This is a genomic window from Caballeronia udeis (genome assembly GCF_044909315.1).
Lineage (GTDB): Bacteria > Pseudomonadota > Gammaproteobacteria > Burkholderiales > Burkholderiaceae > Caballeronia > Caballeronia udeis_A.
This window is the reverse complement of record NZ_JBIYEB010000029.1, coordinates 56,307-113,314: the sequence shown is the minus strand read 5'-3', so window position 1 is coordinate 113,314 and position 57,008 is coordinate 56,307. Positions and strand designations below refer to the sequence as shown.

Annotated in this window: 53 protein-coding genes and 1 pseudogene (2 of these 54 cut by a window edge); 28 read left to right on the top strand and 26 right to left on the bottom strand. The window is 58.8% G+C overall.

The genetic code is table 11. From position 1 onward, the window contains the following. Nucleotides 1–1,185: the 5' portion of an MFS transporter gene (locus tag ABH944_RS34645; protein ID WP_404611940.1), read on the bottom strand. Its footprint begins 249 nt before the window's first position; 1,185 of the gene's 1,434 nt are visible here — the first part of the coding sequence; its start codon is at nt 1,183–1,185; the stop codon falls past the left edge of the window. A gap of 318 nt (nt 1,186–1,503) precedes the next feature. After that, entirely contained in the window at nt 1,504–2,346 is an 843-nt protein-coding gene (locus tag ABH944_RS34640; RefSeq protein ID WP_404611942.1) for a MurR/RpiR family transcriptional regulator, read from the bottom strand. Between the two features lie 407 nt (nt 2,347–2,753). Here ABH944_RS34640 and ABH944_RS34635 point away from each other — a divergent pair, with 407 nt between their 5' ends. After that, nucleotides 2,754–3,494 (top strand): SDR family NAD(P)-dependent oxidoreductase, encoded by a 741-nt coding sequence (locus ABH944_RS34635; RefSeq protein WP_404611944.1) that lies wholly within the window; start codon nt 2,754–2,756, stop codon nt 3,492–3,494. A gap of 294 nt (nt 3,495–3,788) precedes the next feature. Here ABH944_RS34635 and ABH944_RS34630 read toward each other — a convergent pair whose 3' ends face one another. Together ABH944_RS34630 and ABH944_RS34625 are read right to left on the bottom strand one after the other, a co-directional pair. Further along, nucleotides 3,789–4,724: an ATP adenylyltransferase family protein gene (locus ABH944_RS34630; protein ID WP_404611946.1), complete on the bottom strand. Its 936-nt coding sequence runs from the start codon at nt 4,722–4,724 to the stop codon at nt 3,789–3,791. A 58-nt stretch (nt 4,725–4,782) separates the two neighbouring features. Further along, a complete protein-coding gene (locus tag ABH944_RS34625) occupies nt 4,783–5,268 on the bottom strand; it encodes an adenosine-specific kinase (protein ID WP_404611948.1) in 486 nt (161 codons plus the stop codon). Nucleotides 5,269–5,506: 238 nt separating this feature from the next. On the opposite strand from ABH944_RS34625, the gene ABH944_RS34620 reads away from it, so the two are divergent. Next, nucleotides 5,507–5,671 (top strand): FmdB family zinc ribbon protein, encoded by a 165-nt coding sequence (locus ABH944_RS34620; protein ID WP_404611950.1) that lies wholly within the window; start codon nt 5,507–5,509, stop codon nt 5,669–5,671. A 366-nt stretch (nt 5,672–6,037) separates the two neighbouring features. Next, a complete protein-coding gene (locus ABH944_RS34615; RefSeq protein ID WP_404611952.1) occupies nt 6,038–6,730 on the top strand; it encodes a phosphatase PAP2 family protein in 693 nt (230 codons plus the stop codon). 63 nt (nt 6,731–6,793) lie between these two features. On the opposite strand, the gene ABH944_RS34610 is transcribed toward ABH944_RS34615, so the two are convergent. Beyond that, on the bottom strand, nt 6,794–7,498 hold the full coding sequence (locus tag ABH944_RS34610) for a Crp/Fnr family transcriptional regulator (protein ID WP_404611954.1): 705 nt from the start codon (nt 7,496–7,498) through the stop codon (nt 6,794–6,796). A gap of 191 nt (nt 7,499–7,689) precedes the next feature. Between ABH944_RS34610 and ABH944_RS34605 the strand changes: the two genes are divergently transcribed. Further along, nucleotides 7,690–8,454 carry a class II aldolase/adducin family protein gene (locus ABH944_RS34605; protein ID WP_404611956.1) on the top strand — a complete coding sequence of 255 codons (765 nt, stop codon included), beginning with the start codon at nt 7,690–7,692 and terminating at the stop codon, nt 8,452–8,454. A gap of 128 nt (nt 8,455–8,582) precedes the next feature. Further along, complete coding sequence (locus ABH944_RS34600; RefSeq protein WP_404611958.1) at nt 8,583–9,602, top strand: 2-dehydropantoate 2-reductase; 1,020 nt, start codon at nt 8,583–8,585, stop codon at nt 9,600–9,602. Here ABH944_RS34600 and ABH944_RS34595 read toward each other — a convergent pair. Then, nucleotides 9,597–10,166 (bottom strand): hypothetical protein, encoded by a 570-nt coding sequence (locus ABH944_RS34595; protein ID WP_404611959.1) that lies wholly within the window; start codon nt 10,164–10,166, stop codon nt 9,597–9,599. The two genes, ABH944_RS34600 and ABH944_RS34595, sit on opposite strands and share 6 nt — an antisense overlap. Continuing rightward, nucleotides 10,163–10,894 (bottom strand): hypothetical protein, encoded by a 732-nt coding sequence (locus ABH944_RS34590; RefSeq protein WP_404611961.1) that lies wholly within the window; start codon nt 10,892–10,894, stop codon nt 10,163–10,165. Before ABH944_RS34590 ends, ABH944_RS34595 begins: the two co-directional genes overlap by 4 nt. 25 nt (nt 10,895–10,919) lie before the next feature. Here ABH944_RS34590 and ABH944_RS34585 point away from each other — a divergent pair, with 25 nt between their 5' ends. Both ABH944_RS34585 and map read left to right on the top strand, forming a co-directional pair. Next, entirely contained in the window at nt 10,920–11,132 is a 213-nt protein-coding gene (locus ABH944_RS34585; RefSeq protein ID WP_404611963.1) for a ParD-like family protein, read from the top strand. After that, nucleotides 11,129–11,896: a type I methionyl aminopeptidase gene (gene map, locus ABH944_RS34580; RefSeq protein WP_404611964.1), complete on the top strand. Its 768-nt coding sequence runs from the start codon at nt 11,129–11,131 to the stop codon at nt 11,894–11,896. Before ABH944_RS34585 ends, map begins: the two co-directional genes overlap by 4 nt. Nucleotides 11,897–12,034: 138 nt before the next feature. Here map and ABH944_RS34575 read toward each other — a convergent pair whose 3' ends face one another. The 4 genes from ABH944_RS34575 to ABH944_RS34560 form a co-directional block, all read right to left on the bottom strand. Then, entirely contained in the window at nt 12,035–12,457 is a 423-nt protein-coding gene (locus ABH944_RS34575; protein ID WP_062092661.1) for an ACT domain-containing protein, read from the bottom strand. A gap of 124 nt (nt 12,458–12,581) precedes the next feature. After that, a complete protein-coding gene (locus ABH944_RS34570) occupies nt 12,582–14,039 on the bottom strand; it encodes an NCS1 family nucleobase:cation symporter-1 (protein ID WP_404611967.1) in 1,458 nt (485 codons plus the stop codon). 428 nt (nt 14,040–14,467) lie between these two features. Next, nucleotides 14,468–14,839, bottom strand: coding sequence for a VOC family protein (locus ABH944_RS34565; RefSeq protein WP_404611968.1), 372 nt, complete (start codon nt 14,837–14,839; stop codon nt 14,468–14,470). A gap of 146 nt (nt 14,840–14,985) precedes the next feature. Further along, nucleotides 14,986–15,750 (bottom strand): SDR family oxidoreductase, encoded by a 765-nt coding sequence (locus ABH944_RS34560; RefSeq protein ID WP_404611970.1) that lies wholly within the window; start codon nt 15,748–15,750, stop codon nt 14,986–14,988. 175 nt (nt 15,751–15,925) lie between these two features. Here ABH944_RS34560 and ABH944_RS34555 point away from each other — a divergent pair, with 175 nt between their 5' ends. Next, complete coding sequence (locus ABH944_RS34555; protein WP_404611971.1) at nt 15,926–16,366, top strand: winged helix-turn-helix transcriptional regulator; 441 nt, start codon at nt 15,926–15,928, stop codon at nt 16,364–16,366. A gap of 15 nt (nt 16,367–16,381) precedes the next feature. On the opposite strand, the gene ABH944_RS34550 is transcribed toward ABH944_RS34555, so the two are convergent. Then, on the bottom strand, nt 16,382–16,978 hold the full coding sequence (locus ABH944_RS34550; RefSeq protein ID WP_404611973.1) for a TetR/AcrR family transcriptional regulator: 597 nt from the start codon (nt 16,976–16,978) through the stop codon (nt 16,382–16,384). A gap of 351 nt (nt 16,979–17,329) precedes the next feature. On the opposite strand from ABH944_RS34550, the gene ABH944_RS34545 reads away from it, so the two are divergent. From ABH944_RS34545 to ABH944_RS34535, 3 genes are all read left to right on the top strand, one after another. Continuing rightward, a complete protein-coding gene (locus ABH944_RS34545; RefSeq protein ID WP_404611975.1) occupies nt 17,330–17,731 on the top strand; it encodes a nuclear transport factor 2 family protein in 402 nt (133 codons plus the stop codon). A gap of 70 nt (nt 17,732–17,801) precedes the next feature. Further along, nucleotides 17,802–18,530, top strand: coding sequence for an SDR family NAD(P)-dependent oxidoreductase (locus ABH944_RS34540; protein WP_404611977.1), 729 nt, complete (start codon nt 17,802–17,804; stop codon nt 18,528–18,530). Between the two features lie 246 nt (nt 18,531–18,776). Then, a complete protein-coding gene (locus tag ABH944_RS34535; protein WP_404611979.1) occupies nt 18,777–19,661 on the top strand; it encodes a LysR family transcriptional regulator in 885 nt (294 codons plus the stop codon). A 67-nt stretch (nt 19,662–19,728) separates the two neighbouring features. Here the strand turns inward: ABH944_RS34535 and prpF are convergent, their stop codons facing one another. From prpF to acnA, 3 genes are read right to left on the bottom strand one after another with little or no spacing between them, the layout of a single operon-like run. Beyond that, nucleotides 19,729–20,910, bottom strand: a complete 1,182-nt coding sequence (gene prpF, locus ABH944_RS34530) for a 2-methylaconitate cis-trans isomerase PrpF (RefSeq protein WP_404611981.1) — start codon at nt 20,908–20,910, stop codon at nt 19,729–19,731. A 3-nt stretch (nt 20,911–20,913) separates the two neighbouring features. After that, nucleotides 20,914–21,993 (bottom strand): lactonase family protein, encoded by a 1,080-nt coding sequence (locus ABH944_RS34525; RefSeq protein ID WP_404611983.1) that lies wholly within the window; start codon nt 21,991–21,993, stop codon nt 20,914–20,916. 2 nt (nt 21,994–21,995) lie between these two features. Next, nucleotides 21,996–24,599, bottom strand: a complete 2,604-nt coding sequence (gene acnA / locus ABH944_RS34520) for an aconitate hydratase AcnA (protein WP_404612129.1) — start codon at nt 24,597–24,599, stop codon at nt 21,996–21,998. 187 nt (nt 24,600–24,786) lie between these two features. On the opposite strand from acnA, the gene ABH944_RS34515 reads away from it, so the two are divergent. Both ABH944_RS34515 and ABH944_RS34510 read left to right on the top strand, forming a co-directional pair. Further along, nucleotides 24,787–25,791, top strand: a complete 1,005-nt coding sequence (locus ABH944_RS34515; protein WP_404611985.1) for a GntR family transcriptional regulator — start codon at nt 24,787–24,789, stop codon at nt 25,789–25,791. 184 nt (nt 25,792–25,975) lie between these two features. Then, a complete protein-coding gene (locus ABH944_RS34510) occupies nt 25,976–27,268 on the top strand; it encodes an MFS transporter (protein ID WP_404611987.1) in 1,293 nt (430 codons plus the stop codon). Between the two features lie 27 nt (nt 27,269–27,295). Here ABH944_RS34510 and ABH944_RS34505 read toward each other — a convergent pair whose 3' ends face one another. Further along, nucleotides 27,296–28,417, bottom strand: a complete 1,122-nt coding sequence (locus ABH944_RS34505; protein WP_404611989.1) for an acyltransferase family protein — start codon at nt 28,415–28,417, stop codon at nt 27,296–27,298. A gap of 1,040 nt (nt 28,418–29,457) precedes the next feature. Between ABH944_RS34505 and ABH944_RS34500 the strand changes: the two genes are divergently transcribed. Then, nucleotides 29,458–30,348 carry an alpha/beta fold hydrolase gene (locus ABH944_RS34500; RefSeq protein WP_404611991.1) on the top strand — a complete coding sequence of 297 codons (891 nt, stop codon included), beginning with the start codon at nt 29,458–29,460 and terminating at the stop codon, nt 30,346–30,348. Between the two features lie 80 nt (nt 30,349–30,428). On the opposite strand, the gene ABH944_RS34495 is transcribed toward ABH944_RS34500, so the two are convergent. Beyond that, nucleotides 30,429–31,349, bottom strand: a complete 921-nt coding sequence (locus tag ABH944_RS34495) for a LysR family transcriptional regulator (protein WP_404611992.1) — start codon at nt 31,347–31,349, stop codon at nt 30,429–30,431. Between the two features lie 185 nt (nt 31,350–31,534). Between ABH944_RS34495 and ABH944_RS34490 the strand changes: the two genes are divergently transcribed. The 7 genes from ABH944_RS34490 to ABH944_RS34460 all read left to right on the top strand — a co-directional run bounded on the left by ABH944_RS34490 (nt 31,535) and on the right by ABH944_RS34460 (nt 40,718). Continuing rightward, nucleotides 31,535–32,938 (top strand): MFS transporter, encoded by a 1,404-nt coding sequence (locus tag ABH944_RS34490; RefSeq protein WP_404611994.1) that lies wholly within the window; start codon nt 31,535–31,537, stop codon nt 32,936–32,938. A 37-nt stretch (nt 32,939–32,975) separates the two neighbouring features. Further along, nucleotides 32,976–34,037, top strand: coding sequence for an isocitrate/isopropylmalate dehydrogenase family protein (locus ABH944_RS34485; protein ID WP_404611995.1), 1,062 nt, complete (start codon nt 32,976–32,978; stop codon nt 34,035–34,037). Nucleotides 34,038–34,133: 96 nt separating this feature from the next. Beyond that, nucleotides 34,134–34,400: a hypothetical protein gene (locus ABH944_RS34480; protein WP_404611997.1), complete on the top strand. Its 267-nt coding sequence runs from the start codon at nt 34,134–34,136 to the stop codon at nt 34,398–34,400. Between the two features lie 29 nt (nt 34,401–34,429). Then, nucleotides 34,430–35,896, top strand: a complete 1,467-nt coding sequence (locus tag ABH944_RS34475) for an MmgE/PrpD family protein (RefSeq protein ID WP_404611999.1) — start codon at nt 34,430–34,432, stop codon at nt 35,894–35,896. A 401-nt stretch (nt 35,897–36,297) separates the two neighbouring features. Then, complete coding sequence (locus tag ABH944_RS34470) at nt 36,298–38,592, top strand: PAS domain-containing sensor histidine kinase (protein ID WP_404612001.1); 2,295 nt, start codon at nt 36,298–36,300, stop codon at nt 38,590–38,592. Nucleotides 38,593–39,026: 434 nt separating this feature from the next. Beyond that, nucleotides 39,027–40,022 carry a homoserine dehydrogenase gene (locus ABH944_RS34465; RefSeq protein WP_404612002.1) on the top strand — a complete coding sequence of 332 codons (996 nt, stop codon included), beginning with the start codon at nt 39,027–39,029 and terminating at the stop codon, nt 40,020–40,022. A gap of 3 nt (nt 40,023–40,025) precedes the next feature. Further along, nucleotides 40,026–40,718: a type 1 glutamine amidotransferase gene (locus ABH944_RS34460; RefSeq protein WP_404612004.1), complete on the top strand. Its 693-nt coding sequence runs from the start codon at nt 40,026–40,028 to the stop codon at nt 40,716–40,718. 229 nt (nt 40,719–40,947) lie between these two features. Here the strand turns inward: ABH944_RS34460 and ABH944_RS34455 are convergent, their stop codons facing one another. Both ABH944_RS34455 and ABH944_RS34450 read right to left on the bottom strand, forming a co-directional pair. Further along, complete coding sequence (locus ABH944_RS34455; protein ID WP_404612006.1) at nt 40,948–42,696, bottom strand: energy transducer TonB; 1,749 nt, start codon at nt 42,694–42,696, stop codon at nt 40,948–40,950. Continuing rightward, the gene (locus ABH944_RS34450; RefSeq protein ID WP_404612008.1) at nt 42,693–42,983 is read right to left on the bottom strand and encodes a hypothetical protein; all 291 of its coding nucleotides are present in this window, start codon (nt 42,981–42,983) and stop codon (nt 42,693–42,695) included. Before ABH944_RS34450 ends, ABH944_RS34455 begins: the two co-directional genes overlap by 4 nt. A gap of 340 nt (nt 42,984–43,323) precedes the next feature. Here ABH944_RS34450 and ABH944_RS34445 point away from each other — a divergent pair, with 340 nt between their 5' ends. Next, nucleotides 43,324–44,247, top strand: coding sequence for a sterol desaturase family protein (locus ABH944_RS34445; RefSeq protein WP_404612010.1), 924 nt, complete (start codon nt 43,324–43,326; stop codon nt 44,245–44,247). 82 nt (nt 44,248–44,329) lie between these two features. On the opposite strand, the gene ABH944_RS34440 is transcribed toward ABH944_RS34445, so the two are convergent. From ABH944_RS34440 to ABH944_RS34420, 5 genes and pseudogenes are all read right to left on the bottom strand, one after another. Continuing rightward, nucleotides 44,330–44,908 carry a class I SAM-dependent methyltransferase gene (locus ABH944_RS34440; protein ID WP_404612012.1) on the bottom strand — a complete coding sequence of 193 codons (579 nt, stop codon included), beginning with the start codon at nt 44,906–44,908 and terminating at the stop codon, nt 44,330–44,332. Between the two features lie 133 nt (nt 44,909–45,041). Beyond that, complete coding sequence (locus ABH944_RS34435) at nt 45,042–45,725, bottom strand: class I SAM-dependent methyltransferase (RefSeq protein WP_404612013.1); 684 nt, start codon at nt 45,723–45,725, stop codon at nt 45,042–45,044. Between the two features lie 167 nt (nt 45,726–45,892). Beyond that, nucleotides 45,893–46,524 (bottom strand): annotated as a pseudogene (gene yfcF, locus ABH944_RS34430) (glutathione transferase). A gap of 64 nt (nt 46,525–46,588) precedes the next feature. Next, entirely contained in the window at nt 46,589–47,737 is a 1,149-nt protein-coding gene (locus ABH944_RS34425) for a peptidyl-alpha-hydroxyglycine alpha-amidating lyase family protein (protein WP_404612015.1), read from the bottom strand. 349 nt (nt 47,738–48,086) lie between these two features. Next, nucleotides 48,087–48,554: an Lrp/AsnC family transcriptional regulator gene (locus tag ABH944_RS34420; protein ID WP_404612017.1), complete on the bottom strand. Its 468-nt coding sequence runs from the start codon at nt 48,552–48,554 to the stop codon at nt 48,087–48,089. Between the two features lie 315 nt (nt 48,555–48,869). Between ABH944_RS34420 and ABH944_RS34415 the strand changes: the two genes are divergently transcribed. From ABH944_RS34415 to ABH944_RS34405, 3 genes are all read left to right on the top strand, one after another. Further along, a complete protein-coding gene (locus ABH944_RS34415; RefSeq protein ID WP_404659634.1) occupies nt 48,870–49,904 on the top strand; it encodes an aminotransferase-like domain-containing protein in 1,035 nt (344 codons plus the stop codon). A gap of 163 nt (nt 49,905–50,067) precedes the next feature. Next, entirely contained in the window at nt 50,068–50,742 is a 675-nt protein-coding gene (locus ABH944_RS34410) for a peroxiredoxin-like family protein (RefSeq protein ID WP_404612021.1), read from the top strand. 90 nt (nt 50,743–50,832) lie between these two features. Next, nucleotides 50,833–51,555, top strand: a complete 723-nt coding sequence (locus ABH944_RS34405) for an SDR family oxidoreductase (protein WP_404612022.1) — start codon at nt 50,833–50,835, stop codon at nt 51,553–51,555. On the opposite strand, the gene ABH944_RS34400 is transcribed toward ABH944_RS34405, so the two are convergent. Beyond that, entirely contained in the window at nt 51,504–52,436 is a 933-nt protein-coding gene (locus tag ABH944_RS34400; protein WP_404612024.1) for a LysR family transcriptional regulator, read from the bottom strand. The two genes, ABH944_RS34405 and ABH944_RS34400, sit on opposite strands and share 52 nt — an antisense overlap. A gap of 431 nt (nt 52,437–52,867) precedes the next feature. Here ABH944_RS34400 and ABH944_RS34395 point away from each other — a divergent pair, with 431 nt between their 5' ends. Both ABH944_RS34395 and ABH944_RS34390 read left to right on the top strand, forming a co-directional pair. Next, on the top strand, nt 52,868–53,971 hold the full coding sequence (locus ABH944_RS34395; protein WP_404612026.1) for an alkene reductase: 1,104 nt from the start codon (nt 52,868–52,870) through the stop codon (nt 53,969–53,971). Between the two features lie 170 nt (nt 53,972–54,141). Beyond that, nucleotides 54,142–54,975: a hypothetical protein gene (locus ABH944_RS34390; protein ID WP_404612028.1), complete on the top strand. Its 834-nt coding sequence runs from the start codon at nt 54,142–54,144 to the stop codon at nt 54,973–54,975. An 83-nt stretch (nt 54,976–55,058) separates the two neighbouring features. On the opposite strand, the gene ABH944_RS34385 is transcribed toward ABH944_RS34390, so the two are convergent. Beyond that, entirely contained in the window at nt 55,059–56,477 is a 1,419-nt protein-coding gene (locus ABH944_RS34385; RefSeq protein WP_404612029.1) for an MFS transporter, read from the bottom strand. A 25-nt stretch (nt 56,478–56,502) separates the two neighbouring features. On the opposite strand from ABH944_RS34385, the gene ABH944_RS34380 reads away from it, so the two are divergent. Continuing rightward, on the top strand, nt 56,503–57,008 hold the 5' end (the start) of the coding sequence (locus ABH944_RS34380) for a M24 family metallopeptidase (protein ID WP_404612031.1). The gene runs 676 nt beyond the window's last position; the window shows 506 of its 1,182 coding nt (coding positions 1–506); the start codon lies at nt 56,503–56,505; its stop codon lies off the right edge, out of view.

Sequence of the window (57,008 nt, the reverse complement as noted above, 5' to 3'; positions counted from 1 at the left end):
CGGGAACAGTTCGGGCGCATAAATCCAGATTGTCGTGTTGAGGAGGAGCACGAAGAATTGAAACAGCGCGCCACATGCCAGAATCAGGAAAATGCTGTTCGCCAGGAATCCAAAGGCCAGCGCCGCGAGACACGCGAGCACGGCGCCGACAGTCAGCACACGCTTTCTCGGCAAGTGGTAGCCGAGCAGCGACGCCGCGAGCGCCCCGCACAAGCTTCCACCCTGCATGATCAGTGTGAAAACGAGACTGCGCGTGATGGTGTAGCCTTGTGCAACAAGAATCGTCGGCATAAGCGTGAGCACGGAGATTTGCGCGCCATATGTCATCCAGATAGCGATGCCGACGGAAATCGTGCGCCGCGCGAGACGGCCGCCGAAAATGTCGAGCACGTTGACCTTTCCCGGGGTTGCGGAATCCTCCGCGTCCTCGGACACGTATATCGTGACGCTCGCATTTTTGCCCGCCAGCTTCCCGGAGGCGAGTTTGCTCAGCACGACATTCGTTTCGTGCAACTTTCCTTTCGAGAGAAGGAAGCGCGGCGTTTCAGGAATGATGTGGCGATAAAACGCGGCGAGGATCGCGGGTGCCACAAGGCACGCGAACAACCAGCGCCATCCATCCGGGCCCGGAAATATGGCGAACACCGCAAGCCCGAATGCAGGCGCAAGGAAATTGCCCAGGCCACCCGCGCCCACATTGACAAGTCCGACCGCCGTGCCCCGGAACTTTTGCGAGCAGAACTCGGCCAACATGGTGACGGCAATCGCTACTTCGCCGCCGAGACCGAAACCAACAATCGCACGCCCTGCACACAGTACAAAGAAAGTAGGTGCCGACGCGCAGATGACAGCGCCGAGCGTGAATAGCAGCAGATCGGCGGTCAGCATCATGCGCCGCCCGAACCGATCCGCGACATATCCCGACACCAGCCGGCCAAGTGCCGCTGCCGCGAACGTGACAGTGTTCAGTAGGCCGATGTCGGTCGCGGTGAGGCCCCAGTGGGTGCGCAGCATCGGCGCGATCAGTCCAATCGAGTTTTGTTCGAAGCTGTCAAACAGGCAGCCAATCAGGATCAGCAGAATGATGGTCTTGTGGGCAGAGGTGACACCAATATCGTCGAGCGCGCGGTCAAGCTGTGCGGAGCTTGCAGAGTTGGAAGACGTGGTACTCGGTATTCCCGCCATGATCGCCTCTTTCGGATGATGACGAAAGCGCGTGTCGCCTCGTCTGTGAGGCGATACTATGATTTCATTTTTAGATAATCAAGAAATTATTATTTCATTTCGAACTGTCGTAAGTGATTGTTTGTACGACTATTTTGTCTCTGCACTGAAGTTGTCCGTGACAGCGCAGCATTCGCACCGCGACCGTGCGCGACGTAGGCTCCATAGCGCACTTATCACCGTTTCAAAGCATCCTGCAATCAAAAATGCGCCGTCACGGTGCAATGATGGTTTCTCTTTTTCGCAACACATGAAATTCAGATTTCATGTGCAAATGGCTCAAAGTTCGCCCATATGATCGTGTGCGGCTTCGATCGCACTAAGCCGTTTGCGGCCGCGATTGCCGGCGTGTTCCAGCACTTTGGTCGCGAGCAGGCCGCATAGACCGAGCACGGCGACGTGATTGTCGAGCGCCCCGGGTGCGGCGGTGTCGCAATTGATTGACCACGTCGCGCCTCGATGCTCGGGTGCTTGCTGGTCGGTAATATAGAGCGTCTTCACGCCGGTGGCGCCGGCGTAATCGAGAATCGCATCGGTTTGTGGCACCCGGCGACGCAGTCCGAACACGACCACAAAGTCGCGCGGCTCGATGCTTGCGAGATGTTCGCCAACGGTCTCGCCAGGACCGGGTAGCGCGACAGCGCGCTCGCAGACCTGGAGGATCTGCCATCGGAAATAGCTCGCGAAAGGCTGGCTGCTGCGAAAGCCGAAGATGAATACCTGCCGCGCTTCTACGATAGCCTTCGCGATCTCGTCCACCAGCCCATTTGAAAGGCGTCCGAAGGTGCCCTTCAGGTTCTGCGCGCCTTGATTGGCGTGTGCCTCAACGGCGTTGGCGTTGGCCGCCTTCGACGCGCCCGAGAGCAGCAGTGCGGCCCCGGCCTGCTTTTCATCGCGAACGTGGCGCCGGGCTTCCTCGTAAGTGGGATAACCAAGACGCCGGACAAACCGGCTTACCGTTGCCTTGGATACGTTCGCGAGATCCGCGAGTTCTGCGCCCGTGTAGCTGGAGAGATCGCCGGGAAAGTCGAGGACGAATTCCGCCAGGCGCCGCTCGGTGGCCGGCAACTCGTTCAGTTGTGACCGGATCCGCCCCACGAAGGATCGCGTCGCAGCTTGCATGGTGGATCTCTCTATTGGATTGCGTTATGTACGATCGACGCGGCGCGCGTTAGGCACGATGTCGAATTATATCTGCGATGTTTGCCGCAAAGACTATCGGCCGCCATTGAGCGGTCCGGGTCGCGTAGAACGCGACCCGGGGTGAGCATTCCACCGGCTCCATGGCGATCGTTTGCTTTTTTCGTTCGGCTCCTCCTCCGATGCCCGAGAGGCATGCCCCCCTGCATACAAGGTCTTTGCCGCACCTTTCACCGAAACCTATAGTCGTTGCACGCCCACGGATCAAAGTGGCGCCATGAGGAAGTTCGTGGATTCGATTGCAGAAACCCTCACGGGCAAAGACAACCGTCAACTATCAGGCGGATTGGTGACGCGGTGAAACGCTCACGGAAACTTTAGGAAATCATATGTCCAAGTTGGCTCAAAAAGTGGTACTCGTTACGGGTGGTTCACGTGGTATCGGTGCGGCAATCACGAAACGTCTTGCGGCGGATGGCGCGAGCGTGGCGTTTACCTACGCGAAGGATGCGAGCGCGGCGTCGGCCGTGGTCAAGGCGATTGAACTCAATGGCGGAAAGGCGATTGCGATACAGGCGGACGCGACTGACGTCGAAGCTGTCGAAGCCGCGATCGAAAAAACCTTTGCGACCTTCGGTCGGCTGGATGTGCTGGTGAACAATGCCGGCACGGCCATTCCGAAACCGTTCGAAGACACGACGCTGGAGGAGATGGATAGAGTGATCGACATCAACATCCGTGGCGTATTCGCTGCGACCAAGGCTGCGCTGAAGCGCCTGAGTGATGGTGGCCGCATCATCATGATCGGTTCGGCGGTGGGTGAGCGCGCCATTGCGCCAGGGCTGGTGCCCTACGCAGCCACGAAAGCAGCTGTCAGGATGTTCACCCAGGCACTGTCCAGAGAGTTGGGAAGCCGCGGCATCACGGTCAACAACGTCCAGCCGGGTCCTATCGATACAGACCTGAATCCCGCCTCAGGCGATTGGGCCGTGCCGCAGAAGGCCGCCACAGCACTCGGCCGCTATGGGCGCCCTGAGGAGATCGCCGCAATGGTAGCGTTCATCGCCAGCCCGGAGGCCTCGTACATTACCGGGGCGAATCTTACGGTGGATGGCGGGATGAATGCCTGAGCTCGGGCATATACCCGGCCTGCGGATTTGAAGAGGGGTGACGTCGTTGCGACGCGACGGGGAGTCGATGAGCTAACGGAGTCGGCTCTCCATTAACGACCTGTACAGTCAGCAGGCCGCGCCGATGTTCGCAGGCGCGGCCCATCTCTGGCTCGCTTATCGCCAGACATGATTGCGCAGGGCGGTGGAATATCAATTCGGTATGCTGATTGAGTGGTTACGTCAATCAAGCGAATCTCGATTGCCACATCCAGGCAATGCGTACGCCAGAGGTTCAGCCTTAAAGCGAAAACGCTATGCAGATATGTCCTGTTGACCCACGGTGGCAGGGATCGCGACGCGCTGTAGCACAGTCATCGGACCGAGCCTTTTAATGACTTGCATCTGCGCTGCGTCACGCACGAAGAGTGATCCGGCATACCCCAGCGCGTTCACTGAAATGCCCTCGACGCATTCCGAATACCTGGGTACGAGCAGCATCCATCGACGGGTGACAAGCAGGTTGTACGGCGCCGACTGATGCAATTCGCCATTCATCTCTATCGCTCGCAGGCCAGTAGCTTCGAGTAATGCGTGGTAGCAATCGAACGCGGCGTGTGCTGCTTGCAGAGAGGCCGCAGGAGGCAGTTCCAGGCGAGCGAACGCGTGCAGAAAAGGCAAGCGGGGGACCGTGCCGATCGGACCTTGCATATCCTCAGGCCTGAGAACAGATTCAATGGGGAGCGGCGGACCTGATGCTCCGAGCGGCAGTGGCACGATCTGCAGATGCTTGTGGCGCTGACTCGCGCCGGATTCCGCTCCGCCATTGTAAAAGCCGAGGCCGTCGAACTCGGCCATGCAGGCGGTCAATGCAACAAAGTCCGCGAACTCGAGCAGCGCTTCCTGAGGTTTGAAGCAACGGGTGATGATCAGGAGATGATGGTCGATGACGTTGAACTTGTTGAGCAAGGCGACATGAGTGTCCGAGAGATCGGCCACAAAGAGATCGGGGTCGTAAGGAAGGAACGGATTCACCGTGCTGCACGCCCCCGCCTCGACCTTGCGCGCCTGCCGGGCTTCCTCCTTGCGCACAAGGCTGGAAACCTGGCGGACGAGAAAGCGTATGCCGCGTTCTTCGAGCACCGTCTGGATCGTCTCGATTGGCCGCAGTGCACCACAACGCAACGCATGCTCGGTCTGATGCAGGATGGCCGGCCACAGCGTACCGGGTTGCAGACTTGAATGTTCCATGGTTCCATGGTTCTATGGTTCGATCAGCGCGCGGGTCGCGCGAGGAGGGCGTCCGTACCTACATTTTGTAACCGATAGCACGCAACAGATCCTTGCGCCATTGAACGTCCTCCTCGTTTTCCACGCCCAGCGGTGAGAACCCGTCAACCACACCCAGGACGCCGCGCCCCTGGTCTGTCTCGGCAACCAGAACCTGCGTGGGATTCGCCGTCGCACAGATGATCCGGCATACCTCCGGCACGGCTTTTATCGCGTTCAGAACATTGACGGGGTAAAAGCCATCGCCGAGAAAAATCACGAAGCTGTGGCCCGCACCGATAGCCATGGCGTTCTGGCAAGCCAACTCGATCAGGTCGGCGTCGGTGCCGGACTGGCGCACAAGGCGCTTACCTGACGCTTCGCAAAAGGCCAAACCAAACTTGATACCCGGTACGGTACCGACCATTGTCTCGTGCAGATCTTCGACAGACTTGATGAAGTGGCTTTGCCCCAGGATGAAGTTCGTCTCCTCGGGTTTGACGATTGTTACCGTAAGCACTTGCATATCAGACCTCGCTCTGTACCGCCAGGAACACTGGGGGAGAAGCGGTTTTCGCCAGCAGACGGGTATGGGTTCATCACGTTTCGCCGGACGGCGACCGCCTTGGCCATGATCCAAGCCTAGTACGAACCGCAGGCGCGTGCCTGTGCATTTCCTGCACTAGAATGGATTTTCATAGTGCCGGACAGGGCTGATGAGTCGTATCAGGCCGGCCAGGTGGATTCGTGTCGGAGAAGTGCAAATGCCAACGTACCAATATCGTTGCGAGAAGTGCGGCCATTTGTTCGAGCACGCTGAACATCTCGCTGAACATAAGAGTGCCCATCCTAGTTGCCCTAAGTGCGGGAGCGAGACGTCTCAGCACGCACCGACGCCATTTATTGCCAGGACGTCAAAAAAGAGCTGAGGTTTTGCCTCGCATCAATTCGCCCATGGAGCAGATGACTAATTGCCGGTGCGGGTTTGTCGCGTCAGCGCGGGAGGGCAGAACTCGCGGTTCACATAAGTCGTTTCAGCTGTCCGGGCGACGCTCGCCACCCAGTCGCAGAGCCACGCGGAGCGTTGCGACTTCCTTGAAGCCCTGAGCAAGCTCGTTAGGACAGCCTATGAGGCGAAGTCCCCGTCCATCGTCAGCACGGGTTATCGAATCTCAGGGAATGGTTTTTGCTCGCACTCTCGCTTTTTATGTTCGCGGTGACTTGCCATCCAAGCGCCTCCGAGAACGGGCGCGGTTCCTGTTTTGCTCGCCCTACTTCCATATTGCCTACAAAAAATGAACAGCTTTGATACGGCTATCGAGACATTCCTTACAAAACTGAACTTCGGTTTCGTATTTAACCATGCAATAAAAGCCCTCACAGATCTGTACACGTTCAAGGGCCTGGTGCTCATCCCCGTTTTGTGGTGGATATGGTTCCAACCTGGCGAGCGTCGCGAACGGCAGCGCGAAATGGTCATTGCAACGATCGTGAGCAGCCTGTTGGCACTCGCCACTGGAAGACTTCTCGCTGATTTGTTGCCATTCCGGGTGCGTCCTCTCTACGACCCCAACCTGCACCTGCACTTTGCATCCGGCTCGTTACCGGACGCCATGCTGCCGACGTGGAGTTCGTTTCCGAGCGATCACGCAATGCTCTGGATGTCGGTCGCGGCGGGCATCTTTATTGTCTGGCGCCGAGTTGGTGTGCTGGCTCTCCTATACACCGCGATCTTCATTTGCGTTCCGCGTGCTTATCTCGGCTTTCACTACCCGACCGACTTGCTCGCGGGGGCCGCGATCGGGATCGCCATTACCTACGTCATGACGCGCGACTCCGTTAGAACGCGTTATGCAACTCAATTGTTGCGATGGATTGAACGCTACCCGGGACCGTCTTCGATGCTGGCGTTCGTCCTGTGTCTCGAGTTGATCACGCAGTTCGACGAACTACGGAAGTTGGTGAGTTCCATTTCCAAGCATCTGTGATTCGTTTCATCCCCGCAATATCACCTGGCCCCCTCCGGAACAACGTTGGCCGCGTTGGACCTGTCACGGATCCGGATCGCCGAGACTGGCTGCACGCAACCGGTCGAAATCCAGAATGGCGATTTCCCCGGACTTCAGGCTCAATATGCGTTGGTTTTCGAGGTTCTTGAGCAACTGATTCGTGGTCTGCCGCGAAAGCGACACCATTGAAGCCAGGCTGTCTTGCGAGACCCTTATCCTGCTCTGCGAGGCGTTGAGACCGCCATAACCTCCAGCGATCATCAGCAAACGATTCGCCACGCGCTGTGCCGCGGGCAACAGGGTCATCGCCTCGGCGTTCTCGAACGAAACGCGAAGTCTTTGTGTCATCAATAACGCAAAGTCTCGCCAATAACGCGGCGTGGAATCGAGCAGACCCTGTAGCGCGGGCTCGGGCACATGCAGCAAAAGCGTCCTGCTGACGGCAGCGACGTCGTTCGGACGTGGCAGGCCATCGAACAGCGAGATTTCCCCTATCCATGCAGTCGGTCCGAGCACCGCGAGCAACGCCTCCTTCCCGTCCTTCCCTACCGTGCCTATAGCGAGTGCGCCGCCCAGCACGGCGTACAGGCCATAAGACCGGTCGCCGCGCCGATACAGGAATTGGCCCTTCTCCAGCGTGATCAGGGTGGCATGGCTAACGAGGTAGTCCCGCAATTCGACGGGCAGGCCCCGGAACCACGGAGTCGTTTCGAGTTGTGACCGGTAGCGGTGCAGACTGGATTCCATTGGCGTGCCGACTTGTCGGGTATCTGACAGATTTTAAGCGGGGTCGCGAGCATTATGTGGACTCGCATCGGACGACGCCATGACTTTGGCCCTTGATGCACCTGCTGCGTCGCCGCGACCCAATGAGCGATTTCCCAGGGCGTTGTCTCAGGTTATTCCATTGTTTGAATCATCGAATAAGGAGTGTCGACGTGGCCTCATCTGCTCTCAGTCTGAAGAACGACGTATCCCCGGCCGAATGGGAAGCGCGAGTCAATCTCGCGGCCGCGTACCGTCTCACAGCGCTGTTTGGGTGGGACGATCTGGTGTTTACCCACATCTCGGCGCGCGTGCCCGGTCCCGAACATCATTTCCTGATCAACCCGTACGGCATGATGTTTGACGAAATCACGGCGTCTTCGCTGGTCAAGATCGACCTCGACGGCCGCAAGGTTTCCGAATCGCCGTATGACGTCAACCCGGCCGGCTTCACGATCCATAGCGCCGTGCATGCAGCACGCGAAGACGCCCATTGCGTGATGCACACTCACTCGGTCAACGGTGTGGCTGTGTCGGCGCAGGAAGCGGGGTTGCTGCCACTCTCCCAGCAGTCACTGGGTGTGCTGGCGTCGCTCGGCTATCACGACTACGAGGGCATCGCACTCAATGAAGGCGAGAAGCCTCGTCTCGTTCAGGACCTCGGCAGCAATTCGTATCTGATGCTGCGCAACCACGGTCTGCTGACGGTCGGCGCTTCGGCTGCGGACGCCTTTGTCGCGATGTACTTCTTTGAAGCGTCCTGCATGATTCAGGTGCGTGCCCAGGCAGGTGGAGGAAAGCTGACTCCGATCCCGCAGTCGATTCTCTCCGGCATCAAGGAACAGATTCGTCAGGTCACGAGCGGTGGTGCCGGGAAGCTTGTGTGGCCCGGGCTGCTGCGTCGGCTCGATCGCCGTAATCCCGGCTATGCCGACTAGCGCGGTCCGTTCGCACGATGCACTGCGGATGGATGGCATGTGCTGAGCGAACGGTGTAAGCGTCATCGGCCGCGTTTGCTGATTCAACGCATCGCGGACGGAATTGAGTAGGTTACCTGAGAACCTGTATGGCAAAGATATGTATCTACGGCGCCGGCTCTATTGGTTGCTATGTTGGCGGGAGGCTTCTTGCCGGGGGCAGCGACGTCAGTTTCATTGGGCGGGCGCGCATGGCCGGTCAGTTGCGCGATCAAGGCGTCACGCTCTCGCGGCATGACGATAGCCGCTGGCATGTGCCGCCGGAGCGGGTCAACGTGTCAACAGACGCAGCCACCGCCGCCGCAGCCGATCTCGTGCTCGTCACCGTCAAGTCTGCCGCGACATCCGCGGCCGCCGCAGAACTGGCGAACGTGCTTCGCCCCGGCACGATTGTCGTGAGTTTCCAGAACGGCGTTGGCAATGCGGACGTGCTGCGCGTCGCGCTGCCGCAGCACACAGTGCTGGAAGGGATGGTGCCGTTCAATGTCGTCGAACGCGGTCCTGGCGCATTTCATCAAGGCTCGGCAGGCGAGCTGGAGATCAGGCATACGGCGGCCATGCAGCCGTTCATCGACGAGTTCAGCAAAGCGGGTCTGCCGCTGATCCAGCACCTCAACATGTTGCCGGTACAGTGGGCGAAGCTGTTGCTCAACCTCAACAATGCAGTCAACGCGTTGGCGAACCGGCCTTTGAAGGAGGAACTCTCGCAACGGGCCTACCGGATCTGCCTTGGCATGGCGCAGAAAGAAGCGCTTGCGCTTCTTAAGCGGGCCGGCATACGACCCGCCAGGGTGACGCCGCTTCCGGCCACCTGGATACCGCGTGTTCTCGGTGTACCTGATGCGTTGTTTGAACGGCTGGGCCGCACGATGCTGACGATCGATCCGCTCGCGCGCTCGTCGATGTCCGACGACCTGGCGATGGGACGCGCCACGGAAATCGACTGGATCAACGGCGAGGTCGTGCGCCTTGCTCAACGCCTCGGGCAAACGGCACCGGTGAACGAGCGGCTATGCGAACTCGTGCGGGAAGCGGAGCGAGCCTGCGTGCGCCCTTCATGGTCGGGCGAAGCACTGCTGGCTGAGCTACGGGCTGCAGCGGGATCATGAGCATCGGCGAACAATCTCAAGATCCTTGACGGGTTCTTCGGAATAGTGTCCGTCATGGGCGTCGATGTGATACACGTGAACGTCAAACGGTATACCGAATCTGACCGTTACTTCATAGTTTTCACCCGCGCGCGGCGTAAAACGAAATGCGGTATCGAACTGATCGTAGCCCGGGGACCTCACCCGCAAGGTCAGCAAATGATCCGCCTGCATCCTGAGTTCGAAATAGCTTCTGTCGATATATTTTTTATTAATCGGCATTCCTAATCGAGGCTGCTGCCGATGCGAAGGGATCAGAACTATTGATGTGTCGTTCTTGGGCGGAACGTCAGCAACACCGATTGGGTCACCACCCGCCGGATCACTCGGCAGGTAGCACCCCGGCAACGGAGGCGGTTGATACAGGTGGAACCCTCCCTCGTTGATCTCGCGAAACCGTATCTGCGCGGTCGGCACACCAGGAGGCGGCATGTAGTTCGTCGTGACGCATCCGGTCACGAGGCTGCAGGCGGCAAATACCGACGAGCTAGCCAACAGAGTTTTTATTTGCATTTTTCCTTTCATTGCGGCGACACCTGCTGCTTGACCTCGATCTTGCCGCCATAAGCATTCGGGATCGCCCACAGTTTCCCGGTTTGAGCCGACAGGACCATACGATCGGCTTCCGAGGAAGCCGAATATACGATGAAGAATCGCGCGTTCCTTGGAACAGGGAAGTAACCTTGTTTGTACCCGCCGTCGAGGAACGTCGACCCGTTTGTGCTTTTGAATGACTCGACGTTGCTGACCATATGCTTGTCGGCGTCGAGGAACATGACGAACGGCTGTAGCACCGTTGCAAGCGGCAGCCACGAACTTGAAAACCATGTGCGTACGCGCAAAACGGTCGCTCTTGGCTGTTGCTCTATCGAGAACGCGGTATACACGCCAAGCCCGTCCGGGAATCGGGCAACCGCTGATGTATTTGCATCGAAGTCGATGGTTTTCGCTTCATTTGATGCAAGTGGCTGATAAGACATCTCGGCGTAACTCTTCACGCCAACCCGCGATTCAGGCAATGGCGTTGCAACAAGCTGCCGTGTTGCGCAGCCGCTTAACGCTATGCATGTCAGGCCGATACAAATCCCGCACCGGACCACTTCTTCAATGCTGCCTCCGTAAGTCAATTGGAAACTGATTTTCCTGATTACGGCAGACGGGGGCATATCTTGAGTAAAGCGGGATCTAGGTGACCGAAAACCGGATTGACAAAGATCACTTGCACAGCCATTGAGTCTGAGTATATGATTCATATACGTTTCATATATGGAGGATGGCATGGGCATTGTGAATATCGACGACGATCTGCACGATCAAATACGCAAGGCGAGCGCAGTGTCGTGTCGGTCGATCAACGCGCAAGCGGCCTTCTGGATCAAGATTGGCATGCTGTGCGAAATGAATCCGACGCAGAGTTTCAATGAGATCATGGCTCGGGAACTGCGAGCCGCGGGCGTTGTGGAGCAAGCCGTCAAGGTGGCTTCCCTATGACCAAGCGACCAGAAGAAATCGCATTGCTCGCGGAGTCAGGCAAGTTGCTGGCGGATGTGTTTGGCTATCTGGACCGGCTGGACATGACCGGCATGTCGACCATGCAGATCAACGATCTGGTCGACAGCCTCATCGTGAATGAACTCGACGCACGTCCGGCAAGCAAAGGGCAGTACGGGTATGCCTACGCGCTTAACGCCTCCCGCAACAATGTGGTTTGCCACGGTGTTCCATCCACGGTCGATATATTGCAAAGCGGGGATATCGTTAATTTCGATATCACGTTGGAGAAAAATGGCTATATCGCCGACTCCAGCAAAACCTATCTCATTGGTGAGGTGTCACCGCCGGCTAAACGGCTTGTGCAAGTGACCTACGAAGCTATGTGGAAAGGAATCAAGGCCGTTCGTCCCGGCGCCAGACTTGGCGATGTGGGGCATGCCATCGAACGGCACGCCCGGAGCAACGACTATTCGGTCGTAAGGGAATATTGCGGACATGGCATTGGGCGTGAAATGCACGAGGATCCCCAGGTGCTGCATTGGGGAAAGCCGAAAACGGGTCTGGTGCTGCGGGAAGGAATGGTGTTCACCATCGAACCGATGATTAACCAGGGGCGGCATGCCGTCCGGACCGAAGAAGATGGCTGGACGGTCGTCACGGGCGATGGGCAACTGTCCGCGCAATTTGAGCACACCGTAGCCGTGACCCGAAACGGCGTGCGGGTCCTGACGTTGCGCCCCGAGGAAAAGATGCTGAACTGACGGGCCGTCCGGAGGTGACCCGCCGACTATTGCGACGGTGCCGGATTGAACGGCGTCCACGTCAGTCCTGTGAGACACGGCGACCCCATTGGCTCGACAGGAAAAACCCAAGCCAGTTCGCGGTACCGTACGAACCCTTCAGGCCCGCTGCAGAATATCCACGGCCTTTTCGGCGTCGGCCAGCGAGTCGACCGCGAGATAGGCAATGAACTGTGTGCCGAGTACAGCGGCGGATACCCCGCGTAGGTTGATCCCGCCGTCTGCCAGCATCTGGCTCAACTGCGCGATGATCCCCGACTGGTCCAGACCCATTACGCGGACGGAGTGAAGACTCGGGGTGACGCTGAATCCCACCTGTGTCGCGGCACGGATTTCCCTCTCCCCCTGCAGCGGCGCGACAAACACCACGCCCTTGCCCGGCGCCTCCGGCGTGCGACGCGCGACGACAAACTGCAAGTCTGCGGCAGCATCGCGCAAGGCGCTTAATACTTGCGCCAGGCCGCCCGCTTTGTCCTCGATAGTCGCTGCCCAAACATCGACGTGTTCTACGCTCAGTTCCATGACAGTCCCTCCCGCCTGAAGCCTCTCCTACTAAAATCTACTTCACCAACTGCACGCGGGCAAGGCCGGCCGCGTAAGCAACATCTGGACGAGGGCAACCGCCCCGAACTTCCCGGCAAAACCATCAAGCGCGGGTCGCTGCGATCGAGGTGCGCGGCCGCACCGTTGCCATGATCAGGTACATGCCGCCGCCGATCACCACTCCGAAGAACCAGCCATAGGTATTCCACCAGGCCGGCAGCAGGTTAGTGAAGTTGGGCAGGAAGGTCGAAAACACGCTGCCGACCGCCGCGGAGACCAACGCGTTGATGTTCCAGCCGCCTTCGTAGCGGTACTCGCCGTGCTCCTCGTATAGGGCCGCGACGTTGATGTTGCCCTTGGCCACCAGGTAGTAGTCCACCAGGATGATCCCCAGCAGCGGGCCCATCGTGGCGCCTATGGCGTTGACGAAGTGCGCGGCGTTGCCTTCCCACGGAGCGAACGGGTAGAGCACCAGCGCGATCGCCGCGGCGATATAGCCGCCTTTCTTGAAGCTGATCAGTTTGGGAAACGTGTTGGAGATGTCGAACGCCGCCGAGACGAAATTGGCCACCACGTTGATGCCCAGCGTGGCTACGGCGAAAGTCAACGCCGCGATAAGCGCCAGCACCCAGCTGTCGAACTTGGCCGAGATCTGTTCGGGGTGGAGCAGCACTTCGCCGTACACCTTGAAGGCGGCGATGGTGGTGACACCGGCGACCAGCGAGAACGCGATCAGGTTGACCGGCAGGCCCCACAGGTTTCCTTTCTTCACTGCGCTGCGGTTTTTCGCGTAGCGCGAGAAGTCGCAAAAATTCAGGTATAGCGCCGCGAAGTAGGTGATCCAGGTCGCGCCCACTGCCATCAGCGCCCAGAACGAGCCGGGCTCGCCGTTGACGCCGGCGTCCCTGGTCTTGTCGAGCAGCACGGTCATTGGAATGCCGCTGGTGAAAGAAAAGCCGCCTGCCTTGACGCACAGGCCGATCGCCAGGATCAGCATGGCGACCCATACCGCGGGTCCGGCCCAGTCCTGGAATTTACGCACCGTCTCCATGCCCTTCTGGATGATGAGCAACTGCAGCGCCCAGATGATCACGTAGCAGATCACCTCCAGCCCCGAGTGGCCCAGGAAGTGCGTGCCCTTGTAGAACGTCATCAGGCTGTCGTTGCGGACCAGCAGCGCGACCATTGCGCCCGCGGCGGCTGCCGTCTGCGCGCCGTACCAGAAGCAGGCCACCACGGCGCGTACCAGCGCCGCCAGGTTCGCCCCCCACACGCCGAAGGAGGCGCGCGCCAGCACGGGGTACGGCACACCGGTTTTCTCGCCGGCGTAGCCAATCAGGTTCATCAGCGCGAAGATCACCAGCGAGCCGATCCCGATCGCCAGCACGAAGTTGATAAAGCTGCCGCAAAGCAGGAACAGGCTGGCGGCGAGGTAGTAGCCCCAGAGGCTGTGCACGTCCGAGGTCCAGACGTTGAAGATGCTGAAAGCGCCCCAGTTGCGCTCCCGGGCGGGCGCGAGATCTTCGTTGTAGAGGCCGGGGGAAGGGTTGCGGATCTCCATCTGTCATCTCCTTTCAGTTCGTGGAACTGCGGAAACACCGCCGGACGCCCCTATGCAGAAATGCCCCGCGTCTGAAGCAAGCTGGTATGCAAGAACTGTAGGTACTTTGCCGCTTAGTTTCGAATGGGTTAACCCTAATGGAGATGCGCGAGAGCACAAACGGGTGCAAGCCGGCCCGCAAGAGACAGACGCCGCGCTCCAGAACAGACGCTCGATCAACAAGCTTGTGGGACACAGGCCGAAGACGGACCCGTCCAGATGTTTACTCGAGTCTTTGGGAAAGCAGGATAGCGCGGATCTTCCGAGGCAAATAATTCATCGCATCCTCAGATATAACCGCGCATCAAGTCGGTCGAGGCGCACCGGCTAGCACCAACGTTCGAGGTGCGAAGCACTGGCGGGGAATCGCTCTTCGCTTGATGTTCGCGCTAATCGACTGCCGAATGGCAGACCGCCTCGATGTTATGTCCATCGGGATCGAGAATGAAAGCACCATAGTAGTTGGGATGATAGTGGGATCGGACACCGGGTGGTCCGTTATCCGCGCCACCAGCCGCAAGCGCTGCTTGATGGAATTGGTCCACGGTAGCTCTGTCTGGAGCTGTGAAGGCGACATGAACGCCAGTCTGCGGCATGTCTCGATGACCTATCCAAAAAAACGCTTTTGGTTTGACGCCGTAGCCTGCGACCGTTTCGCCCTCGGCGTAGAGGCGTTCGATGCCAAGAGGAAGAAGGGCGAGATCGTAGAAGCGTCTTGACCGTTCCACGTTACTGACCCCGATGGTGATGTGGTCTAGCATCTCTCACTCCGAAGATTTTCCAAGTCGAATTTTGGCACGATAATCCTGGGAAGGCTGGTGTTTCCAGCGTGCCATATCACCTCCATTCCTTCTCTTGCGGTACGACGGCATGCCGCACAAGGGCGCATTGGAGGAGAGTGACAGCGTCACGTCCCGGGCTTCATCATCTTCACCAACTGATTGAGCATGAATTGCGGAGCGACCCGGCTCATCAGCTTCAGCACATTGCTAAGGCCTGGCCGGATTTCCAGCTTATTTGCTTCAATCCCGGTGATGGCATGCCTGGCCAGCTCCCTGACGTCCATGCCCTTTTGCCCCTGCATTTCCTGCGTGAACTCGCCTCTAAGCAAGGGCGTCTCGACCGCAGGAGGGGCGAGTTCAACTACGGTGACTCCGGTTCCAGCAAGCTGCACGCGCAGGGATTGCGTGAATGAGTGAATGGCCGCCTTGGTTGCACAATAGACTGGCGAAATGGGAAAAGGAATAAAGGCCAGGCCGGACGACACGTTGACAATGAGAGCGTCCTTGCGCGTTTTGAGGTGCGGCAGGAACTGTTGAACCATACGCACGGGTCCACTCAAATTGATCTCTATTTCGCGGGTCACGTCACTCAGGTCACGGTCGTGATTCAGATTCAGGTTACGCATGATCCCGGCGTTGTTGATCAGCATGTCGAGCCTGGGAAACTGCGCGAGCACATGGTCGTACAGCGAAGCGATGGCTGCCGGATTGCTGACGTCGCTCTCGAAGACGTGGATAGCGGGCAGCGCTTGCCTGACAGCATCGAGCTTCACCGGATCCCGGCCAGTGACAATGACGGTGTTCCCTCGCTTGAGAAGTTGCGTAGCCAACTCCAGGCCGATCCCGCTCGTTCCTCCTGTAATCAGGACAGTCTTTTGGTCCAGCTTCATCAGCGGCTCCTTGGCTCTCGTGGATCGTTGCCATGGATCGGGTTCGCTTTGGTTGGCCGCGCTATAGCTGCCTTCCATCGACCCGTCACACAGTGCCGACGAGTATAGAATTTCCACTCTCTAACCGAAAGAAGGTACCGAAAAGTGCCATACTTACCTGAAGGAGAGTGTAACGATGAGCGTCAATCAACGTTTTACCGCTGCGCAGATTTCGCTGGCGAAAGCCTATGCCGCTGCGACTCCGCCCGAGGACCTCGATCCTCGAATTCAGGCTCTCGTGACCGACTTGATCGACCGTGTAGCGGACAAGTGGACAATGCTGATACTGGAGGTTTTGGCCGAGAAAGGGGTGCTGCGTTTTACCCGGCTGAGCGAACTGGTTGAAGGCGTCAGTCAAAAGATGCTTACTCAAACGCTGCGGCACATGGAACGCGACGGTCTTGTCACTCGTACGATCCATCCGGTCGTGCCACCGAAGGTCGAGTACGAATTGACTCCGCTCGGTTTGAGCCTTGGTGCAGCATTTTGCGGCGTTTGGGTCTGGGCTGCGGAGAACCTGCAGCATGTGGAGAAGGCCCGCTCTACGTTCGATAAGAAAGCCCAGGGGGTCGATTAGGCACGCGCATCCCGATCAATCGCCGGCCAAGGCAAGCAACAACTGTCGGCGCCCGTCTTTCAATATTTCGTCAGCCAGATCCGGATCAGCTTCGACCACTGCACGCGACAGCGTCAACGTTCCCACGAGTTGACTCAAGACCGAAATAGCCTTCTTTCTGCGTTCTTTTTTATTTGTGCCCGCAAGCGCAGCAGCGAGGCAATCGATATTAAATGCAAGCCCCTCGGCGTAGGACTTGCGGGCCTCTGCGCTCAAGCGCCGGACGTCACCAACAAATGTGGATACTGGGCAGCCGGATTCAATGTTGCTCCGATGATCGGGGGACAGGTACCAATCGATCTGACGTTTGATAGGGTCCAGTCCCATCGTTTTCGAGTGTTCGATGGCTTCGATCAGTCGACTGGCGCCGTTCTCCATGGCGTTTTCCATCACGGCCGCCACCAGCGCATCCTTCGACTCGAAGTGGTTATAGAAGCCGCCTTGAGTGAAGCCCGCGGCTTTCGTCAGCTCCGTCAATCCCACCGCATCCACGCCACGCTCACGGAAGAGCTTTTCCGCTGCGGCGATGATCAACTGCCGATTTTGAATGGCTTGCTGTCTTGAGACACCCATGAACGCTTCTCCTTGACTGTGGGTCATTCTCCCCCATTTTACACAAATCGATGGTGATCACCATTGACTTTGGCAAGAAGCGCTATCATCATGGTCGAACGATGGTGATCACAATCGTAAGGCGCCGGCAGTTCAAAGCGGCCGAGCGTTGACCTCACGTTATTCGCGCGGCGGTTCCTGAATGGTTAGGCGAATTGCGAACTTCGCGGTTCAGAAGTTCGTTTGGCGGCGGGTACTCGCGCAGTCCTTGAGCAAGGGAGGGCTGTGCCGGATTGCGCGCCGGTTCCGAAGCAAGGCGGCGGCTTTGCGTTCAAGCGCGCCGTTGCCTGAATTGCCTCTGAGGTACATTTCATGTCACAGACCACCCCCGAACAAAACAAGGCGCTTGTGCTCGAGGCGTTCGATACCCTCTTCAACAAGCGGGATTACGAGGCGGCCGCTCGTTTCTGGTCGGATAACTACATCCAGCATAGTGCGCACATCGAACCAGGCCGTGACGGCCTGTTCCGACTGGTTGCCAGCATTCCCGACACGCTGCGATACGAGCACGCGGTGATCGTCGCGGAAGACGACTACGTTCTCCTCCACGGACGGTTTTCAGGTATCGGCCGCCCGGCTGCATGGGTTGTCGTCGATATCGTCAGGATTGCAAACGGTCGTCTGGCCGAACACTGGGATGTGATTCAGGACGAGGCCACGCAGGCGGAATCCAGGAGCGGATTGCCCATGTTCGGAGATCGCTTCCCGGCTTGACGCGGACAAACCATGCCACGCCGCCCGACTGCGTGACAAGCATGTTTGAGTTTCAATCGGAGGAATAGTCATGGGCAAATTGCAAGGCAAGGTTGCTGTCATTACGGGCGGCTCCACGGGTATTGGCCTGGCGAGCGCGCAACTCTTCGTGAACGAGGGGGCTTATGTCTTTATTACGGGCCGCCGCCAAAAGGAACTGGATGAGGCGGTAAAGACAATTGGCCGCAACGTCACGGGTATTCAAGGCGATGTCGCCAATCTTGACGACCTGGACCGGCTCTACGAGACCGTCGCAAAGAAAGGTCGAGTCGACATTGTTTTTGCCAACGCCGGCTTCGGCGCGTTCGCTTCGTTAGACAAAATGACGGAGGAGCACTTCGACGGGCTATTCAACACGAACGTGAAGGGCGCGTTGTTCACGGTGCAAAAGGCGTTGCCTTTCTTGAATGACGGTGGCTCCATTATCCTCACCGGCTCGGTTGCCAGCGTGAAGGGCACGCCGGGTTTCTGGGTCTACGGGGCAACCAAGGCTGCCATACGTAATTTTGTCAGGGCCTGGACGGTTGAACTGAAGGATCGGCGCATTCGTTCCAATGTGCTTAGCCCGGGGCCGACCGAAACACCCGCGGTGGATCAGCAGCCTGCGGATGCGATGGCCCGGATTGTGTCCACTATCCCGATGGGCCGCATGGGCACGTCCGAGGAAATCGCGAAAGCAGCTCTGTTCCTTGCTTCCGATGATTCGAGTTTTGTCACGGGTATCGAATTGTTCGTCGATGGAGGGCGGGCGCAGATCTAGCTTCTCGTTTCATCCAGCCAAATCCCTTCCTTCCGATTACAGGCTCGTTGCCGCCATCCATGTGTGTGATCCAATAAATCTACGAAGCGAATGGCGGCGCTAGCGACTGCGTTCAAGGTAGAAAGCTTTCAACAGGATGCATCGAAGCGGAATTCAGGGGGTGATGGCAGAATAGAAAAAGACCTGATCAAGCGGGGGACATGCTTGGAAGGCGTGATCAGGCAAAAGCGGCAGTGTGGGGAAATCATGGAATTGCGGCACCTTCGATACTTCATCGCCGTCGCCGAGACAGGAAGCCTGACCGTCGCAGCCGAACGCCGTTTGCACACTTCGCAGCCATCGCTGAGCCGGCAAATTCGAGATCTCGAAGAACAGGTCGGGGTTGAATTGCTAAGGCGCAGTGCACGCGGCGTGGAACTGACTTCCGCTGGAATGGTTTTCATCGATCACGCGCGGCTGGCGCTGAATCAGGTGGACGCAGCCGTTGAAGCAGCGAGGCAGGCGGCACAGCCGTCCAAGCAGCGATTCGCGCTCGGCTTTCTCACCGGGCAGGAGATGACGTGGTTACCCAGGGCCATGCAGATCCTTCGAGATGAATTGCCCAACGTGGATGTCACGGTGTCCAGTGGATACTCGCCAGACCTTGCCGAAGGCGTTGCGCGCGGGAAACTGGATCTGGCATTTATGCGCGCGGAGCCAGACCTCGATCTTGCTTATCAAGTCGTGAGTCAGGAACCGCTGGTGGTGATGCCTAGCGACCACCTACTGGCCTCACGCGACGCAGTCTCTCCCCATGACCTTGGCTGTTACCCCTTTATCGCCATGGCGGCCAAGGCGAAGGTGCTGCGCGCGGTGATCGACTGCTACCTGGAGCATTCCGGCATTGAAATCGTGCCGACGCAAAACGTCGATAAACCCGCGATGGTCATGTCGCTGGTGGCATCCACCCGCAGCCTGACGCTCGTTCCCTCGTACCTCGAGAAATTGATGCCGTGGTCCGTGGTTAGCCGGCCCCCGGCGGGTGATGTGCCGGAGATCGATCTGACTATCGGCTACAGCAGGGCGAATACGTCGCCCGTCCTGAAGCTGTTCCTGTCACGAGTGGACGACCTGATCACCCGCCCATCGTGACGCCGTTGTTGGCACGCAAATGGCCGTGCGCCGCCAACCGGGCCGACCGCTTGAACGGAAACGGCGACTATGTGCGTTGAGGATCGAGCGACGACGGGACAAACACCTGGCCCTCCATCAGGCGGCGCGCGCTGCGGCTCATGATCGCCTTGGTGACGACCCAGGCGCCGTCTCGCTGCTCGGCTTCGGCACCCACCGCCATCACGCCCGACGGGTGTCCGAAACGGATCTGATCAGCCGCCTTGCCCGCCACGAGCCGGTTCACGATGGTGTCCGGAATGGCGGCGGCGACCGCAATTGCGACCGCGCCGGTTCCGGTCATCGCGTGGTGAAGCTTGCCCATGGAGAGGATCCGGGCGTTGATATCGACGCTCTTGGGATCCACGGTCTTTCCGCTCGAGGCCACGTATCCGGTGGGCAGCGACACGAACGCCAGCTTCGGTGTATGCGGCCTTAGCGTAGTGACTTCCTCCGCCGTTGCCGCCAGTCCCATGCGAACCGCTGCGTGGGCACGAATGGCTTCGCATTTCTTGAGCAACCCGGCATTGTCATTGACGTCCGACTGCATTTCATTGCCGAGAAGGCCGAGATCTTCGGCGTTGATAAAGATGGCCGGATTGCCTGCGTTGATCATTGTGACATGGAAACTGCCGTAACCGGGCACGTCCAGCGCGTCCACCGGATTGCCGGTCGGAAACATGCCGCCGGCGCTTTCTTCGCCATCTTCCGAGCCGCCCGGATCAAGAAACTCGATCCTGATTTCCGCTGCGGGGAAGGTGACGCCGTCCAGCTCGAAGTCGCCTTCTTCTACCACTTCGCCGTTCTTGACGGGCACGTGAGCGATGATCTTTGCGTTGATATTCGCTTGCCAGATGCGTACCGTTGCAATGCCGTCCTGCGGCGCCTTGACGAAGCCTTGCGCAATCGCAAAAGGACCCACCGCCGAGGTGAGGTTGCCGCAATTGCCGGACCAGTCGATGACCGGCTTTTCAATCGAGGCCGCACCAAAGAGGTAGTCGACGTCGCAGCCGGGCCGCGACGACGGCCCCACGAGCACCAGCTTGCTCGTGCTTGATGTTGCGCCGCCCATGCCGTCGATCTGCTTTTCGTACGGATCGGGACTGCCGATCACGCGCAGCAGGATCTGGTCGCGCAGCACCGGATCGGCGGGCAGGCTGTCGGCGCGGAAAAAAACACCCTTGCTGGTGCCGCCGCGCATATAGACGGCGGGAATCTTGTATTGAGCCATGCTCTACTCCTGACAGGTCTTGAAGATGATGCACACAGGGCTACCCGTTGCGACAACGCGGCCGGTCGGCGCAGGAATGGCCGTCGTTGCGTCGAGTGCGTACTGGACGATGGAATCAGAGTGCTCGTTGGCCACATAGAGCATCTTGCCGTCGTGGCTGAGACATAGAAAGCGCGGACACTGTCCCTGCGTATGTGTCCAGTGAGCTTGCACCGGCATACCGGTGGTTCCGTCGAGCTCGACGGTGGTGATGCTGTCTTGCCCACGGTTAGTCACGTAGAGGGCGCGGCCGTCGGGACGGATCACGATGCCGGCCGCACGCGACAGCGCATGGTGAGTGCCCGGCAAAACCGACATCGTATGCAGAGGCTCGAGTGCACCTGTGATTGGATCGAAGTCCCAGGCTGTCACGCTCGAATCCAGTTCGTTCGAGATGTAGATCAGCGGCAGCGTTGGATGGAAGGCTGCATGACGCGGCCCCGCTCCTTCACGGCTGCGTCCCGAGGTCAGGGCAGGGAGAGTGCCAAGGCCCTCCCACTTGAGCGCGAAGACACGGTCGAGCCCCTTGTCGGGCACGATGTGCCAGTCGGTGTCATAGCGTTGCGTCACGTACCGTGCGATATGGTGCGGATGGGATGACGCTTGTTCAATGCGATGCGGTCCCGGTTCACCCGGAAAACGCACATACGACGATACGTCTCCCAATGCCCCGTCAACACCGAGCTGAAACTGCACTGCGGCGCCTGTTGCATAGGCCGCCACCACGAGCGACGTGCCATCGCGCGAGAGGGCGAGATGCACAGGATTTCGGCCCTCGCACGAACGGCGGTTCAATGCGGTCAGCCGCCCGTGCGCAGCATCAATGGAGTAACTGCTCACCTCGGCGCCATCACCATGCACCGCGTACAGAACATCCTGTACGCCATTCAAAGCGAGAAAGCTCGGGTTCTCTAACGGCTCGAATGTCTGAACGTGCTCCCATGCACCCGACTGCGTGTCGATTGCATAGACGCCGATACCTCGTCCGCGCGCGTTTCGTTCGCGTGTCGTGCGGCATCCGACATAGGCGAAGACGGCTGTCATGGTTACGCTGCCTCGAGCATTTCGCTTGAAATCCTCGGCAGCAGACCGCCCGCGTTGAAAATCTCCGCTTCTTCCTCAGTGTCGATACGGCACTTGACCGGCACGGCAAGGACCTCGCCGTTCTTGCGCGTCACTTGGAGACTCAGGGTCATACCGGGCGACACCTTGCCGCCTACACCCTCGACCGCGTAAATTTCCGAGCCGTCGAGCTGCAAGGTCGTGCGGTCACAACCCTCGCTGAATTCGAGCGGCAACACGCCCATGCCGACCAGATTCGAGCGGTGAATACGCTCGAAGTTTTCGCAGACGACCGTACGCACGCCGATTAGTCGCACGCCCTTGGCGGCCCAGTCGCGCGACGAACCCGAACCGTAGTTCTTGCCTGCAATGACGATCAACTCCTGACCGCGTGATACGTAGAGTTCGGCTGCATCGAAGAGGCGCATGATCCTGCCTTCCGGTTCGAGGCGGGTCAGGGAACCTTCCTTGCCCGCGGCCATCTCGTTGTGAAGACGATTATTCGCGAAGGTCGCACGGATCGCCACGAGGTGGTCACCGCGACGCGTACCGTACGAGTTGAATTCGGCGGGTTGAACGCCATGCCGGATCAGGTATTCGCCCGCTGCGCTCTCGGGGAGGATGGCGCCTGAGGGCGAGAGATCGTCGGTCGTGACGTTGTCGCCGAACACGCCGATGGCGCGCATGTCCGCAAACGTGGCCGCACTGGTGAGACTGGCTTGCCAGTACGGCGGGCGCCGGATGTAGTTGCTGTCTTCACGCCACGGAAAGCGGGCCGGTACCGCGGCTTCGCCTTCCAGGCGCTCGCTCTTGCGGAACATCTCCGTATAGATCTCGAGATACTGGCCGCCGTGCATACTTGCCTTGAGCAGCGCATCGATCTCTTCGTCTTCGGGCCACAGGTCTTTCAGATAGACCGGCGCGCCGGTTTTGTCCGTACCCAGCACACCGTTCTCAATATCCACGTGAATTGTCCCGGCAATCGCATAGGCGACCACGAGCGGCGGGGAAGCGAGGAAGGCCTCCTTCACGCGCGGGTGGATACGGCCATTGAAATTCCGGTTGCCCGACAGAACGGCGACCGCGTGCACGTCGCGGCCGACAATGTCCGCTTCGATTTCCTTCGGCAGCGGACCGGACATGCCGTTGCATGATGTGCAGCCGAAACCGATGATGCCAAAGCCTAGTGCTTCCAGCGGCTCCATCAGTTTCGCTTCACGCAGGTAGCGCTCTACCGGCTTCGATCCAGGGGCGAGAGAGGTCTTCACCCAGGGCTTGCGTTCGAGGCCGAGCTCAACCGCACGGCGTGCGACTAGCCCGGCGGCAATCATGTTGCGGGGGTTGGACGTATTGGTGCAGCTCGTGATGGCGGCTATCACGATTGCGCCGTCGTCGAGTTTGACAGGAGCGGTCGCGTCGGGTGTGGCGGCAGCCGTTTCGGCCGGACGTGCAATACCCTTCGATATGAGGCTGGACAGCGGCACGCGGTCATGCGGATTCGCCGGGCCTGCAATGGCGCGGCCCACCGAAGACAGGTCGAACGACAGGACGCGGTCATACTCGGCGTTGCCGAATGCATCGGCCCACAGGCCTTGCGTTTTTGCGTAGGACTCCGTCAGAGAGATCTGTGTTTCAGTCCGTCCCGTTAAACGCAGGAACTCGAGCGTCTTGTCGTCGATCGCGAAGAGCGCTGCAGTAGCGCCGAACTCGGGCGTCATGTTTGAAATAGTGGCGCGGTCACTCAACGTCATCGCGCGGGCCCCTTCGCCGTAAAACTCGATGATCGTGCCGACCACTTTCTGCTTGCGCAGGAATTCGGTGATCGCGAGGACCAGATCGGTCGCCGTGATGCCGGGTTGGCGCAAGCCCTTGAGTTCCACGCCAACAACGGTCGGCAGGCGCAGCCACACCGCACGGCCCAGCATGACCGACTCTGCTTCGATACCGCCCACGCCCCAGCCCAGCACGCCCAATGCATTGATCATGGTGGTGTGGCTGTCGGTGCCTACCAGCGTATCCGGGAAAGCGACGCCGTCCTGCACCTGGATCACGGGCGACAGATGTTCGATATTGACCTGATGCAGGATGCCGTTGCCCGGCATCAGGACGTCGAGATTCGAGAATGCCTGCTTGCACCATGCGAGGAATTCGAAGCGCTCAGCGTTCTTGCGATTCTCGATCTCCATGTTCTTCGCCATGGCCTGGCGGTCCGTTCCCGCCACTTCCACGTTCAGCGAATGATCCACCACCAGATGCGTAGGCACCACGGGATTGACGGTGCCCGGATCGCCGCCCGCTTCCGCTACCGCATCGCGCATGCCGGCCAGGTCGACCAGCGCCGGCGTGCCCAGCAGGTCCTGCAACACCACCCGTGCCGGGTAGTACGGGAAATCGACATCATGCCGGCGCGCGGCGAGCGCGGCGAGATACGGGGCCGCCTCGGCAGCAGGTTGCCTGCGCACGATGTTCTCGGCGAACACCCGCACGCAGTAAGGCATGCGGGAAAATTGAGCGGCATCGATTGAGACCGCCGCGTCGACGACACGGAATAAATCGACGGCCTGACTGGGGAGCGGGTAGCGGGACATCAGGGTTTTCTCCAGGAAACTGCACTGCGGGTGCACTGCTGCTTGCGTTTCGATGTAGTGCATTCTATTATCATAAAACGCAATTAGCAAACACCGCATCACTCGTGGATTTCCCGGGTGCTGCAGCAAAGCCAGCGGTCAACCGGCCGCTGCCTGGCGCGCGGGACCCTTCGGATTGGAGCGGGCAATGGCAAAATTCCAGGTTGATCTTTCAGATGCACCGCCGCACCCGGCGGTCGTGAACGGTCATGGACTGCTCCCGACCCCTATGGCTTCAATTGAACAACCGGCCGTGCCGCTGACCCCTCTGCAGACGCGCGTGACCCGGGAAATCCTTGCACTGGCAAGGCGCGACGATCTTTCTCAAGGTGATCACCTTGCCGAATCCGTCCTGGCAGAGCGGATCGGAACGTCGCGTTCGCCCGTCAATGTGGCCCTGCATCACCTGGTTTCACTGGGCGTGGTTTTCCATGATGCAAACCGCGGTTTCTTCATGGCCAAGGCCGCGCGTGAGCTGACGGAGGTGGCCGCGCAGTTCTTCGATGAGCCCGACGAGCCGTTGTATCTGAAGATCGCCGAAGACCGGCTGGCGCGGCGCCTGCCCGATGTTGTCTCCGAGGCCGATCTGATGCGCCAGTACGAGGTTTCGCGCAGCGTGCTGCGGCGTGTTTTGTCGCGGATGCAGGAAGAAGGATGGCTTGAACGGCAGGTCGGTCACGGTTGGCAGTTCATGCCGATGATCGACTCGGTCGAAGCGTATGAGGAAAGCTACCTGTTCCGGGCCGCTATTGAACCGACCGGCGTCCTGTCGCCAAGATTCAGGGTCGACCGTACCGAGCTGAACGAATTACGCCGCCGGCAGCAGTTTATTGTCGACGGTGGTTATCTCACGATGAATTCCGTCGAGCTTTTCGAGGCCAATAGCGACTTTCACGAGACCATCGCCAAATGGTCCGGCAATCGTTTTATCGCCCAGTCGGTACGGCGCATGGACAGGCTGCGCCGGCTCGTGGAGTACCGCCAGGCCAAATCCCGCAAGCCACGTCAGGAACAGGCGCTCGAGCACCTCGCGATTCTCGAGGCCATCGCCCAGCAGGACCTGCTGCGTGCGGCGAGCCTTCTGCGCGACCACATCGAGGGGGCGCGCCGCGGCAAAGTGCATGCACAGGAGATTTTTCCGCGAGGCCAATAGCGGTAACGGTTTCAAGACGGCTTCGGCCGTTTTTTGTGACCAAAATTGCGTTTTGTGATCATGAAACGCGTTTTAAGCAAGAAGGCACGGACTACTGCGGGTGGATTGCCGGCGTCGCACTTCGACTTCCCGGATTGGCATGCCACTCCGACCACGTACTAGACAAGAACATCTGGAGACGACCATGTCATACCGCAGAGGCTGGATAGCAGTTTTCCTGTTCTCACTCTCAATGATCAACTACATGGACCGGATCGCGTTGTCGATTGCGGCGAAACCCATTGCGAGCGAGTTCAAGCTGGGTGCGGTGGGCATGGGTTACCTGTTCTCGTCATTCATCTGGAGTTACGCGCTCTTCCTGATCCCGATGGGCGTCCTTATCGACCGGTTCGGCACGAAACGCATGGCCGGGGCCGGAATCTTCGTCTGGTCGGCAGCGACCGCATTGACTGCTGCCGTCGGCAGTTTCGGCAGCCTGATGTTGGCCCGGCTGGTGATGGGCGCAGGGGAGTCGGCCAGCAATCCGATTGGCGCCAAGGTCATCCGGCAGTGGATACCCGCCAACGAACGCGGCGTGGTGACCTCCATATTCAACAGCGGATCGTACGCAGGACCTGCGGTTTGCTCTGTGATCCTCGGCGCGCTTATCGCCCTGTGGGGATGGCGTGTTTCGTTCGTCATCGCCGGAGGCATCGGCTTTGTGTGGCTCGCGGCCTGGCTGGTGTTCTTCAACTCACCCGAAAAGGCACGCTGGTTGAGCGCGCAAGAGCGCGACAAGATTGTGCGTGAGCGCGATGCCTCAACGGCGGGTGACAGCAAGCTTGTCGCCGGACCGAGCGGTCTTCCGGCGTTGATGCGCAGCCGCACCTTGTGGGGGCTTGCGATCACGCAGGGCTGCAATGTGTACACCCAGTACCTGTTCCTTACCTGGCTGCCAAGCTATCTTCAGGCGAGCCGTCATCTGAGCATTGCCAATACGGGACTATTCTCTGCCGTGCCTTACGCGGCAGCGGTCGTGCTCTGCATTTTTGCAGGTCGCCTGAGCGATCAGTACCTCAAGAAGACGGGCGTAGGTACAGGCCGGCGCCGCAATGCCGTGGCACTCGCCATGCTCACGGGGGCCGCGATCCTCGCGGTGCCCTTCACGACGAACTTGGGAGTTCTCCTGGTGATTTTCTCCATCACCCTGACAGGGATTGCATCCACCACTTCCCTGAACTTCGCATTGCTTAACGATATGCTGCCGCACTCGCGGGATGTCGCTAAAGCCATGGCGTTCGTGGTTGTTGGTGGAAACATCTTCGGCATGATTGCCCCGATTGCCACCGGGTACGTGATCGCCGCCACTGGAAGTTACGATTGGGCGTTCGGCATCGCTGGTCTTTTGCTTGTGGCGGGAGCGGTCACGGTGCTGACCATGACACGCAGACCTTTGTCGGGCACCCCGGACCTGACTCAGCAGCAAGTGGCCGCATGAAGCCGGCGGGCTTCGTTCGACGCCGTATCACTGCGTCAGCGGTGCTGGCGCGGGGCGTGGAGCGGCATTCTTTTTGCCGAGCCTGCCGCGCGCGAAGGTGATTGCCGGCTTCTCTATGAATTGCCACGAGAGGGACGCGAGGATGACAGTCACCACGACTGACATCAGCAAACCGACATAGACGTTTTGGGTGGGAAACAGTGCCGCGAAACATTGTTCAACGAAGAAACCGTAAACATAGGTTCCATACGATATGTCCCAGGCCGGCTCAAACTTTCGCAAGTATCGTGACGCTGCGATGGCAAGAATCAGGTAGATAAAAGCGACGTAAAAAATGGCATGTCCTGCCACCGTCGAACGAACGAGCAGGTACACGACGCAAAGAATCACGGCGACATCCCACCGGATGATCACAAGGCTGCGCAAGTGATAAGCAACAAAACCGCAAAGGAATAAGATCACCGGGTACGCGGTAAAGTCTCGTGGTTTGTAGACAAGACCGTTCAGCATCGCACCGGGAAGATGCACCCGGAAAAGCGCAAGCCAAGCGACGAAGATCAACACCACGCCAATCATGGCTCCAAAGCGCGTTCTGGAAAATCGCAACAGTCCAAGGCAGAGCACCATGCAATAGCACGCAATCTCCACCGGCAATGTCCACAAGGCACCATTCACCGCGTCGACCGCATTGTGCTCAAATACCCCGGGAAGGCTGTAACGCATACCGGTGAAAAGGGTGATGTTCCTCACAAGAAAGGCAAGTGTCTCTTTGTCAGAAATGAATCGCGAATATGAAAGATTCGAAAAAAATGGGGCCCCTACGAACACAATGAAAATCACGCAGACAAATAAAGCGGGCCAGATTCTCGAAAATCGCAACGCTATGAAAATCTTCGCGTTCTTCTGCTTATCCCAGCTTTGACTGACAAGAATTCCGCTTAAAAAGAAAAAGGCGAATACCGCCAGGCTTCCGCTGTACTCAATTTTTATGAAAGACCTGATCACGTCCGTTCCACCGGAACCGGGCCAAAAGATAAAGGCGTGGCCATAGAGAACCAATAGTGCTGCAAAGTGCCGGATCAAACCAAAATTGTTGTTTCGTCCAATGAGCAGTGCTTCCAGATTGCGCGGATTCGGCTGGCTACGCATGCAGGTGGTCCTTGATTGGCAAGAGAAGGGTCTTGCAACGTCCGACAAATGTCGTTGTCGCAACCTTGGTTCTGGCTCAACTTCGAATGATGCTGTCTCTCGCTTCCACATTGGGCAGGCTATGCGAGAGATTCAAATCAGTGGCTGATGCCGTGGGATTGTCCGGCGTGGCGCGGCGCTACGATGAGCATATGGAGCGCCTTGAGGCCGTAACACGCGACTATTTAACCATACATCGACCTGCTTCGAACCTGCCCAAAATGTATCAAAGTTTGCGATTGGAAACAGGTGGTGACTGCGTCAATGATGGTCAACACCCTGTCACAAAATCAGGTTCGAGGAATTCCTGAACACTGATGCCATTGGGCAATTCGTCTGAGTTGTTGCTCTTCTTGTAAACGCAAGATAAATGAAACTTTCCGCATTGAAGATAAGCATTCGCTAACGTGCAATATAGATGGATTGCCTGAGAGGCGATTGTTGTCGATCTTGGTTTAAATCGGATTGGCCTGATGCCGTCACCATTCAACATACCCGCCCAACGGTGAAATGTGGATCCGGCTGGATTTACCCCTTTCAGGTATACGCATGTTTCCAGCAACTTGCATGGAGTGGGAGAGAGCTGGTTTCCCATTTTGCGATTTCCGGCATTAACTGTTCAACGGCCGCCGGCTCGAGGTCGATCTCTGTGAATACCCGCGTTTGCTGGAGGTTGACGCCGCCTGTAACGCGTTGCAGGCCTTCAGGGCGTACATCCCGGCAGGCAACCAGACGTGGCGACGCAGCAGGCAATATCCGCCTCATTCGCAATAGAATAGTTTAGCTATCGCGAAGCCTCTATTTATCTGGTTTGTTAGCCAACCACAAGGTGGATATCCTCCTTGCCGTACCGCCGATGCCGATGCCGCCATCGGCGGTCATCAGCCGGCGAGGGGGCACGGGAAGGGATTTTTCAGTTCGCCACGCCTCGCAGTCAGCTTCGGTACGCGTACGGCAATCCGTCGCGACCGGCCAGACCACTTCACGCTCAGAATGACGCCATGCTCAAGAATATTGCCACCAGTCTGCTTGACATTACCTATGACGAGCAGGGTAATGCCGACGGATGGCCGGTAGTCCTGCTGCACGGATTTCCCTACGACATCCACGCGTACGATGACGTGGCGCCATTCCTGGTATCCGAGGGTGCCCGGGTTATCACACCCTATCTTCGCGGATATGGGCCAACGCGTTTCCTTGCGCCGGCCGCCCTTCGTTCGGGCCAGCAGGCAGCGCTCGGGGCAGACCTTTTATCGCTGCTCGATGCGCTTCAGATTGAACAGGCCGTGTTGAGCGGATATGACTGGGGCGGCCGGGCAGCATGCATCGTGGCGGCGCTGTACCCGGCGAGAGCGCGGGGGCTGGTTTCGGTCAACGGCTACAACATCCAGAATTTGGCCACCGCCATGCAGCCAGCCAGCCCGGACAAGGAACACCGGCTCTGGTATCAATATTATTTTCATAGTGAGCGCGGCCGGGCTGGACTGACCGGGAACCGGCGCGCGTTCTGCCGCCTCTTATGGTCATTGTGGTCGCCGACGTGGGGCTTCGACGACAACACTTATGCGCGCTCGGCAAGCGCGTTCGACAATCCGGATTTCGTCGACGTTGTCATCCATTCGTATCGACACCGTTTCGGACTGGTCGATGGCGATCCTCAGTTCGATGATATGGAGCGCCGTCTGTCGGCCATGCCGTCGATCACCGTGCCCACGATCACACTCGAGGGAGACGCCGATGGCGTCACGCCACGGGGAAGACCGGCGGGCCTGCAGCGGTTCACTGGACGTTATGAGAACCGTGTTGTGCCGAATGCGGGTCATAACCTTCCACAGGAGGCACCGGAAGCGTTCGCCCGCGCGGTGCTCGATATCAACACCTGGGCGGATTGATGCTTAACGCGTGAGGCGACCGGCCCCTTGCCGCTCTCGGGGGCGGCCTCATCTCGCTCGTGCTGCAGGGGCCGCATGGGCTACCGAATCCAAGGAGCGTCGCGCAGGCGTGCCATAAAGAATTCCTTCAGCAAGCGCACGCGTTCCGGCAGATGGGCGCGATACGGCGCGATCCATTGCACATCGGAATCGAGTTTGGCGTACTCCGGAAGAACGTGGATCAAGCGCCCGCTCTGGATATACGCATGTACGTCCCAGAACGGCCGGAGGGCTATGCCCGCTCCATTGACCGCCCAATCCCTGAGGACCTCACCGTTGTTGCTTCGCAGCGGACCGGAGACACGAATGTCGAGCGTGGGACGAGGATCTGTTTGCGGTCCCAGCCGGCTAAGGCGCCAGATATGCATGGGCATGTCGCGCTCGAGCATGAGCAGGCACGCGTGCAATGAAAGTTCCTCAGGCGTGCGGGGCGTCCCGGCGCGTTGCAGATAATCGGGCGACGCAACCATCGCGCGATTGTTCCTGACCAAAGTCTGAATGATCCATTGTGTCGACTGTGGGTGCCATAACCAGATTGCCCCATCGAACCCTTCAGCTTGCAGGTCCGGCAGCCGGTTGAGCAGGTGCAGCTCGACGTCGACGTCGGGATAGAGTTGTGAGAATTGCTCGATCGCGGGTGCGACCCACTGGCGCCCAAAACCGACGTTGCAGGCGAGCTTTATGGCCCCCCGCGGGGTCGTGCCGAGATCCGCGACGCGCGTTTCCAGACTCTCGAAATCATCGACCAATCGTCTGGCCAATTCGCAGTACAGCTCGCCCTCAGGGGTCGGCATGACGCTGCGCGTAGTGCGCCTGAACAAGCGGACGGCCAGACGTGCTTCGATCTGTGCGAGACGCTTGGTAACGGCCGCGCCAGTCACCCCCAGGCGCTTGGCCGCCCCCACGAGGCTGCCCGTTTCCTTTACGGCAAGTACCAGGAGAAGATCGGCTCGATCCTGCATTGCCAACCAAAAGTAAATAAAGAAGTGAGGGATTATAGGATTGCGGGATTGCAATTGCGAGACAAGAATGGATTGTTGTGACAGGGCCTGAACCTTACGGACTGCCGACGATTCATGATGGACAAAACCAAAACAGGCTAGCGGCGAAAGCCGGAAAGGCCGGAAAAATAACAACGGAGACAGACATGGAAATTGGCTCGCCCGAGGTTCTGAGACGAAACTACGCCATCCTGGCGCGAATCGATCGGCTCCCGCCGTCACGCCACCTGATGAAAATCGTGGCGCGCATTGCTGCCGGCGGCTGGTTCGAATTTTTTGAGCTGTTCATGCCGGGTTTTATCTCACTTGGACTGGTGCGCTCAGGGATCTACACCATTGCGAACAAGGGACTCTGGGACTTTCATAGTTTCGCCAGCTTTCTAGCCTCATTTTTTGTCGGCATGTTCCTCAGCACCGCGGTGTTCGGCTTTGTCTCGGACCGGTTTGGACGGCGCTCAGTATTTGTCTACTCGATGGTGCTCTACTCGGTCGCCCAATTTTCTGTGGCAGTGCTGAGCGATCCCCTGCTGATCGATCTTGCTCGCCTGTTCGCGGGCTTTGCGGTCGGCATGCAACTGATCAACAACGACTGCTACGTCACTGAGCTTACGCCGCGCGCGAGTCGCGGGCGCTACATGACGACCTCGTATATTTTTGTGCTGTCGGCCATTCCCGTGGCGGCATTCCTGGCGGCTATCCTCGTGCCGCTCGATCCGTTCGGGATCGCCGGTTGGCGCATCGTGGTGGCAATGGGCTCGGCCAGCGGCCTGCTGGTGTACTTTTTGCAGCGCGGGCTGCCGGAGTCGCCGCGCTGGCTTGAAGTGCACGGTCGCGTTGAGGAAGCCGACCGGCTGATCTCGGAGATCGAGCGGGCGGTGGAAGCCGAACGGGGTGCACCGCTCTCGGCTCCGGACCTGAGTGTGCCCGATGCCGTTATCGAGACCGGGCGTTGGCGTGACATGTTCAGCCGCTTCTATCTGCCGCGCACGATCGTGGTGTCACTGTTCCAGTTTTCCCAGACGATCGCGGTGTTCGGCTTCACGGCGTTTGTCCCGGTCCTCTTGATGGAGCACGGTTTCTCCATCATTCACTCTCTCAACTATTCCCTGGCTATTGTCCTGATGGCGCCGATCGGCGCCGCGATCGGTAGCTACTTCTCCGAACGTATCGAGCGCAAGTGGCAACTCGTGCTGTGTGCCTGCCTGATCGGCGCTGCCGGGACCGTGTTTGCCACGGGCCATCAGGTTGCGGTCATTGTCTGCGCCGGTGGCCTGATTGCACTGGGCAACAACTGGATGATCGCGATATTTCACCCGTACGCGGCTGAGCTATTTCCAACACGCATTCGCGCCCGTGCAATTGGCTTCACGTTTTGCTGGAGCAGGGTCAGTTCGGTGTTCGTCGGCTATTGGGTCGGGGATCTGATGTCGGCCTACGGCCAGCGCGGCGTGTTCGTCATGATAGGGCTCGCCATGTTGACGATCATTGTCGGCATTGGCGTATTTGGCCCGCGCACCAACGGTCGTAGCCTCGAAACACTGTCGCCTTGAATGGCTGGGAAATTTGAACGTAAACGGAGAAGCGGGCATGAAAATAGGTATTCTGGAAGGCGACGATATCGGCCACGAAGTGGTGCCGGAGACAGTGAAGGTAATGCGGGCGGCGGCAGAAATGGCCGGGCTGGCGATTGACTGGCATCCGATCCCGATCGGGCGAGCGGCTTATGACAAGCTGGGCCACACATTGCCGCCCGACACCTTGCAGAGGCTGGACGCGCTGGACGGCTGGATTCTCGGTCCGATCGGGCATATGGCTTATCCGAAAGTACCCGAAGCCATCAATCCGCATCCGATCCTGCGCAAGCACTTCGACCTGTTCGCTAACATTCGCCCAGCTTTATCGTATGAAGGAATTCCGTCGTTGCACCAGAACGTTGATCTGGTGATCGTGCGCGAAAACAATGAGGGCTTCCAGCCGGATCGCAATGTCGTGGCGGGATCCGGTGAGTTTCGACCGACTAACGACGTGACAATTTCAGTTCGCGTGATTACTCGTGCTGGTTCGTCGAAGGTCCTCCATGAGGCCTTCAAATTGGCCCGCTCGCGCCGCAAGCAACTGACTGTCGTACACAAGGACACTGTGTTCAAGCTTGGCTGCGGTATGTTCGTCGAGGAAGCGAAGCGCATTGCCGCAGAATATCCGGACGTGACAATGAACGAAGCGATTGTGGACACCTTTGCCATGCGTCTGGTCATGACGCCGCAGAAGTACGACGTAGTCGTCACCACCAATATGTTCGGCGATATCCTCACCGATGAAGCCGCCGGGCTGGTGGGCGGTCTGGGCCTCGCCCCGGGTCTCTCCGCGGGTCCGAGACACGCGATGGCGCAAGCAACCCATGGTTCGGCGCCCGATATCGCCGGCCGCAATATCGCCAACCCCTATGCAATGGTGATGTCCGGCAAGATGCTGCTCGAGTGGCTGGGACGCAAGCTTGACGACGTGCAGGCATGTCAGGCTGCCGCGTCGATCGAGAAAGCCGTGGGCACGGTGATGCGGGAGAAGCGGTCGCTCACGGCAGACCTCGGCGGCGCCGCCAAGACGACCGAGATGGGCGACGCCATCGTACATGCGATCCGGCAAGGCTAAGCCCTATGGCGCAAATGGCCATGTTCAAGGAACATCAGCTGGCCGATACGCGTTTGGCCGGAAGATCAACCGTGTTCGTCTTGAGGAGTTCTCGCAGTGAGTTCCATTGCCTCCGAATTTGTGCCAGGCCTCCATGCACTGGCGAGGCGCCGGCTGCCCATCAATGTAGCCAGGGAAGTCCTGGCAAAGCATGGTTTTACCAGCGCATCCGCTTCTGTCGACCGCCGCCGCGGATTCGCGGCATTGATGGCATACAGGTTCGACGCGGCACTGATCACCGAAGGACTCGGCACCCACTGGCGGTTGCTTGGCCGGAGCTATCCGGGGGTGAATATGTCGGATACCTTAGCATTGGTGAACTGACCGACCGATAAGGTTAAGAAATGAACGGCATGGAGAATCGGTGGTCGCTGCAGCGCAGGCTTTCACGCCGCCGCGTGCTTCAGTCCGCCGGGGCAGTCGCCGCCCTCGCGGTGTCTCCAATCCGCTTCGCCGCAGCCGCCGGCAACGCCGATGTGACGGGGCGGCTTGCCCGCTACATGGTGGCCGCCAGGAGCACCGCGCTCCCGCCGGCCGTAATGCTCGAATGCAAGCACCGCATTCTCTACACCTTCGGCGCCATGGTGTCGGGCTCGCGCATGCGGCCTGGTGAAATGGCCGTGAAGTATGTCCAGGAGCTGGGCGGCGAGCCGCAGGCTTCGGTGATCGGAGCGCGCTTTCGCACCACGGTGATCAATGCCGCCCTGGCAAATGCCATGTGCGCCCATGCAGATGAAACCGACGACTTCGAGCCCGTTACCAAAGCACACCCAGGCAGCTCGGTAGTTCCCTCCGCATTGGCGATGGCCGAACTGGGAGGACGCAGCGGCCAGGAGTTCATTCGCGCAGTGGCGCTCGGCTACGACTTGGCCTGCCGCCTGCTGATGGCGCTTGGACCGGATCTAGTGCGCGGAGGCAGCCGTAGCGCCGAAGGTACCGCCTCCACCTTCGGATCGCTAGGTGCGGCCGCATCGCTGGCGCGACTCGATGAAACCGGCATGCGGTTCGCCATTTCCTACTCGGCGCAGCAGGTGTCAGGTCTGTGGAGTTGGGTAAAGGATAAAGACCACATTGAAAAGGCGTTCGACTTCGCGGGCATGGGTGCACGCAACGGTGTTACCGCAGTGAGCATGGTGCAGGCAGGGATGACGGGCGTGTACGACGTGCTTGATGGCGCTCATAACCTGTTCATCGCCCTCTCGACTGATCCGAAACCGGAAGCGATGCTCGACGGGCTGGGTAGCCGGTTTTACGTTACCGAGACAGCGATCAAGACCTATTCTGTAGGTTATCCGATCCAGTCACCACTGGACGCGTTCCTGGCGCTGCGCAAGCAATACGGTCTGACACCCGGCAATGTCCGCAGCGTCCTCGTCAAACTCCCGACTGATGCAATCGGCATTGTCGGCGAAAGCGCCATGCCCGATGTAAATTGCCAGCACCTGGTTGCGCTTGCCCTGGTCAAGGGTGCGGTTTCCTTCAACGATAGTCACGACGCGGCGCTGATGCTCGACCCTGCCATCTCGGCGCAGCGCGCGAAGATCACCGTCGAGCCGGATGCCGCTTTGATGGATCCGGCCGCACCGCGCGGCGCAATTGTCGAAGTCACGCTGACCGACGGATGTAAAGTTGATCATTTCACCAAATTCCCGCCCGGCACCAAGGAAAATCCACTGGATACCGCGGCGATCAGTGCGAAGGCGCGCGATCTGATGACGCCCGTGCTCGGCACTGGCAAAACGGAAAAGCTGATCAAGCTGATCAATAATCTCGAGACCCTGGGCGACATCCGTCAATTGCGGCCATTGCTCACAAAGTGAGTCGCAGCGAAAATTCGACGCCTCCTGCATTCAGCGGTCCGGACTGTTTGTCTTTTCCGCTTCTCCACGGAAACCACTTGATAACTTTCCCTCTCCGGCTACCCGTCAGGCCGGATTGAAGCGGATACCTATCGTCCGAAACTTACCGGGTCTTGCATGGCCGTATGACCCGCACCAATAAGCCACCGGGGTTCCAGCGGCGATTCAACTGGCTTGTCGATATACCACGGCGTATTGTGATAGCCAGGCTCACCGAAGGTGTTTTCTTCGGGGTGCGTGTGCAAACCGAACTCGTGCTTCGTGAACGGCAAGACGTTCGCGAAACAACGGCTTGGCACTCTCGCATGCAGATGCCAGCAACGCATAATGCGCGTCATGTAGAAATTTTCGTGGGCAACGGTATGAACGAATCCGCACGCGACGCCGGAACAGCCGCGATTCTCAAAGAACTGAAACGGGAAAATGCTGCTCTGCGCCAGGACCGCGAGAATCTGGAACGGCTGGTGGCCGAACGCAATGAACTCCTGCAGCTGACCAGTTTTGCGCTCAATCGGGTGCGCGAAGCCGCCTATCTATTCGATAACACCGGCCGCCTCGTCTATGTCAACGAGGAGGCCTGCCGCACGCTGGGATACAGCGATACAGAACTGTTGCGGATGGGTGTGGCGGATATCGATCCGGACTGGACTGCCGACAGGTGGGACGAGGCATGGCCGGCGCTGCGCGAGAAGGGTTCGCTCGTTGTCGAGACCGCGCATCGCCGCAAGGACGGAGGCCTGCTGCCTGTCCAGGTCTACGCCAGCCATTTCGAATACGGCGGCAAGGAATACAATCTGGCGCTCGCGCGCGATGTCACCGAACGCGAGCGCGCAAAACGCGCGCTACGGGAGAGCGAGCAGCGTTACCGCCAGGTCTTCGACAATGTTTCAGACGTGCTCTATTTGCTCGAAGTGACGCAGGAAGGGCGCTTCCGCGCGCTCGAGATCAACCCTGCCGGTGAACAATCGCTCGGTATCCCGAGGGCGGAATTGATCGGTACGTTCATCGACGAAATGGAGTCGGAGGCAGCCGGGGTCCTTGGCGAGAAATGTTCGCAGTGTGTTCAGTCGGGTATGGTTTGCGACGACAAAGTGACGCTCGAACTGCCCGGCGGACGCCACCATTACCACCTGACCCTGATCCCCGTGCACGACGAGTCAGGGCGGGTTCACCGGATCGTGGGCATTGCGCGCGACATGACGGCCCAGCACCGGACGGAATCGCTGCTGACAACTCAACTGGAACTCGAAGCGCAGTTTCGCAGGCTGGCGGAAAGCACGCTCGACGTCATTTGTCGCTATGACCGGCAATGCCGTCTGGTTTACGCGAATTCAGGGCTTGTAGCGACGCTGCGCAAACCCTTGCAGGATCTGCTGGGCAAGACACCGGTGGAGCATGAGCCCGACGGCCGGTACGCGCAGTATCAGGCGTTGCTTGCGAGTGTTATCGAAACGGGCACGGAGCGTCATGTCGAAATCATGGTGCCCGATGGCGGCAATGGCGTGCGCCATCATCATATCCGGATCATCGCGGAGCGCGGCTTGCAGGGCGAGATTGTGGGTGCGCTCGCGCTGGGACTCGATATTACCGAGCGCAAGGAGGCCGAGCAGCGCCTCTATGCGAGCGAACGGGCCTTTCGCACGCTTGCGGAAAATGCGCCGGATGCCATTGTCCGGTACGACCGGAACTGCCGCCGTACGTATGTCAATCCGGAGTTCGTGCGCGTGAGCGGCGTCGAGGCCGAGAGACTGCTGGATGAGCCTACCGACGTACTGGGTGCGGCGGAGGAAGTAACACAGCAGGTTCAGAAGAAACTCCAGGAGATCATGGAAAGCGGCGTGGCGGCCAAATTCGAAGTGAACTGGGCCCGGCACGGCGAGCCCAAGTGCTGGTATGCCCATGCCGTACCCGAGTACAGCGCGGATGGGGTAGTCGAGAGCGTGTTGACTATCTGGCGCGATATCAGCGAGCGCAAGGAGGCGGAGCAGCGCCTGTCTGAATCTTATGAGTTGTTGCGCGAACTTACCTCACGGCGCGAAACGGCACGCGAGGAAGAGCGCAAGCGTATTGCCCGCGAGATGCACGACGAACTCGGCCAGCAACTGACCGCGCTTCGCATGGGCGTCTCAACCCTGCGTCTGCGGTTCGGCCATGACAACCCGGATCTCGGCGAGTACGTCCAACGAATACTGCTCCTGTCCGACACGACAATGCGGGCTCTACGCGACGTCGTGACCTCGCTGCGTCCTGCGGTGCTCGACGCGGGTATTGCAGTGGCACTCGAGTGGCTGGCTGCCGAATTTTCGCGGAATGGGCAGACGACCTGCCACCTGAGCGTGCCGGAAGAAAGCACGGAGCTTGCGGAGGAGCGGGCCATTGCGATGTTCCGGATCGTGCAGGAAGCGCTCACCAATGTCACACGACATGCCGATGCGCACCAGGTTTTCATCACGCTGGAGCAGACCGCGGCCGATTGCCTGCTGGAAGTGCGCGATGACGGCCGGGGGTTTGATCCAGTTGCGATCCCCAGGAAATCGTTTGGGTTGGCGGGTATGAAGGAGCGCGTGCTGATGCTGGGCGGCGCACTCGACGTAGCCAGTTCGCCGGGTTACGGTACTTCCATCAAGGTACGTGTGCCATTCGATCAGGGATGCTAACTTGTCTAATCCGTGTTCAAAACGGATGCAATGGGAAGGCACCAACTATGTAGTAGGTAATTAACGGTGCGTGGCTGCCGCAGCGAGGTTAGCCGCCGCTTCCTGCTTTTAAGCTCTCCCGGCATGGGTCAATTCATCGATAAATTTTGTTGTGAGGAAAAAAATATATCGTTATTCATTCAATTCACTCATGCCTAACATGTGACCCGGAGATTCGATAAAGAGCGCATTTCCGTTCAACCTCTGGAAGCCCCATCGTCATGAATACTCCAATTTTGCCGTTCCATATCGCGTTCCGGGTCCACAGCATCGAGGCTGCGCGTGCGTTTTGCGGCGGGCTGCCTGGCTGTCGCTAAGGCCGCTGCGCGCTCGAATTCAAGTCGTTCGCCAACCTTGGCATGTTGTTCGAAAAGTAAGGACAACGGAGAAATATCATGCAACGATGGAATGTCGCGATTACAGGTTTCGGTGCGATTGGCCGGACGGTCGCCGGCCTGCTGTTGCAGCGACAGGCCCGCTATGCACAGTGTCATGGCGCGGACGTGCGTCTGACCGCGGTCTGTGGTTCACGTGCGGGCCTGTATGCGCCCGACGGTCTACCGGGACCTCATGGACCCGAGCGGGAAGCAATGCGAGCCGGATTGACAGGCGAGGAATTCATCGAGCGAACCAACGCACATGTGTTGATCGATGCGGGCCCCACCGATTACGAAACGGGCGGTGCTGCCTATGGCTACCTTCGCAGCGCACTGTCGCGCGGCGTGCACGCGATCGCCATTTCCAAGGGTGCGCTGATCTTTGATCTGGCCGGACTGCGCGCGCTCGCCGCTGCGAACGGCGTCGCGTTGAAGTTCAGCGGCGCGACCGCCGCAGCGCTTCCCACTGTCGATCTTATCGAGCACAACCTCGCGGGATGCCGCGTGTTGAAGGTCGAGGGCATTTTTACCGCCACCACCAACTACGTGCTGAGCCAGATGATGGACGGCGTTGCGTTGCCAGATGCCGTAGCGCAAGCCCAGCAGCTCGGCATGGCGGAGCCCGATCCGCGCTTCGACATGGATGGCTGGGACACTGCCTGCAAGGTCACGCTGATCGCCAACGCGGCGCTCAATGCCAACATTGCATTGAACGACGTCGAGCGCCAAGGGATCAACCAGATTACGCCGCGCGATATCGACGGATGGAAAGCAGCGGGTGTGGTACCGAAGCTTATCGGTGAAATCGTTCCGGGCGAGCACGGTGTGCGTGCTACCGTCACGCTTCGGACCTATCCCCGCGAGCATCCATTCGCTCTGGTCGGCGCGAAGATGAAGGCGATCAGCATCCAGACCGACGCCATGGGCGATGTTGTCGCCATCTGCCGGACCAGTCCGCTCGCCACAGCCGCGGCAGCGCTTAAGGATTTCGAACACATTTTGATGAAGAGATGAGCCATGAAGGTGCATGTACTGCAGCACGCGTCATTTGAAGGGTTGGGTAACATGGAAGCTTGGTTGCGCGAGCGTGACGCACGGATCAGCTTCAGCCGCTTGTATGAATCGCCGGTGCTTCCGGGCATTGCCGAACCGGGCAATATCGACCTGCTTATCGTGCTTGGCGGCCCGATGAGCGTCAACGACGAAGCTGTCCTGCCCTGGCTCGCGCCTGAGAAATGCTTTATTGCAGCGGCAATCGAGCGTGGCGTCGCCGTGCTGGGTGTGTGTCTCGGCGCGCAGTTGATTGCAGCGGCAAAGGGCGCGAAAGTCTACCCAGCCAATGAGAAAGAGATCGGGTGGCATCCCGTTTCCGGTACGTCCCGACAGGCGTCGGCATTCCGGTTCCCCGATGAGGTCGACGTATTCCACTGGCACGGCGAAACGTTCGATCTCCCTGCGGACGCAATCAATCTGGCGCGTAGTGCTTCATGCACAAATCAGGCGTTTCAGCTCGGTTCGCGCGTAATCGGCTTGCAGTTTCATCTGGAGGTGATGCGCGAGAGCGTGGCCGGCATTCTCGATCATTGCGCGGGTGATCTGACAATCGGTCGGTATGTTCAATCGGAGAGCCATATTCGGGCTGCACCTGAACACCGTTACACAACGGTGAAAACACTAATGCATAGCATTCTTGACTATCTGGCAGCTTGATCCGAAGCTCCGGCTCATCGACGGCGCCTTGAGAATGGAATGCAGTCGTTCGCAAGCTAAGGCCGCAGTGCCAGCAAGCGCGGTGTTTTGCCGGGCGCCGCTGCCGCCATCCCGTCGATCAGTGCGCGCGAATGAACGGGCGCTCCTACCCATGGTGCACGCCCACTGAACTGCGCTGCCCGCGCCGAATCGCATCTTGACTCTCGGTGTCCTAAGAACCGCGATCCGATCAAACGCCGGGCCTCAGCGTTATCTTGAATAATCGGGGAGCCTTGCCGTTTTCGTCCAGCGGCATCGGATCAGCCTTTTTCACCGCCATAAGGGCGGCGGCGTCCCAGTCCCTGTCGCCGCTTGAGCGAACCATTTTCACCGACTCGAGGTTACCCGAAGACGCACAACGCACTTCGACGACCGTTTCACCATGAACAAGCTTTCCGTTCCAGACAATAAGTGGGCGCACGCGTCGCCGGACCGTTTCTGCATAGTCGAACACTGTTGGCGCAGCGCCGGTTTGCTGGAAGGTCTGAGGTAACGAACCAAGATTCTTTAGCATCGTGACGAATGCGGACGTAAGACGTTTCTGGTTTTCGACCTCGGCAAGCGTGACCCAGTCACGTGCCGGTTGTGGTGTCTTGTTGAGGGCGTCGCGATAGAAACGGATGGCCCTGCACCATGCCACTGGAGACAGTTCCGCTTGTCGGCCGCTCATCAACAGCCCGAGGTCGTCTGTCTCCGAAGCGTCCTGCTTCAGTGCATCTGAAATAGACGTGGAGAGCGCTAGTTGCCCCTGTAACCGTTGTGCGGCAGTGATCTGCGGTGGTGGCGTGTTCCGGGTTGCTTGTTTTAACAGATTGAATATTGCGTGCAGTTGGGCGTGAAGCTCTTCATCACTCTCCGTTTCCAGTGACAGATAGCGTGACGTAATTGCCTGGAGATTCTTGGTGCCCCCGCAATCCGGCGGCGCGTTGTCAAGAGCGCGCGTTGTCATTCCAATCATCTGTTCGCGGTCTTCCTGCGAAATTCGCCGCATGCCGTCCAGCATGCCCAACGCGTGCGACATGGCAACTGTTCTCGCGGCAGCGGGATCAGTATTGGTGGTAAGAAAATAGTTTTTTATGTCCGGGTCGGTTGCGACTTGTTGGGCCCAATCCGTGAGGATCTTCGCCTTGGATGAGCCTGCGGGAACACCAAACCTGGTTAATGCGGTCGTGTCGATAGGTCTCCCCATCTCAAACGGAAGCGCCGCTCCCAAAGGTGAGAGTGAGTTGACAACGCTCGCGGGAAGGGGCGTTTGGTGGACGTCGCTCGCTGCGACCGGATTGCTCGCCGCGGCTGCGATACCCTGATCGGCTTGAGTTAAATCGGCTTTTGGCTGCTGGACAGGGGAAACGACGCCTGGTTTGACGTGTGGCAGATCCAACGCGTCTGTGTGGCAGAGCATGTTGTGCAACTGCTCTGGCGTCGGTGAAGCCAAAGCGGGGCCGCTAATGGAATAGGACAACTGCTTCACAGAATTGACGACATTCTTTTTTCCGTTGATTGTGACCGTACTGTTCGCGCGACCCCAATGAAAGAACCATTGCATGTCCCCCTTCGCGCCAGGCTCAACCAGAATACCGAACGTATCGCCGTCACCGGCGAGGGTTTGATATACGGCATCGCCGCGCGGCGAAACACCTGGTGTAAGAATGCGCTCCTGCAACCCTGCGTTGGTCGCCGTCCCGGTTGCCAACCTGTAGCAGCCACTTCCGACGGACGCAGGGCCTTCACCATCTTGTTCGAAGGCCGTGATCCGGCCACGCGGATCGATTTCGATATACCCATTGGTCGGCACCTTGACACCATTGATCGTGACTGGGTGCGCTGTGCTGTAGACACCGGCCAATGAAGAAACATTGTCTGCGCAAATACCCGTTTGAGCGTACGCGGCGAGCCCTAGCGCGAGAAGTGGGAGGATTGAGAGGTATGTGGATTTCATGGATTAAGGCTTAAAACGGCTTTGGACAAACCAATGCGGCAATTCAGCTTGCGCCTGGTGCGTTTCAAGTACAGTGCGGTTGTATCGTAGTAGTAACTGCCATTGACGCGCCACTGACCGGGCTCATTGCGGTTGATGTCATCGTAGGTCTGTAATGACATGTGAACAGGTACGCTACCAATCGTGCCGGCGTAGTTCGTGATCTCATACCACCCGGCATGGGCCGACGAAGCGGCGAACGAAATCACGCACAGGGTAATGCAAGAGAAATTTCGTTTTCTTTTCATCGGTTGTTTTCAATAGCCGCCGATAGTTAAGTCTGCAGATTGTCGATGATCCAGGCCACGAAGTCGAGCGTCCCAAACTGGCCGGACCTTGCCGGTCAGTCGAGCAAGCAATTGGAAACCGCTCACTGAAGGTCAGTCTGTCGCGGTCCATCGCCGCAGCATGCCGCCAGCGCCGACCGTGCGCCGCGGCTTGCCCGTCACGGGCGGAATTCCGCGACATCTGGCGACATAGTTTACGCATGGTTTTTAACCGGACCGAACACTACATTAGCTTCATCCGACGCGATAGCAGCCTTTTCCGCAAACGACGCGTCCAATCTCGACCGGTTATCTGCCCATCATGGTTACCACTGGAAAAATCGCTCTTTGCGCTACCTTGTTCGTCATCGCCGTCTCGCTGATCGAGGCATGCGTGCTCACCCGCAGACAGCGCAATAGCGCAATGCCTTTTGACTGGCATGAAGTGTGGATTTCGCTGGCCGATGTAGCCGGTCGCAAGCTGCTCGCACTGCTGCCGCTTTCGCTCGCGACCCCGATTTTCGCCCTTGCCTGGGATCACCGAATCTTCACCGTCACGCTCAACAGCGCGCTGATGGTGTTTCTGCTCTTTATCGGCCAGGAGTTCTGCTACTACTGGTACCACCGCGCGTCGCACCGCATTCGCTTTTTCTGGGCAACGCACGCGGTTCACCACTCGCCGAATCAGCTGACGCTTTCGTCTGCTTACCGACTTGGCTTGACCGGCAAGCTGACCGGCTCAGCGATGTTTTTCGCACCCCTCGTGTGGCTTGGCGTGCGTCCGGAAATCGTGCTGGCGACGCTAAGTTTTAATCTGCTTTATCAATTTTGGCTGCACAACACATGGACCCCGAAACTCGGCTGGCTTGAATATGTGTTCAATACGCCATCCGCGCATCGCGTGCACCACGCATCGAATACGGACTATCTCGATGCGAACTTTGGCGGCGTACTCGTCATATTCGACCGCTTGTTCGGTACGTATGTCGAAGAACGCGCTGATGAGCCGTGCCGTTACGGTCTCACTACACCCACGCGGTCGCGCAATCCGCTGGTCGTCGAATTCGAACACTGGGTCAGCCTCGCCCGTGATGTCGTGTCAGCGGGCAGCGTGTGGACTGCGATTCGCTACGTGATACTGCCGCCGGGCTGGCGCGTGGACGGTGCAGGCGAAACAACCGAAGCGCTGCGTCAGCAGAATCTGTCCGCACGTCGCACGGTCCCAGTCAGTACGCAGGGACGGTAAAGGAATTTCCCGCTACCGCTCGCGTTCATACCAGCGACATTGCGCGTTCCCCACCAAGATAAGCTGGGCGGCGGGAAACAGATCACTGCACCCTCTCGAGAATCACTTCCCAAGCGGATTTGGGTTTCCGGTATTTGTCGGTCGTGATGTGCTCTAGCGCGATCGTGTTCCAGCCATCGGCAAAAAGTCGACGCACCGCGTTTTCGTCAAAGAAGCGCTTCGGCTGTCCGTTTACCAGGAAATAGTTCGGCTCGATTTCCTCGCATCCGTTCGCACCAAAATTTTTGTCCTCGGTGGAGTTCAACCGACATAGCAACACGCCACCCAGTCGTAGCGATAGTCGCACGCGATCCACGATCGACACGGTTTCTTCCCAGGGGAAATAGTGAAGCGACAAACTCGCCAACGCGGCACCAAGCTTCGTTGCATTGTCGGGAAGCGGATCACGAACGTCTCGTCGCTCAATGTTTGCTGAAGGTAGCCTGATCTTCGTCGACGCTACCGAGGCACGTGAGAGGTCAAAGCCGATCACGCGTAGACCGGCTTTTGCCAAAGTCGCGGTGTCATCGCCATAACCACAGCCAATCTCAAGCACTGGCCGTTGACCAGCGCGTGCCTTGATCAAGGTTAGCCATCGGTCTAGCCAGGGATCGGGAAACATGGAGAACATATCCTGGAGGTTGTTTTTGAAACGATTTCCGTTGCCTGTCCAAAGGCACACCGAGACCGATGCGGCGTGATCGGCACTATCCTACCGAGATGGGATGCAGCGGTGATTGTGCCGCAACCATCAACTAACGTCGTACCTGCGCGCGAAAGATCACTGATGCCGGCTTGCCGGTTCGCGGGTGTAAAGGCTCCCGCATTTCCCGAAGGGTCAGCCCGCTAGTCCACATCAGTTCGAGCCAGGTGTGCAAGGTCCGGAAATACCAAGGAGGCGCATCGCTAAACGTCTCACCAAACCCTGCCCACGAACCCTTTCGCCAGCCGTCGACGTACGGCAAGTCACCGCATGTAATCAGGGGATGCAGCGTTTGCACGATCAAGGATCCATCCGGCTTGAGTAGCATCTGCATGCTGCGCAGCAGACCGTCTACCGATTCTTTGCCGATCAATGAAAAATTGCAGACCGCGACGTCGACGGTCAGTTTGAGTCGTCCAGCAGTGATCTCTTCATAGGACAGGACCCTGCCATCGATCAAACCGGCTTCAGTCGCGGCGAGCACCAATTCCGGCACCACGTCTACCGCCGTCACGTCAATTCCATTCTGCTGAAGCGCCAGGGCGAGCCAGCCTTCCCCGCAACCCAGATCGACGACGGTGGCCGGTTCGCAAGCCAGCACCGCGTCCAACATGGCTTGATCGGTAACCAATCGCCTGCTCTCGATTTCCCCGCAGCGTACCGCGTTCATCCAGGGCAAAGCGTTGCGCCTCCACGAATCGATGATCTTGTCGTCGCTGAGAGGTTCGATGTCCATCGCTTGTTCCGTCCAAGATGTCGCTCACTAATGTCCGTACAGATCACGCATCAGACTGATGCAAACGCGCGGGTTACGGATGCTTCAGTCCGCCCGACCGTGTGCCCTAAATCAATACGCCGGCATGAGCAGGAACAAGGAAGCTGCCTGCGGCAAGTTCGACGGTTTCAAAACGGGGGACGATTCAGGGCGACCCAACGTTGAACAGACGGCCTTTGCCACTGATGTGCAGCGTAGTCAGCCAATCTTACCGGCACCGCATCACCATTCAGGACGAGCCGGTTCAGCATTAGAGCGAGATCAGCGTCTGCGATACACCACTCGCCAAAGAGGTTCGGCGAGTGGTCGGTAAGCAATGCCTCGCAAGCAGAAAACAGTTTTGCTGCAGCCGTACGCGCTGTAGCAGATAGGGGTGCGGCGGAAGCGCCGAAAAATACCACCTCGGTGGAGCGCTCTTGTCTTATGGGCATGAGATCGCTTCGCAGCCACGCTTGTACTTGACGTGCCCGCGCGCGCCTGATCGCATCTTTTGGGTATAACAAGGTTCCCGGAAAACCTCGTCGAGGTACTCGGTTATTGCTGACGACTCGGACAAAGCGAAACTGTCGTGAACCAGCGTAGGTACACGCTGTGTGAGTGAACTCGCTGCGTATTCAGGTTCGAGGTTTGCATTGTTGGCCAAGTCGATGGTTGCAAGCTCAAACGACAATCCCTTTTCGTGAAGGGCCACGAAGGCCGACATCGCATATGGACTTGCGAATTGAGCGTCGGCGTAGAGACGCAGATTCGTTGATGGCAAAGTGGGCTCCTAGAGCGGAACATGCACCTGCGGGCTATACGAACATCTTCGACCCAATTGCGGATCAAGCGTGCAGGACCAGTTTCTGCACGCGCCAGTTCAGCAGTTCGGCGACGAACAGCACGTTCTCCGATGGGCACGCCATCTGATGAATCCAGCCGAATTGCTTGGGTTGCTTGCCTGATTTTCCGAGCACGCCGAGCACTTTCCCGTCGAGCGTCATCTTGTAGATACGGCCTGGAAAAGCGTCGGCGCTATAGAGCACCTGATTCGGTCCGGGTGAGATGCAGATGGCCCACGGCGAACCTGGCGCAAACGTGCCGGCAGCGATTGCCGCTTCATCCGGCATGTTGCCGATCGCCGGACGTGCCTCCGGCGGCACTGGAACGTCGATTGTGAATTGCCGCTGGAAATTGCCTTCGGTATCGAACACCTGAATGCGCCGGTTGCTGCGGTCTGCGACATAGATGTTGTCGTGCGCATCGAGTGCGATGCTATGCGGCGTATGAAACTGTCCAGGCCCGGTACCGCGGTCGCCCCAGGACTTGATCCAGTTGCCATCGTGGTCGACTTTCGCGACGCGCGAGTTGATGTAACCGTCGCTGATATACGTGTTGCCTGCGACGTCCCACGCGACGTCGGTTACCTGGCGGAAGCGGCCGGGCTCGGCGGGCAGCGGCGGGTTAGGGTGCTTTAGCGGGCCGGTGTCTTCGTCGGCGGCTTCCTGCTTGCGGCCGAACACCATTGCGACGCGTCCATCCGGCGTGAACTTGATCACCATGTCGGAGCCTTTGTCCGTCACCCAGATGTTGTCCTGCCGGTCTACCTTGACCGAATGCGCGAACGACCACGCATACAGGTTGTGTCCTATCTCGCGGATGAAGCGGCCGTCGGGCGCGAACTCCAGAAGTTGTGCCGCGGCTGCGCCATAGGCTGGTCCATTCGTGTTGCCGCGTGACAGCACGAAGATGTGCCCGTGCGAGTTGAGCGCGACACCGGAGCATTCGCCGAAATAGGTGTCTTTAGGCAAATGAACGGGATCTGCAATTGAGTCGTAAGCAATTGACGGTACTGTTTGTGCGTCCGCGAAAGCCGGCGGGATCACGAGTCCGGCGGCGGTGCTGGCGACGAGGCTCATGAAGGTACGGCGGCTCATTGCCCGATGCTCCGCGTTGCCGCAGCAGGGGCAAAACGACCCATATTGCTCGCTCATCCGATGTCTCCTTGTCGACCAGAGTTGGCGCTTTAGCGCTTACTCTGGTCCCATGCAGAGCAGTCCCACGCAAAGCAGTGGTGTGTCACGCACTGTCTGGTACTAGCGTACTCAACGTACCGAACGTGCAGATGCAATCGTAGTGCACAAACCGCTTAATAGCTAAGTTGCCTTTCGGGTAGAAGCAGGCAAGGTCCAAAGTTCACCGGAAAGCAGACATTGCAATCCGCCGTCGGATGCCACGTTTCGTTGAGGGACAGCAACGTGCTCCGCCCCTAAACGACGCCATCGTGCAACTTTGCTGGCGAAGCCCGCAGGATTGATTTAAACGACCGGTCAACGCTGTCAGCTATTTCAATGGAAGCCGGTCGCCCCCTTGGCGATGTGAAGTCAATTGCATCTGCCGACATACGATCGCGCTGTAGGTCTCCTGTATGCCGCAGGCCCCGCGCAATTCCTCGATGATCCGGTTGAGGTGTTCCGGGTCCGCACAAGCGACGCGAAGTCTCGCGTCGAACGTCCCCGTAAGGACCGTCCCCTCAAGAACGCTGTCCATGCGCTGAACCGCTTTCTCGAAGGCTGCCATAGTGGTTCCAGGCTGCAGTCGTACGTCGATGAAGGCTTGTAGAGCAAGGCCCATTGCAGCCGCAGGAATGTCGATCGAAAACTTTGAGATCACACCGGTATCCACCAGCCGTTGCACTCGTTCGGCCGTCGCATTGGCGCTCAGGTTGGCCACCTCGCCAAGTTCGCGGAAGCTTATCCGGCTGTTTCCAGCAAGAGCGGTGAGGATTCGTCGGTCGCGGTCGTCGATCATGGCAGGCCTCCAGCGGATTCATCAGCTATTTGCACTCGTGGCCGATTTTAATCACAAAATTCTTCCTATGACCGTGATAACCGATGAATTTACGATAATTTATCGTGAATTCAAGCGTATCGCAGACCAACCATCGACAGATCAATAATGTCATACCCGAACCTGTTTTCGCGGCTGTCTACCCGTCTGGAACCGTCGGGCATCCGGAAACTCGAGCAACTGGCCAAAGACACACCCGATCTCATTTCGTTAGGGCCGGGACAACCCGATGGCACGCTGTTCCCTTCCGCAGAAATTTTCAGTGCGTTGAGCGTCATGTTCGACAGTCCCGACACAACCGCACGCGCTCTTCAGTACGGTCAATCCCGGGGCAATCCTGAGCTACTGGCTCTTTTGGTGCAACGCATGCGCGACCAGGGTGTCACATGCGACACGTCGAACATTCTTGTTACGGCGGGTGCCCAACAGGCAATCGACCTGATTACCCAATTGCTCGTAGACGATGGAGATTCCGTGCTGGTGCAGCCCAATACTTATCCGGGCGCCTTACAGGTGTTTCGGGCCCGTGGCGCGAACGTCGAATCGCTCGCTGATCAAGCTGCCCCCATGCAAGGGCGCGGCACGAAGTTCATTTACGCCATGACCGATTTCCAGAATCCGACGGGAGAGGTTCTAAGCGAGAAAGAGCGTGCGCTGCTCCTCGCGACTGCACGTCAGCGTGACACGTTTCTGGTTGAGGACAGCCCTTATCGTGAGATCAAATTTTCGGATCATGACCTTCCGCCTTCACTTCTCGAAATGGATTGCGGCAATGCATCGCCCGATACAGGGCGGACATTGTTCATCGGTTCATTCTCCAAAATCATTGCTCCCGGCCTTCGAGTCGGTTGGATCGTTGGCCCGGCAAACGTCATCTCGCTGCTGACGCTCCTGCGACAGGGCAGCGATCTCCAGCCCGGTACGCTCTCGCAGGAGATTGTGGCCAATCTGCTTGAGCACGGAATAGATGCGCACGTCGCGCGTGTTCGACAGAGATACCAGGCGCGACGCGATGCCATGCTGGACGCATTACAGGCTCACCTCTTTCCGTACGCGACGTGGAACGCACCGGAGGGTGGATTCTTTGTATGGGTAAAACTAAGTGTCCCGATCGACGCACGCGAGCTACTGGACAAAGCGATTGAGAACGGGGTTGCGTATGTCCCCGGTTCGGAATTTCTCCACGACACGCGTAGCTCGTCGAACCTTCGTCTGAGCTTTTCGATCGCCGATCCTCAGTGCATGGACGAAGCAATTCGCCGGCTTGCAGACACCATAGACGCCGTACTCAAAAACACAACTTCCGATTGATTCACGTCCATCATTTTCTCTGCGGCGTCCTGCGCTCTTTGTCGTCCCCCATGCCCGGCAGGAATGACAGTTATGCATTCGTGCTGTCTTCTCCGCCGGTTTGCATTGGCTGACTATCCCTACCACGCAATGTGCGTTAAACCTTATCAGCAAGGGGATTGTCATGTCACTTCAAGCCAAGCTCGATGCATTCAAGGCGGATTTCAAAGGCGGAAAAGCCCCGTACTTTGCACCGCCGGAAATCCATCCGGTCATGGAACGCGCGACAGCCGAACTCGTGGCGTCCGGTCAGGCCGCACGCGCTCTGAAAGCGGGCGACGTCGCGCCGGAATTTACCCTCAATGATCCGGATGGCAACCCCGTGTCGTCTGTCGAACTGCTGAAGCAGGGTCCGATCGTGATCAGTTTCTACCGTGGCGCATGGTGCCCGTATTGCAATCTTGAACTGATGGCTCTTCAAGAAGCGCTACCCTCGTTCAAGGCCGAGGGTGCCAGCCTGGTCGCGATCTCGCCGCAGAATGCCGTGAACAGCCGCAAATCGATCCGTACCAACAAGCTGAGCTTCCCGATCCTGAGCGACACGCATAACGATGTGGCCGCCGCATTCGGCATCCGCTTTGCATTGCCCGACTATCTGGTGGATCTGTACAAGAACCTCAAAAACGATCTGCCGGCGTTCAACGGAGACGACAGCTGGACGTTGCCGATGCCGGCGCGCTACGTGGTCGGGCAAGACGGAACGATCCTGTACTCGGAGGTCAACCCGGACTATACGCACCGTCCTGAGCCGCAGGACATGTTGCCGGTTCTCCGCAAGAAGCTCGCTTCGGCGTCTTGATCCGGTCCTGCTTTGTTCCTGCTTCGTTCCCGGCCATGAGCCGTCGGGAACGATTGAACAGGCAAGCTGATACATAAATATCGAGGCACTATGAAATCGCGTACTTTTCTAGTAACCGGTGCCAGCAAAGGCATCGGCAGGGCCGTCGCACAGCGCCTCAACGCAGAGGGGCACCGCGTAGTGGGGCTGGCACGTCACGGGGACGACCCTGGATTTCCAGGAACGCTCGTTTCTGTCGACCTGTCCGACCGCGAGAAAACGCAGGCCACGCTCGACAAGCTTGTGGCGGACTACAAGTTCGACGGCCTGGTCAATAACGTTGGGCTGGTCAAACCGCAGAAGCTGGGCGCCGTCGATCTGGACGCGCTTGACTCCGTCATGTCGCTCAATCTGCATCCGGCTATCCAGGCGGCGCAAGCACTCCTGCCCAATATGAACGCCCAAGGCTGGGGGCGAATCGTCAACATATCGAGCCTCACTATCCTTGGCATTGTGGAACGTACGGCTTATGCCGCCGCCAAGTCCGCCCTGGTGAGTTTTTCACGCTCCTGGGCGCTTGAGTTGGCGACCACCGGCATCACGGTCAATTCCGTGGCTCCCGGCCCCACGGAAACCGAACTGTTTCGAGCCAATAACGCGCCAGGAAGCGAAGGGGAGCAGCGCTATTTCGCCTCCGTCCCAATGAAACGCTTCGGCAAGCCGGACGAGATTGCTGCAGCCATCACTTTCCTGCTGTCCGAAGATGCCGCTTTCATCACGGGTCAAACGTTGTTTGTCGATGGGGGCGCCTCGATCGGCAAGGCTTCAATCTGAGGGCCGAACATCTCCTCAATCCAGGCGACGAAAGCGCGTGCTTTTGCACTGACCATGCGCCCGCTGGGAAAAACGGCCCACAGGTCGATACCCGGCAATTCCCAGTCGGTCAGCACGCGTCTTACTGCACCACTCGCGAGTTCCAGCGTGAACATCCACTCCGAAGCGATCGCGACACCCATGTCGGCGAGCACGGTCGCGCGCACGCCTTCCGCCGCGTTCACGCGGACGCGCCCGGCGACGACAATTGCCGTTTCCGAATTGCCTTGCTTGAACGACCACACGCTTCCGCCGCCGCCCTGCTCATACACGATCGCCTGATGCGACAGCAGATCCGCAGGTACCCGAGGTTCGCCGGCTTTTGCGAACCAGGCTGGCGTGCCCACGACGCAACGGCGACTGTGAGTGATCTTGCGTGCAGTCATGTTCGAGTCGCCAAGCACCCCCATCCTGAGTGCTACGTCGATGCCGCGTTCCAGCAGATCAATGTTTTCATCGTCGAGAACAATGTCGATGTTGAGTTCAGGGTGTTGATCAAGAAATGTCTGGAGCTGCGGAAGGATGTGAATCCGCGCAAAGGTCACCCCTGCTGAAATCCTGAGACGACCGGAGAGGGCGCCAGCCGATCCTCTTGCCGCAGCCTCCGCCTCGTCGGCCTCTTCGATCGCCCGCTTTGCGCGCTCGTAAAATGCATGGCCCGCCTCGGTCGGCGTCAGCCCGCGCGTCGAGCGCAGCAGCAGTCGAACCGCGAGCCGTTCTTCGAGTTGTGCGATGGACTTGGAAACGGCGGGCTGCCCAACGTTCAGCAGCCGCGCTGCCGCCGAAAAAGAACCGGACTCCACCACACACACAAACGTTTCCATCGCTGTCAGTCGGTCCACGGTCTTCCCTCCTGGAACGGATGTCCGGGGCTCGAGCGTCGCCCCGTCAAACACGCACGGCAAAACCTGCTTGCCGGAAGATACACCACCGCGCCGCGCGGTTTTACGTAGCGCCGGCATAACACCCATTGCGCACAGGCACACGGTAACGCGTTCTTATCCTCAGCGACTTCCGTTGCACCGTGAGTTGTTCACCGGCCGCGATGAGATCCGCCCGATATGCCCCAAGGGAATGACTGTTATGCAGTCACGCTGTCTACCCTGGCCGGTTCAATTCAACGACGATATTCCTGTGTTTGGCGAGCCGCTACCAGCAGCTCGTCTGACAGCAAGCCGCCGTTGTGGCTCTCCCCGCAGTGGCAAGAGCCATCGAACGTGTTACCGCGCTCGTACTGCTAGCCGGTACTAACCGATCCGCAAGGAGTAACTCCATGAGCAAGCTGTTTTCAGCCGTCAAAGTCGGCCCCTACACCCTGTCCCATCGCGTCGCAATGGCGCCATTGACACGCATGCGTTCGGAGCCCGGTGACGTACCGGGCGATCTGATGGTCGAGTACTACACGCAGCGCGCAACCGAAGGTGGCCTTATCGTCACGGAGGCAACCCCCGTTTCGGTACAGGGCTACGGCTATGCAATGGCCCCGGGAATCTACTCCGACGATCAGATTGCAGGATGGCGCCGGATCACCGATGCCGTGCACGCCAAAGGCGCTCGCATCTTCCTCCAGTTGTGGCATGTAGGCCGTCAGTCTCACCCCGATCTTCAGCCAGGCGGTGCGGCGCCTGTCGCTCCATCTGCGCTGAAAGCCGAAGGCCATGCGTATTCAGTGAACGGTGAAGTCGAATTCGCGATGCCCCGCGCGCTTGAATTGCACGAAATCCCCGCCATTGTCGAGGACTTCCGCAGGGGTGCCGAGCGGGCGCTGCGCGCGGGCTTCGATGGTGTGGAACTGCACGGCGCAAACGGCTACTTGCCGGATCAGTTTCTTCAGGACGGTTCGAATGCTCGCACCGACGAGTACGGTGGTCCGATCGAAAATCGCGCCCGTTTCCTCCTCGAAGTAACGGACACACTGATCTCCGTGTGGGGAGCGGACCGGGTTGGCGTGCGCATTGCACCGAGCGGTACCTATGGCTCGATGCATGACAGCGATCCGGAAACCACCTTCGGTTACGTGACGGAGCAGTTGGACAAGCGTGGCATCGGCTATCTCCACGTGGTCGAGCCACGCATCAAGGGCACGGAGACGATCGGCGATGTTCACGATCCGGTCGCGGCGCGCCATCTGCGCCCGAAGTTCACCGGCACGCTAATCGCTGCAGGCGGCTTCACGAAAGAGACTGCGGACGCGATCATCGAAGCGGGCCACGCGGACATCGTCGCGTTTGGCCGCCACTTCATCGCCAACCCGGATCTGCCCGAGCGCCTGCGGTTGAATCTGCCGCTCAACCGGTACGACCGTAGTACTTTTTATGGCGGCGACGCATGCGGTTACACCGACTATCCGTTTCATGCTGAAACGCAGGCGGCGTAATTCCGCACCCCACCATCCGGACCCGGAAGAATGGATTCCGGTACCCGGCTCCCTTCACACCAGCACGCCCTGAACAACGCAGCGACCCGCGCTAACGTAGCGCCGGTTGTTGCGTCGGCCACTACGGCACGGCGGGGTGAGCAGTTCCAATCTATCTCGCAGGACTTTATATGAGCATTCTGGTTACCAGCGCTTCTGGTTCGAACGGCGATGGATACGGGACACTCCTGTCATTCCGGCTCGACGGTACGTTCATTGGTTCGTTCAGCGACGATCCTCGCATCGTCGATCCTCGCGGCCTGAGCGTCAGTCCGGATCGGCAGCATCTTTATGTCAATAGCGGAAGCGACCGCATCCTTGCACTCGACACCAAAGGGAGGGTGGTACATGACACAGGTTCTGTTCCAGGACTGAATGCCGGGGGCGGCAACCTTGGGCCCGATGGGCGCTATTACGTAGGATTGCGTAGCGCGTGGACGATTGCTGCGTTTTCCCCCTATCTCGACGGTGCCGCGCAATTCGTACTGCCCGCCAGTGCGGTTCCGTATCCTCGTGGATTCGCCTTCAGCACGGATGGCAAGCTTTTCCTTGCTTCCGGCATTGGTCCAGATGGTGAGGGTGAGAACAACATCTTCGTGTTTGACCCGGACGGCGGACTGCATGCTTCCCGATTCATTACCGACGACGCTGTGAGTCCACTGGATCTCACGATTGCGCCGAACGGCAATGTGCTTGTGTCCAGCGAGTTCCCATTCGGAAAGCCGGACGCGGTATGCACCGTACGCGAATACGACAGTTCAACCGGTAGCCTTGTCCGCGTGTTCCGGGTGGATCGGAATATGAGCTTTCATCGTCCTCGGGGTCTGCGCTTCGGCCCGGAGGGCTATTTGTTTTGCGTCGCTCGGGATACCGTCATTGCGTTCGATTTTGTCGACGGACGCTGCCTGGGCCCCATTGTCGATATGCCAAGGTTGAACGGCCAGGCGATCGCTTTCTTTGCTTGACGCATCGATTCGACACGGACGCCATTGATCCAGTCTCCCGCGTTTCGGCGCTGTATAGCCGGCCGGGTGGGGCGGGCGTCGTGCTAATACGCCTTGAAGCTTTCGGTGCGTGCCATCAATGCCAGTCCAACCACTGCCATACCCGCGAAGAGCGCCGGCAGCAGGAAGACATTGGGAAGGCCCAGGAATGAGACCCCGAAACCGCCCGCGACACCTCCTAACGCCGAGGCGAGAGCCGTCGAGCTCATGAAGATTGCCGACGCTGTTCCTACCGCGTTGGGAAGCAGGCGTTGAGCAACGATGATGCCCAGAACCATGAATATGCCCCACACACCACCCATGAGGATCTGTCCGGCGAACATGCCCGCTGCGGATGACCAGAGCGCAAAGCAAAGATTGGCAAACACCCCGATGGCGGCCGCAATACACATCAACCACACGTTGCCAAGCTTGCGGCCCAGGCCGATGCTGAAGGGCATGATCAGTAGCTCGATGAATGGCTGTATGCCGATAACCGCTCCACGCACGGCCGGGCTTAGCTTGAGGTGTTCTTCCATGTAGATCAGCAGGAATCCGTACTTCACCGGCTCCCCTGCGTAGACCAGGACGAAGAGTCCTGTGAACATCAGCAGTGGAAGCATGGCACGCAGGCTGGCGTGACGCGCGGGCTCACTCGCCGACTCCGGCTTGAGCTTGACGGTTGGGTTCAGCGTTCCGAGAGGTGCGATCTGCAGAAGCATGCAGATGGCGGTCATCCAAAGCATGGGGCGCAGGCCGTAGGCAGCCGCCACCCACGCTCCCAGGACCGGCCCAACGATCCATCCACCAGTAAGCGCCATACGGATGACGGCAACGACACTTTCATTTGCGTCGTCGGGCTTGTTGCTGAGCTCATCGTGGACAGTCGCAAAAATTTGCGAGGTGGCAGCACCGGAAACGGCCAGCAAGGCGACGGCGATGATGAAGGGCATCCAGACCGACGTAGAGAGGGCCAGCCCCGCCCAGCCCACAAAGCCTGCCGCAGCACACAGGCGAAAAAGGCCGAGGCGATTTCCTGTGCGATCGGAATAGCGGCCGACGAAATATCCCGCGACGGGCGCTGCAAGGCTGGTCAAGTAATAGAATCCCGCCAGCGGCAGCGAGGCGCCGAGTTCCTTCACGAGGAACAGAACGATCTGTGGTGCAGCCGCTGACGCGCCGAGACCCGACAGAAACATCGCAATGGTTGCGCCGAGAAAAAGCCTCGAAGCTGCAACTTGACGCAATGCGGATTGACTACCGGTTCGGTCAGACATCGCGACGGGTTGACTACCGCTTTGGTCAGACATCGTGGAACGAACCCCCTGGTTATGTTCCTGAACTTGTTCGGCAGCGACGGTCCGCCGGGCGCGCACGCTGGAGATTAACGCAATGTTCTCGGCGCGTGATTCAAAAAATTTGAAGTACCGTATCAGATACTTTCGTTTGCCGACTGAAATTCGACTGGGTATCTTCAGGCTCACCAGTGACGCTTGAGTGAGGACGGAAATGGAGGCGGTCGGTCATGACAAGGTGAGCGCTTATCGGCTCGAACGAACGCGCTCGATGCTCGCGGAAGCCGGCGTCGGCGCGGCCGTTCTATTCGACCCGTTGAACCTCCGATACGCGACTGGCTGTCGCAACATGCAGGTGTGGACCTCCCACCATATGGTCCGCTACGCGTTCGTGCCGGTCGCGGGCCCTGTTGTTCTATTCGATTACGGTGGTGCGATCCACCTTTCCGACGGCAACAAATTGATCAGCGAAACGAGACCCGCGAAATCATGGGATTACTTTGGTTCCGGAAGCCGGGCCGCGGAACATGCAACGCTATGGGCATCCGAGATAGCTGACCTCCTGCGGGAAGTCTGCGGACAGGATGCCACGCTCGGTCTGGACCGGGCCGATCTCCTGCCATTGCGAGCGCTTGATCGACTAGGCGTGCGTGTAGTCGACGCCAAAGGTCCGCTCGAACTTGCAAGATCTGTCAAATCGACCGGGGAGATCGAGATCAT

Excerpts from the sequence above, each read along its gene's own strand:
- ABH944_RS34640 (WP_404611942.1), bottom strand. The coding sequence starts at position 2,346 with ATGCAAGCTGCGACGCGATCCTTCGTGGGGCGGATCCGGTCACAACTG.
- ABH944_RS34635 (WP_404611944.1), top strand. The coding sequence starts at position 2,754 with ATGTCCAAGTTGGCTCAAAAAGTGGTACTCGTTACGGGTGGTTCACGT.
- ABH944_RS34630 (WP_404611946.1), bottom strand. The coding sequence starts at position 4,724 with ATGGAACATTCAAGTCTGCAACCCGGTACGCTGTGGCCGGCCATCCTG.
- ABH944_RS34625 (WP_404611948.1), bottom strand. The coding sequence starts at position 5,268 with ATGCAAGTGCTTACGGTAACAATCGTCAAACCCGAGGAGACGAACTTC.
- ABH944_RS34620 (WP_404611950.1), top strand. The coding sequence starts at position 5,507 with ATGCCAACGTACCAATATCGTTGCGAGAAGTGCGGCCATTTGTTCGAG.
- ABH944_RS34615 (WP_404611952.1), top strand. The coding sequence starts at position 6,038 with ATGAACAGCTTTGATACGGCTATCGAGACATTCCTTACAAAACTGAAC.
- ABH944_RS34610 (WP_404611954.1), bottom strand. The coding sequence starts at position 7,498 with ATGGAATCCAGTCTGCACCGCTACCGGTCACAACTCGAAACGACTCCG.
- ABH944_RS34600 (WP_404611958.1), top strand. The coding sequence starts at position 8,583 with ATGGCAAAGATATGTATCTACGGCGCCGGCTCTATTGGTTGCTATGTT.
- ABH944_RS34595 (WP_404611959.1), bottom strand. The coding sequence starts at position 10,166 with ATGAAAGGAAAAATGCAAATAAAAACTCTGTTGGCTAGCTCGTCGGTA.
- ABH944_RS34590 (WP_404611961.1), bottom strand. The coding sequence starts at position 10,894 with ATGAATCATATACTCAGACTCAATGGCTGTGCAAGTGATCTTTGTCAA.
- ABH944_RS34585 (WP_404611963.1), top strand. The coding sequence starts at position 10,920 with ATGGGCATTGTGAATATCGACGACGATCTGCACGATCAAATACGCAAG.
- map (WP_404611964.1), top strand. The coding sequence starts at position 11,129 with ATGACCAAGCGACCAGAAGAAATCGCATTGCTCGCGGAGTCAGGCAAG.
- ABH944_RS34575 (WP_062092661.1), bottom strand. The coding sequence starts at position 12,457 with ATGGAACTGAGCGTAGAACACGTCGATGTTTGGGCAGCGACTATCGAG.
- ABH944_RS34570 (WP_404611967.1), bottom strand. The coding sequence starts at position 14,039 with ATGGAGATCCGCAACCCTTCCCCCGGCCTCTACAACGAAGATCTCGCG.
- ABH944_RS34565 (WP_404611968.1), bottom strand. The coding sequence starts at position 14,839 with ATGCTAGACCACATCACCATCGGGGTCAGTAACGTGGAACGGTCAAGA.
- ABH944_RS34560 (WP_404611970.1), bottom strand. The coding sequence starts at position 15,750 with ATGAAGCTGGACCAAAAGACTGTCCTGATTACAGGAGGAACGAGCGGG.
- ABH944_RS34555 (WP_404611971.1), top strand. The coding sequence starts at position 15,926 with ATGAGCGTCAATCAACGTTTTACCGCTGCGCAGATTTCGCTGGCGAAA.
- ABH944_RS34550 (WP_404611973.1), bottom strand. The coding sequence starts at position 16,978 with ATGGGTGTCTCAAGACAGCAAGCCATTCAAAATCGGCAGTTGATCATC.
- ABH944_RS34545 (WP_404611975.1), top strand. The coding sequence starts at position 17,330 with ATGTCACAGACCACCCCCGAACAAAACAAGGCGCTTGTGCTCGAGGCG.
- ABH944_RS34540 (WP_404611977.1), top strand. The coding sequence starts at position 17,802 with ATGGGCAAATTGCAAGGCAAGGTTGCTGTCATTACGGGCGGCTCCACG.
- ABH944_RS34535 (WP_404611979.1), top strand. The coding sequence starts at position 18,777 with ATGGAATTGCGGCACCTTCGATACTTCATCGCCGTCGCCGAGACAGGA.
- prpF (WP_404611981.1), bottom strand. The coding sequence starts at position 20,910 with ATGGCTCAATACAAGATTCCCGCCGTCTATATGCGCGGCGGCACCAGC.
- ABH944_RS34525 (WP_404611983.1), bottom strand. The coding sequence starts at position 21,993 with ATGACAGCCGTCTTCGCCTATGTCGGATGCCGCACGACACGCGAACGA.
- acnA (WP_404612129.1), bottom strand. The coding sequence starts at position 24,599 with ATGTCCCGCTACCCGCTCCCCAGTCAGGCCGTCGATTTATTCCGTGTC.
- ABH944_RS34515 (WP_404611985.1), top strand. The coding sequence starts at position 24,787 with ATGGCAAAATTCCAGGTTGATCTTTCAGATGCACCGCCGCACCCGGCG.
- ABH944_RS34510 (WP_404611987.1), top strand. The coding sequence starts at position 25,976 with ATGTCATACCGCAGAGGCTGGATAGCAGTTTTCCTGTTCTCACTCTCA.
- ABH944_RS34505 (WP_404611989.1), bottom strand. The coding sequence starts at position 28,417 with ATGCGTAGCCAGCCGAATCCGCGCAATCTGGAAGCACTGCTCATTGGA.
- ABH944_RS34500 (WP_404611991.1), top strand. The coding sequence starts at position 29,458 with ATGCTCAAGAATATTGCCACCAGTCTGCTTGACATTACCTATGACGAG.
- ABH944_RS34495 (WP_404611992.1), bottom strand. The coding sequence starts at position 31,349 with ATGCAGGATCGAGCCGATCTTCTCCTGGTACTTGCCGTAAAGGAAACG.
- ABH944_RS34490 (WP_404611994.1), top strand. The coding sequence starts at position 31,535 with ATGGAAATTGGCTCGCCCGAGGTTCTGAGACGAAACTACGCCATCCTG.
- ABH944_RS34485 (WP_404611995.1), top strand. The coding sequence starts at position 32,976 with ATGAAAATAGGTATTCTGGAAGGCGACGATATCGGCCACGAAGTGGTG.
- ABH944_RS34475 (WP_404611999.1), top strand. The coding sequence starts at position 34,430 with ATGGAGAATCGGTGGTCGCTGCAGCGCAGGCTTTCACGCCGCCGCGTG.
- ABH944_RS34470 (WP_404612001.1), top strand. The coding sequence starts at position 36,298 with ATGAACGAATCCGCACGCGACGCCGGAACAGCCGCGATTCTCAAAGAA.
- ABH944_RS34465 (WP_404612002.1), top strand. The coding sequence starts at position 39,027 with ATGCAACGATGGAATGTCGCGATTACAGGTTTCGGTGCGATTGGCCGG.
- ABH944_RS34460 (WP_404612004.1), top strand. The coding sequence starts at position 40,026 with ATGAAGGTGCATGTACTGCAGCACGCGTCATTTGAAGGGTTGGGTAAC.
- ABH944_RS34455 (WP_404612006.1), bottom strand. The coding sequence starts at position 42,696 with ATGAAATCCACATACCTCTCAATCCTCCCACTTCTCGCGCTAGGGCTC.
- ABH944_RS34450 (WP_404612008.1), bottom strand. The coding sequence starts at position 42,983 with ATGAAAAGAAAACGAAATTTCTCTTGCATTACCCTGTGCGTGATTTCG.
- ABH944_RS34445 (WP_404612010.1), top strand. The coding sequence starts at position 43,324 with ATGGTTACCACTGGAAAAATCGCTCTTTGCGCTACCTTGTTCGTCATC.
- ABH944_RS34440 (WP_404612012.1), bottom strand. The coding sequence starts at position 44,908 with ATGTTTCCCGATCCCTGGCTAGACCGATGGCTAACCTTGATCAAGGCA.
- ABH944_RS34435 (WP_404612013.1), bottom strand. The coding sequence starts at position 45,725 with ATGGACATCGAACCTCTCAGCGACGACAAGATCATCGATTCGTGGAGG.
- ABH944_RS34425 (WP_404612015.1), bottom strand. The coding sequence starts at position 47,737 with ATGAGCGAGCAATATGGGTCGTTTTGCCCCTGCTGCGGCAACGCGGAG.
- ABH944_RS34420 (WP_404612017.1), bottom strand. The coding sequence starts at position 48,554 with ATGATCGACGACCGCGACCGACGAATCCTCACCGCTCTTGCTGGAAAC.
- ABH944_RS34415 (WP_404659634.1), top strand. The coding sequence starts at position 48,870 with ATGTTCGACAGTCCCGACACAACCGCACGCGCTCTTCAGTACGGTCAA.
- ABH944_RS34410 (WP_404612021.1), top strand. The coding sequence starts at position 50,068 with ATGTCACTTCAAGCCAAGCTCGATGCATTCAAGGCGGATTTCAAAGGC.
- ABH944_RS34405 (WP_404612022.1), top strand. The coding sequence starts at position 50,833 with ATGAAATCGCGTACTTTTCTAGTAACCGGTGCCAGCAAAGGCATCGGC.
- ABH944_RS34395 (WP_404612026.1), top strand. The coding sequence starts at position 52,868 with ATGAGCAAGCTGTTTTCAGCCGTCAAAGTCGGCCCCTACACCCTGTCC.
- ABH944_RS34390 (WP_404612028.1), top strand. The coding sequence starts at position 54,142 with ATGAGCATTCTGGTTACCAGCGCTTCTGGTTCGAACGGCGATGGATAC.